The sequence below is a fragment of the Paraburkholderia sp. MM5384-R2 genome (genome assembly GCF_014201025.1).
Classification (GTDB): Bacteria; Pseudomonadota; Gammaproteobacteria; order Burkholderiales; family Burkholderiaceae; genus Paraburkholderia; species Paraburkholderia tuberum.
Window position 1 is genome coordinate 1 of the sequence record NZ_JACHDI010000003.1, and the last position, 57115, is coordinate 57115.

Consider the following 57115-nt stretch of genomic DNA (forward strand, 5'->3'; position numbering starts at 1 on the left):
CATAGTCGATCAACCGATCCGAACCGCCGTGTACGGACCCGTACGCACGGTGGTGTGGGAGGGGTCGGGCCGCGAGGCCTGCCCCTATCCCGATCGAGCGTCAAGTGTGCTTGTTTCTGCGTCGCTTCGGCATCATCGAGCGGCACGCCTTGGCGATCACACGCATTGCTGAAAATCTGCGAAGCCGCGGTGTGGCGCTGGTACGTGAAGCAGTTCGAGCCGTGGAGGATCAGCCGGAAGCGTGAGCGCCAGATGCGCTTCGTTGATGCGTGGCGGCGCACGGCGGCGACAAATGTGCGACAAAGACCGAAGCTTGGCGCCATTCAACACGTTCGAGCCGTTCCGCAAGCGCCAGAAATCCCTCCACAGTTTTCAACGATCAACCATAATTTCCCCCACCCCCAACCCACAAATCCGCTGCGCCGATGTGGCAAATCGATCAGGTGACGCTGCGCTTGTTCATCGCCGTGTGCGAGGAAGGCACGATCGCGCGCGCGGCCGAGCGTGAGTTCATCGCGCCGTCGGCGGTCAGCAAGCGGCTCGCCGATCTCGAAGCGCTCGTCGATGTCGCGTTGCTGTCGCGCAGCCAGCGCGGCGTGCGCGCGACCGCCGCCGGCGAAGCGCTGTTGCGCCACGCGCGGCTCATCATGCGCGGGCACGAACGCCTGCAGGCCGAACTCAGCGAGTACGCGGCCGGCGCGCGTGGGCATGTGCGCGTGCTCGCCAACGTGTCGTCGATGGTGGAGTTTTTGCCCGAGGCGTTGTCGGCGTTTCTGCAGGCGAATCCGGCGATTCGTGTCGACGTCGAGGAGCGCGTCAGCGCGGACATCGTGCGCGGGCTCGAAGAGGGCGTCGCCGATCTGGGCATCTGCCGCGACACGGTGCCGCTCGGCAGTCTCGACACGCTGCCGTATCGCGCCGACCATCTCGCGCTGATCGTGCCGCGCGCGCATCCGCTCGCGGGCGAGGCGCAGATCGGCTTCGAGCAGACGCTCGGGTTCGATCATCTGGGGCTCGCATCGAATGCGTCGGTCAATGCGCTGATGCAGCGCATCGCGCTGGAGAAGGGCAGCGAGTTGAATTACCGCACCTATGTATCGACGTTCGACGCCGCCTATCGCTTCATCCAGGCGGGTCTCGCGGTCGCGATCCTGCCGCGCGAGGCGCTGCCGCGCCATGCGGCCGACGAGTACGGCATCGTCGCCGTGCCGTTGCGCGAGGCGTGGGCCGCGCGGCGCTTCGTGATCTGCATGCGCGATCGCGCGGCGTTGACGCTGGCGGCCGCGCGATTGCTCGAGCATCTGCTGGGCGCGATGTAAGACGGGCGATGCACCTCGTCACCCGCGCCTTCGCCACCTCCCCAGACAAACCCCTAAGCATTTCACCCAGGCGAGCGCCAAAGCCCGCGCCATCGGCCTGAGCGGCCATCGTGAGCGGCGATGGTGTGCTTCGTCAAAGCAGACTTTGCCGCGCGCCAGCACGCGGGCACGCTGTGACCCAGTCAGCGCATCACTTCCATCCAAGGGGCCTCTGAAGCCCGCGTCCACGACCAGGATTCCAACCAATGAATGAAACCCGCGAGCGCGTCGTCGTGACCGAGGTCGGTCTGCGCGACGGTCTGCAAAGCATTGCCCGCATCATGTCCACCGACGACAAGCGGCGCTGGATCGACGCCGCCTACGCGGCCGGCGTGCGCCACATGGAAGTCGCATCGTTCGTGCCGGCGAAGCTGCTGCCGCAAATGGCGGACGCCGCCGACGTAGTCGCCCACGCCCGTAGCTACGACGATCTCAGCGTGAGCGCGCTCGTGCCGAACCTGAAGGGCGCGCAGCACGCGCTCGAGGCTGGCGTAGAGCGCATCGTCGCGCCGATTTCGGTGAGCGCCGCGCATAGCGCCGCGAACGTGCGCAAGACACCCGCCGAGATGATCGACGCGTTCGCCGCGATGCGCGAGCTGATCGATGGCGCGTTCCCGGCAGGTGGGCGCCGCGTCGAGTTGATCGCCGGTTTATCGACGGTGTTCGGCTGCACGCTGCAGGGCGCCGTGTCGTACGCGGAAATCGCCGCGATCGCGCGCGCCGCGGTGCAGGCCGGCGCCGACGTGATCGCGCTCGGCGATACGACCGGCGAAGCGACGCCGCATCAGGTCGGCGAGGTCATCGAACTGGTGCGCGACGTCGCGGGCGACCGGCTGCGCTCGCTGCATTTCCACGACACGCGCGGCCTCGGGCTCGCCAACACGCTGGTCGCGCTGCAGCACGGGATCCGCGAGTTCGATGCGTCGCTGGCTGGTCTCGGCGGCTGTCCGCATGCGCCGGGCGCAACCGGCAACGTCAATACCGAAGACCTCGTGTTCATGCTCCACAGCATGGGCTACGACACCGGTATCGACATCGCGCGGCTACTCGCATCGCGCGCGGTGCTGGCGCAAGCGCTGCCGGGCGAGCCGCTGTACGGCTATCTCGCGCGAGCGGGATTGCCGAAACAGTTCGCGCACGCGCAAGCGGTCGCGCGCGACTCCGCCAGCTACGCCGAATCTTTGCGTTCTCCCCATTCTTCCGTTCCGCAGGTGCCGCAATGACTCCGCTTTCCTCCGCTACTTCAGCTTCGTCGTCGACGTCCTCGCCGCAGCCGGGTACCTTGCCGCTCGCGGGCATCCGCGTGATCGAGTTGTCGCATATGGTGATGGGTCCGACCTGCGGCATGATTCTCGGCGACCTCGGCGCCGAAGTGATCAAGGTCGAGCCGCCGCGCGGCGACAGCACGCGCCGGCTGCTCGGCACCGGCGCGGGCTTTTTCCGCACCTTCAATCGCAACAAGAAGAGCGTCGCGCTCGATCTCGACAGTGAAGCCGGTCTCGCCGCGCTGAAGCAACTCGTCGATGGCGCCGACGTCTTCGTCGAAAACTTCAAGCCCGGCCGCATGGCGAGTCTCGGCCTCGATTACGCGACGCTGCGCGAGCGCAATCCCAGGCTGATTTACGTGTCCCACAAGGGCTTTCTCAATGGTCCGTACGAACATCGTCTGGCGCTCGACGAAGTCGTGCAGATGATGGCGGGCCTCGCGTACATGACCGGTCCGGTGGGCCGTCCGCTACGCGCGGGCAGCTCGGTCAACGACATCATGGGCGGCATGTTCGGCGCGATCGGCGTGCTGGCGGCGCTGCACGAACGGCACGCGAGCGGCCGCGGCAAGGAGGTGCAGAGCGCGCTGTTCGAGAACTGCGTGCTGCTCTCGGCGCAGCACATGCAGCAGTTCGCGGCGACCGGCGTGGCTGCCGCGCCGATGCCCGAGCGCATCAGCGCCTGGGCCGTCTACGACGTGTTTACGCTCGCGTACGGCGAGCAAATGTTCATCGCCGCGACCGGCGACGCGCAGTGGCGCGCGCTGTGCGCGATTCTCGAACGCGACGATCTGCTCGCCGATGCGCGCCTCGCGACCAACAACGACCGCGTGCTCGCGCGCGGCTGGCTGCTGCAGACGCTCGGCGAAAGCCTGAGCCGTCTCGACGGCGCGACGCTCGTGCCGCTGTTCGAGCGCAATCACATTCCGTTCGCGTCGATCACGAAGCCCGAGGAGTTGTTCGACGATCCGCACCTGAACGCGAGCGGCGGCCTGGTGCCGCTGACGCTCGACGACGGCAGCGAAACCGCGATGCCGTTGCTGCCGATTTCGCTCGACGGTGCGCGTCTCGGGCCGCGTCGGCCGATCGCGAAGATCGGCGAGCACACCGTCGAGGTGCTGCGCGAACTCGGGTTCGACGACGCGCGGATCGCGGAGCTCGGCGGTGGCGTGGCGGAATCGCGGGCGCCGCGCGCGGCTGCGTGAGCGTCGTGCCGCACTTGACCCGCTGCAGCGGGCAATAGACCAATAATTCTGGAGACAGACGATGAAATCGTCGAATCAGGCGATGTACTCAACGGCGCTCGGCGATGCCGGCGCGCTCGACGGCTCACCCGCGGACGCGGGCGCGGATGCGGCAGGCTCGGACCGCGCCGGCGCGATCGCGCTCGACGGCGCGCGCATTTCCGCGCGGCTCGACCGGCTACCCGCGACCCGCACGATCTGGCAGCTCGTGATGCTGCTGAGCTTCGGCATGTTCTTCGAACTCTACGACCTGATGTACTCCGGCTATATCGCGCCGGGACTCGTGCACAGCGGCCTGCTGACGGCCACGACGCGCGGCCTGTTCGGCACGAGCGGCGTCGCGAGTTTCATCGCCGCGCTGTTCGCGGGCCTGTTCATCGGCACGGCGGCCTGCGGCTTTCTCGCCGATCGCTTCGGCCGGCGCGCGATCTTCACCTGGTCGCTGCTGTGGTACACGGCGGCCAACGTCGTGATGGCGTTCCAGCACACGGCGCTCGGATTGAACTGCTGGCGCTTTATCGCGGGCATCGGCATCGGCGTCGAGATCGTCACGATCGGCACGTATATTTCCGAACTCGTGCCGAAGCACATTCGCGGGCGCGCTTCGGCGTGCTCGCAGGCGGTCGGCTTCTGCGCGGTGCCGATCGTCGCGTTCCTGTCGTATCTGCTGGTGCCGCAACGCCTGTTCGGTCTCGACGGCTGGCGTGTGGTCGTGCTGATCGGCGCGATTGGCGCGATCGTGGTGTGGTGGATTCGCCGCGGCTTGCCGGAGAGCCCGCGCTGGCTCGCGCAAAAAGGCCGCCTCGACGAAGCCGACGCGGTGATGACGCGTCTCGAAGCACGCGTCGCGCGCGAGTATCGGCGCCAATGCGGCCTGCCGTTGCCCGAGCCCGCGCTGCCCGAACCGGTGCGCGCGCGGGCCGCGTTTCGTGATCTGCTGGTGCCGCCGTATCGTAAGCGCACGCTGATGCTGATCATCTTTCACGTGTTCCAGACGATGGGCTACTACGGCTTCGCGAACTGGATTCCAACGCTGCTGATGAAGCAGGGCATTACGGTGACGACGAGTCTGATGTACGCGAGCATCATCGCGATCGCGGCGCCGCTCGGGCCGTTGCTGGGGCTGCTGATCGCCGATCGCTTCGAGCGCAAGACCGTCATCGTCTGCATGGCGGCGGTCAACGTCGTGTGCGGACTCGCGTTCAGCCAGGCGCGCGAGACGGTGCTGCTCGTGAGCCTCGGCGTGTGCCTCGTGCTCGCGGGCAACATCATTTCATACAGCTATCACGCGTACCAGGCCGAACTGTTTCCGACCGGTATCCGCGCGCGCGCGGTCGGCTTCGTCTACTCGTGGAGCCGGATTTCGGCGATGTTCTCGGCGTTCGTGATCGCCGCCTGCCTCGGTCGCTTCGGCGTGAACGGCGTGTTCGTGTTCATCTCGGGGGCAATGGCGATCGTCATGGTCGCGATCGGTACGCTGGGACCGAAGACGCGCGATGTCGCGCTCGAGGATCTTTCGAAGTAGCTAGGGCCTGTTCACGCTAATAACGGGCTTGCGAACGTGCCTTTCCGCGCGTAGTGCAAGGAGAGAGGAGCGCCGTTTGGCCGAGCCAAACAAGCGACGACCGACGCCGCAATACGGGCGGAAAGGCACGTTCCCCTGTATTAAAAAACCTTCAAGGGGCTGGCCGCCAGAACGGCCGACCGCCGCGTCATGCTCCTTGCGAATACGTCGAGTATTCGTTGCGTCGCATTCCTTGCGGTCGGCCCTTCTGGCGGCCAGCGCAAGCCCGTTATTAGCGTGAACAGGCCCTATGAGTCCTGGCGAGTCTCGTCGTTGCTCGACAGCCGGTCCGATACGTTGCCGAGCAGCAGCGCGAGCAGCACCACGCCGATCATTGCGAACAGGACCCCGCCGATCATCGTGGCAAGTATCAGCGTGATCCATGAAATGCCGTTCATGTGTGCGGTTCCAGCGCGTTTGTCGGGGGCATCGTACCCCGTTCAGAACCACTTTTATGTGCGCTTGCCCGCCGTAAACCTGTCAGGCGACGCCGAACTATCGTCGCGTCGTGCCATTACGCGGCGCGTTCTCGACGGGTGTCACAGTCGTTGCATAGGGATGGCGGACCTCGTTCGCTGTCCCCAACCCCTTTTGCGGAAACCTCGTAGTCCATTTCCGCAATCGGTTGGCGGAAATGCACCCGCTCGCACCCGACTTATTCCGCCACTGGCCCATCTATTGCGGGGGCGCTAAAGTCGTCCGATATCAGTGTTTCAGGTTTGAAACGTTAATCGCCACTTTAATATTCCCGCCATCAATAAAAATAGATTAAATAATCCGTTCTGGCGCGTTGAGTGCTTGCATTGGACGGCCGAAGGGTCGGTTGCGCGGCGCTTGCGCGGATCGTCAGGGGAAGTTGCCGATGCAGCCGGACCCGCTTGGTAGGGCCGGGGCTGTTTCACTCATCGATAGCCAATTCGGGAAAAAATCTCTTTCAAAATGCCGCCTCGGTGGGTACATAAGGCGGGACACGCCGTTTTTCGAGTAGCCGCGCAGTGTGCGCTGGCGTACGCATTCATTTTTCAAATTGCATTAAGATTTGCGAGTGCATATTCAACCATATGCGGTTAGACGATTAATCCAGTGAAAAGAAGGTCGTTTCGGTATTGTGCCGAATTGCACTGGCCGATCACGTATTCATAGTGCCAATATGTCTGCACTTTCGGACATGACGGCAGAGCGCCGGAGGCCGTCGCTATGATGCACTGCGCGGAGTTCGCATTGTGCGTGATCGTAAAAGGTGTAGTAGATCGTTTTCTGTCGAGAGGATGACTATGACCTGCGCGAGTCTCGAGTCTGCAATGCTGCGCTGGGTGCATGCTCCGAACAAGGGCGTGCGTCGTGTCGCGATTCTGTTGTTCAACGACTGCTCGCTGCAAGGGGCGGGCGTGATCGCCGAGGTGTTCCAGGCTGCCAACGAACTCGCCACTTCCGGTTCGGGCGCGTGGCTGTACGACGTGTCGTTCTTGTCCGCCGGCGGCGGCATGGTGATTTCGTCGTCGGGTTTGCGCGTCTGGACCGACGGACTCGACGCGCGCCATTACGGCGGCTTCGACGCGCTCTATGTGGCGGGCGGCAAGGGCGCGGCGGCGGCGGCGCGCGATGAGCGTCTGCTTGGATGGCTGCGGCGCGTGCGTCGCAACACCGCGATGATCCGGCCGATCGCCGAAGGGCGCGCGGTGCTCGACGCGGCGGCCCTGCCCGAGGACAAGGACGGGAGCGACCCGCACCAGCCGGCCTTGGCCAGAAATGGCGCGGGCTCGGCGGAGCAGGGCGTCGTCGACCTTAACGACCGGCTGGAATCGATGCGCAGCGCGCTCGCGATGATCAAGCGCGATCTGGGCAACGCGACCGCGCGCTCGGCTGCCGAGCGGCTGCTGTCCGACTCGTGCACGAACCTCGCGCCGCTGCTCGGCGAGGACGGCGGCATGAGTCCCGGCGACAAGGTTCGCGCGGCGGCGCGCTGGCTGCAGGAAAACTGCCAGCAGGCGATTTCGATTGCGGATGCCGCGCAGTTCGCGGCGATGAGCGAGCGCAACTTTCTGCGCCGCTTCAAGATGGAAATGGGTATCACGCCGTCGAGTTTCCTGTTGCACGAGCGCCTCGCGGTGACGTGCAGCCTGTTGACCGAATCGGAATTGCCGGTCGACAAGATCGCCCGGCGCACCGGGATGGGCAACGGCGACCGGCTCGCGAAAGTGTTTCGCAAGCGGATGAGGATTTCGCCGACCGAGTTCAGGATTCAAAGCCGCCGTATGGCAGGCGAGTAGCACCGACGGAGCCAGCCCGGTAACCGCGCGTGACAGGCGGGGACGGGTCCGTTGTTCGTCATACCTTGCAGATCGAAAAGGATTCCCGATATGTTGACGCAGGCAGGTGTGAGCGCCCGATCCGTCGAGCCGAACGGCGCAAGCGCCGGGGTTGCTGGCGCGCGCTGCGCGCACATCGTCCCGGTCATTCTCGCGGGCGGCTCGGGCACGCGGCTTTGGCCGGTGTCGCGCGAAAACTTTCCGAAGCAGCTGATCGACGTGGTCGGCTCCGACTCGCTGCTGCAGGCGACCGCGCGGCGCCTCGAGAGCTTCCCGGCGGGCTGGAGCGTCGACGCTTCGCCGATCGTCGTGTGCGGCGAGGAGCATCGCTTCGTGATCGCCGAACAGTTGCATGAAAACGGCGTCGACGCGCGTCTGATCGTCGAGCCCGCGCGCCGCGACACGGCGCCCGCGCTGACGCTCGCGGCATCGCTCGCGTGCGCGGCCGGCGACGACGCGATCCTGATCGTGATGCCGGCCGACCACGCGATCGCGGACGTGCCTGCCCTGCAGCGGGCGCTAGCGTGCGCGGCGCACCACGCGAGCGAGGGCGCGATTGCGACGCTCGGTGTGCCGCCGACGCGTGCCGACACCGGCTTCGGCTATATCCGGATCGGCGCGGCATTGACCGCTGGCGGCCACGCGATCGACGGTTTCGTCGAGAAGCCCGCCGAGGAAATCGCGATGCAATACCTGGCGGCCGGCACCTACTGGTGGAATAGCGGCATCTTCATCGTGCGTGCGCGCGTGTGGCTCGACACGCTCGCGGCGCTGCGGCCCGACATGCATGCGCCGTGCGCAACCGCGTTCGCGAGCGGCAAGCAGGACGGCGACGTATTCCGGCCATCGCACGACGCGTTCCTTGACGTGCCCGCCGATTCGATCGACTACGCGGTGATGGAGCGTTTGACCGAACCGGCGCCGGCGCAAGACGACAGCGCGAGCAATGTCGAAGCGCAAGGCGCGGCACAGAACGATATGCAAGCTCAAAGTCGAGCCGCGGTCATTCCCCCCGGCGTCGTGATCCCGCTCGAAGCCGGCTGGTCCGACCTCGGCTCATGGGACGCGGTATGGGCCGCGATGGAGAAGGACCCGAACGGCAACGCCGGGCGCGGCCGCGTGGCGTTCGAAGGCGCGGTGTCCTGCTATGCGCATTCGGAAGGGCGGCTCGTCGCGTGCGTCGGCACCGCGAACGTCGTCGTGGTCGAGACCGCGGACGCGGTGCTCGTGGTGGATCGCTCGCATGTGCAGGACGTCAAGGGGCTCGTGTCGCGCATCAAGGCGCAGCACGCGCCGGAGGCCGACGCGCATCGCAAGGTGCGGCGCCCGTGGGGCTTCTACGACTCGATCGATCGCGGCGAGCGCTTCCAGGTCAAGCGCATCGTCGTGACGCCCGGCGCAAAGCTGTCGCTGCAACTCCATCATCATCGCGCTGAGCATTGGGTGGTCGTGCGCGGCACCGCGCTCGTCACGCGCGGCGAAGAGCAGTTCCTGCTCAGCGAAAACGAATCGACCTACATTCCACTCGGCACGCGTCACCGGCTCGAAAACCCCGGCAGGGTGCCGCTCGAAATCATCGAAATCCAGTCGGGTACCTATCTCGGCGAAGACGACATCGTGAGGTTTGACGACAACTACGGCCGCTGCCCGTAGGCAGCCCATGCACGCCCCTTTTTGCGTACAGGAACGGCAGAACGAGGTAAGTAAAATGCGCAAGTTTCAGGATCTGCTCGCGCGGATTTTCGATGTCGCTCTGGTATTGGCGGGTGCGACCGTGGCGTCGCGGATCCGCTTTGATTATCTCGGCCAGTCGGGTTTCTACTGGGCGCTGGTGATGTTTTCGGCTGCGTTCGCGCTCGCGATCTTCCCCGCGTTCGGCGTCTACGAATCATGGCGCGGCCGCTCGAAGCTCGGGCTCGCCGGTCAGGTGTCGCTCGCGTGGCTGATCGTGCAGGCCTGCGCGCTCGTGCTGATGTACTCGCTGCATCGCATCGATATCGTGTCGCGGCTGTGGTTCTCGTACTGGACCGCGACGACGGGTGGCCTGCTGATCGCGAACCGGGTGATCGCGCACGCGGTGCTCGCGCGGGCGCGCGGCGCGGGTATGAACCTGCATCAGGTGGCGATCGTCGGCAGCGGTTCGCAGTGCGATGCGCTCCTGGGCCGCATCGAGTCGGCGCCGACCGCGGGCTTTCGCGCGACCGCCGTCTACAACACGCGCCCGGACGACTCCGGCGTGACGAATCCGTGCGTGCCGGTGTTCGATCGCGTCGATCTGCTGGCCGACTACATCCGCACCAACGACGTGCACGAGCTATGGCTGATGCTGTCGCTGTCCGAGGAGCCGCTGATCTGCGCGCTGATCGACGAGTTCCGCGACGACCTCGTGAATATCCGCTTCATGCCGGACGTGCGCAGCCATGCGCTGTTCGAAGGCAGCGGCGTGGTCGATCTGCTCGGCGTGCCGGCGATCAATCTGGTCGCCTCGCCGCTGTCGGCCAACGCGATGCTGAAAAAGGAAGTCTTCGACCGGCTGTTCGCCGCGGCCGCGATCGTTGCCCTCGCGCCGCTGCTGCTTGGCATCGCGATCGCGGTCAAGCTGTCCTCGCGCGGACCGGTGCTGTTCAAACAGAAGCGCAAGGGCGCGGACGGCCGAGTGTTCACGATCTACAAGTTCCGCTCGATGCGCGTGCATGCCGAAGCGAAGGGCACCTTGAGCCAGGCGACGCGCAACGACAAGCGCGTGACGAAAGTGGGCGCGTTTCTGCGCCGCACGAGCCTCGACGAGCTGCCGCAATTTTTCAACGTGTTGCGTGGCGACATGTCGGTCGTAGGACCGCGTCCCCATGCGCTCGAGCACGACGACCTCTATCAGAAGGTGGTCGCGGGCTATATCAATCGCTACCGGATCAAACCGGGAATCACGGGCTGGGCGCAAATCAACGGCTTCCGTGGCGAAACCGACCGCATCGAGAAAATGGAGCGTCGCGTCGAACATGACCTGTACTACCTGGGTCACTGGTCGTTCGCCCTCGACATGCGGATCATCGGCGCGACGATTGTCGCCGGACTGGTGCATCGAAACGCTTACTAGAAAGTCGATAACAACGCCTCGGGGCGAAGGAGTAAAGATCATGAGCTCACTTGGTTTTCGCACAGGAAGTCTTGTGGTTTTCGCAAGCGCAGCATTGCTTTCCGGATGTCAGATCGTACCGGGACAACGGATGATCACGCCGGCCGCGATTCAGGACACGGGTGGCGAATTCAGTACCGAAGCCTCGCAGCAGAAGCAGATTCCGATTACCGATATCAATCTGGAACTGCTGAAGAAGATGAGTGCCGACCAGACTGCCTCGGCGTTGCCGCCGGCGACGACGGGTCTGTTCGGCAAGCCGGCCATGTACAGGGTCGGCCCCGGCGACGTGCTGCAGATCGTCGTGTGGGATCACCCGGAACTCGCGGCCGCGCTGGGACAGCCGCCGACGACCTCGCGCCCTTCCGATGCAATGCCGGGCTTCCTGATCGACGAGAACGGCGACATCCAGTTTCCGTACGCGGGCAACCTGCATGTCGCCGGCAAGGACGTCGCGACGATCCAGCGCGAACTGCATTCGCGGCTGAGCAAGGTCTATCAGAAGCCCGAGGTGACGGTGCGCGTCGCGTCGTTCCGTAACGCGACGGTGTATATCGACGGCGAAGTGCGCACACCGGGCACGCAATCGATCAACGACGTTCCGATGTCGCTGACGAACGCGATCGGCCTGAGCGGCGGCTTCAACACGACCGCGGATCGCAGCCGGGTCGATCTGATCCGCGACGGCAAGACCTATCGGCTGAACATCGACGACCTCGTCAAGCGCGGCCGCAATCCGTCGGATATCTATCTGCAGCCGGGCGATACCGTGCGCGTGAACGCGCGCGAAGACAGCGGCGTCTACGTGATGGGCGAAGTCAACAAGCCGGCCACGGTGCTGCCGTTGCGCAACGGCTCGCTGACGCTGTCGCAGGCGATCTCCGACGGCGGCAGCTTCGACTCGAATACGGCCTCGGGGCAGCAGCTGTTCGTGATCCGCAATTCGACCAGCGACTCGCCGCAGATCTATCACCTCGATGCGACCTCGCCGGTGGCGATGCTGCTTGCGAACCAGTTCGAGCTGCAGCCGAAGGACATCGTGTACGTCGGTCAGGGCGGTCTGGTTCGCTTCAACCGTGTGCTGAACCTGCTGCTGCCGGCGATCAACGCGGCGGTGACGGGCGTCGTCTTGACGAAGTGACGCATGCGTGACGCGATATCTGAACCGGCAGGCCTTGTTGGGTGAAAACATGGCAATCAATTACGAAAACCGTTACGCCGGCGTGTATGAACCGGGGCAGTTGCATCTGGCGGACTACGTGCGCACGATCGTGCGCGGTTGGCGCACGATCCTCACCGTGACGCTGATCGCGCTCGCGCTCGGTTGCGCGTACGCGTTCCTCACGCCGCCGGTCTATCGTTCGGACGTGCTGTTTCACGTCCAGGACAGGACGGCGAACGCGGTGAACGTCAATGCGAACGGCCGGGACGCGGCGGCGCCGCTTCCCGGCGCGTACGATTCGAAGCCGTCGACCGCGGCGCAGATCGAGCTTTTGAAGTCGCGTCTCGTCACCGAGGAGGCGGTCCGCGCGCTGCACCTCGACATCACGGCGAAGCCGCGTTATCTGCCGGTGATCGGCAGCAAGATCGCCGGACTCGTGAACGGGCACTGGTGGTTCCGGCTGCCGTCGTTCGTCAACCTGCGCGGGTTCGCGTGGGGCAACGAGAGCATCGCGGTGTCGCGCTTCGACACGTCGAAGGACTTGTATGGCGAGACCTTCACGCTGGTCGCGGGCGCCGGCAACACCTTCATGCTGCGCGATCCTCACGGCAGCGCGATCCTGTCGGGGCGCGTCGGCGAGACCGTGCAAACCGATACCGCGGTCGGCCCGGTCACGCTGCACGTCGACACACTGGTCGGCGCGCCCGGCTCGCGTTTCGAGCTGACGCGCGCGTCGACGCTCGGCACGGTGGAGCGTCTGGCGAAGACGATGGTCGTGCAGGAAACGGCGGAGGACTCGGGCGTGATCCGCGTGAGTCTCGAAGGCGCCGATCCGGCGCTGACCGCGGCGATCGTCAACAACGTGGCGCGCCAGTTCGTGCGGCAGGATCTCGCGAGCCGTTCGACCGAATCCGATCACACGCTCGCGTATCTCGAACAGCAACTGCCCGACGCACGCAAGGCGCTCGACGACGCGGAAGAGCGCTACGGCAAGTTCCGCAATACACATGGCGCCGTCGATCTCGGTGAAGAAAGCAAGCTGCTGCTGCAGCAGATCGTCGACAACAAGACGAAGCTGCTCGATCTGCAGCAGCAGCGCGCGGAGCTGTTGCAGCGCTTTACGCCGAATCATCCGATGGTCGCCGCGCTCGATGCGCAGATCGCCGCGTTGCAGGGCGCGCAGAGCACGATGAACCACAGCGTCTCGACGATGCCCGACACCGAGCAGACCGCGCTGCGTCTGCAGCGCGACGTGCACGTGAACACCGATCTGTACATGAACCTGCTCAACAGCGTGCAGCGACTGCGGGTCGCGCAGGCGGGGCAGGTGAGCGGCGTGCGCGTGGTGGACTTCGCCGAAACGCCCGACGATCCGGTGTGGCCGAAGCGCATGCTGGTGATCCTGATCTCGCTCGGCGGCGGCCTCGCGCTCGGCTTGCTGCTGGTCTTCTTGCGGCGCGCGATGCGCGGCGGCGTGGAGCGCCCGGACGAACTCGAGGGGATGCTCGGCGTGCCGGTATTCGCGGTGGTGCCGCGCAGCCAGACGCAATTGCGCCTGCAGGAAAAGGTGTCGCTGCGCCAGCGCGGGCAGCATGTGCTGGCGCAACAGGCGCCCGAAGATATCGCGGTGGAAGGGGTGCGCAATCTGCGCACCTCGCTGCAGCTGTCGCTCGATCATGCGGCCAATAACGTCGTGATGATCACCGGCTCGCGGCCCGATGCGGGCAAGTCGTTCCTGTCGGTGAATCTGGCGACGCTGGTCGCGTCGGCGAACAAGCGCGTGCTGATCATCGACGGCGACATGCGACGCGGCGACGTGCATTCGCATTTCGGCGTCAGCCATCGGCCGGGACTGTCCGACGTGCTGTGCGGCGGCGATCTCAACGCGATGATCCAGCGCGACGTGCTGCCCAACCTCGACGTGCTCGCGAAAGGCACGCTGCCTTCGCACCCGGCCGAGCTGCTGATGAGCAAACGCTTCGAAGCGATGCTCGAGGTGTTGAAGCCGCAATACGACGTCGTGATCATCGACACGCCGCCGGTGCTCGCCGTGACCGACTCGACGCTGATCGGCAAATACGCGGCGACGACGCTGCTCGTCGTGCGGCATGGGCGTCAACCGCTGCATGAGATCATCGAAACCACCAAACGCCTGCGTAACGGTGGCGTCGGTCTGCGCGGCGTGCTGCTCACCGACGTGCCGCAGGAAGCGGCGTTTCTCGGCTCGGGGTATCAGGGCGGCTATTACGGCTACGACAGCATCGCCGGCTGACACTGCTGCCCGCGCGCGCGTCTTTCGGGGCGCCGCGCGGGCGGGCGTGATCGACTGCACGCCCGTGCCGCCGTCCCGCGAGATACCTCGCAATCCTTAGTGGTGACGCAGCAGATCGCGCAATGCGCGCGACTCTTCCGCCGTCGGCTGCATGGTTTGCCACGCCGACTCGTGCGACGCGAGCGCGCCGAGCCGTTGCGCGGCCTTGCTGCTCGAATCGATCCGCAACGCTTCGTTGGCGTTGTGCGACGCGCACTCCCAATGTCCGACGTTGCTGCAGCCGCGCGCGAGGCTCAGCAACGCGTCGCGTTGCTGCTCCAGCGTGCTCACCTGGGCGCGCATGCTGCGCGCGTCGCGATTGTCGGGCTGCGCGGTGATTACGGCGGCGAGGCGTGCTCTGGTCGCCGCCAGATTGCCTCGTCGCAGATAGCCGTGCGCGGCTTTCAGATTGCGCTCGGCGTCGGCGCGCTGTTTGTCGGCTTGCGTGAGCGGGGCGGCCATCGTGTCGGTGTTGGTGCTGGTCGACGCGAGCGCCGTGCCACGCGGCGTGGCCGCGGAGATGGCCGCGCTCGATGTCTTCGTTGACGCTACGGCGCGCGCGGTCGTGACAACGGGCGGTGTCGGTCGCGCGGCGGTCGGCGTGGTCGCAACGACGGGCGTTGACGGTCGCGCTGGGACGGGCGCGGTCGCCACGACGGGTGGAGCCGATCGCGCTACGGCAGGCGCGGTCGCAACGATCGGCGGTGACGATGGCGCGACGGTCGGCGCGGTCGCCACGATGGGCGGGCTCGATCGCGCTACGGCAGGCGCGGTCGCAACGACGGGCGGTGACGATGGCGCAACGGTCGGTGCGGTCGCCACGATGGGCGGGCTCGATCGCGCTACGGCAGGCGCGGTCGCAACGACCGGCGGTGACGATGGCGCGACGGTCGGCGCGGTCGCAACGACGGGCGGTGCCGGTGGCGCGACGGGGGCCGCGTGCACGTTCGCGGGTTGCTGCCGCGCGGCGACAACGGGATGCGGCCGTTGCGCGACGATCGACGCCGGCTTCGGCGCCGCGGCAACCGACGGCGCCGCATTCCGCGCAACGTTCTGTGCAGGGGCTTGGCCAGGGGTGTCCGGGCGCACCGTGCCGAAGACCGTGACCGGCGTGTCGACGCTCGCATCGTCGTCGTTGAGTAGAACGAAGGCGACGTACACGACGCCGAGCGTCGCGAGCGCGGCTGCGGCAAGCGCGAGCGGATGCCGCCGTCGACGCCCGCCCGGCTCGAACGTCGCTTCGTCGATCAGATCGTAGGGGCTCATCTTCGTTTGCGCGGAGCGTCGCGACGAACGGTCCGCGGGCAAGCTCGCGGCCGCTGGCAGCGGTTCGAGTTGCGTGCGCGATGCGCTCAGCGCCCGGGATCGCGCGGAACGCTCGCCGGGCGTGTCGTCCGTATCGAACGAATCGATCGGCAGCGCATGGCATGCCGGACACGGCGAAAAGCGGCCCGACAGCGGCACGCCGCAGTATGCGCAGTGATGGAAAAACGGCTGGTCGGAGGTCGTGTCGCGCGGCATGGCCGTGTCGCTCCACTGGCGCCGACGGGCGGCGCCATCAAAAAGAATGAATGCAACGACGCCCGTAAGCGGCGTCGGCCGGACTACTGGACGACGTAACCACGCGCCTGCATGCACGCGCCGTAGGCGGCCCAATAGCGGGTCATCGGCGGCTCGGGCGCGGGCAGCGGCGGCAGCTTCACGTTCGACGCCGCGTTGGCCTGCAGCGAAGCGGCCGCCCCATCCGACGCGCCGGGTGCCGCGCTCGCACTGGGGCCCGTTGCCGCTGCCGATGCGTTCGGCGGTGCATTCGCCGCCGCGGTGGCTGCCGCGCCTGGCGCGCTGGCGCCGGCCGCGGCTTCGTTCACCGGTTTCGCCGACGATGCGCCGCCAGGCGCTTGCGCGCCAGCCAACGGCGCGCTCGCGGCTTCGGGCGCGCTCGCGCTCCACGGCAGCGGCGTGGCTGAGAAGGAACTGGGGGGAAGCGGCGGTTTCGACGGTACGCCGGTCGACGCACCTTTGGCCGCGGGCGGCTGACGCGGCGGAATCTGCGACTCGTGGGCCATGTTGACCCCGGTCACGCGGTTCGCCTCGGCGTAGCACATCGCGTTGTCGATGCTGCGCTCGTAAGGGCTCTGACTTCGGATCGGATAGGTGACAGGCCGCCACGCGAACGCGGCAGTGCTCGTCACCAACAGCGTCAGTACGGTATATGTTCTAAATGCCATCGCAGTCACTCCCGCAGCGATGTCTCGCCTTTTTGTGTTTGATTTCGTGTCGTGCTTTCGTTCTGTGCTCGTTGCGCGTCGTGTTCGAGCTCGTTCTCATGCCTGGCGCTCGTGCTTCTGTCGCGGCCTGCCAATAGGCCGTGGCGTTGCGGTGCTTGCGCCACGCGGCTCCCCGGAACGGGCACGTCGCGAATGCCGCTTTGACGAGCGTAGCACCGCGGTTTGGCCACGCGATGCATCGGATAGCGCGCGAAAACGCCATCGTGCAGTGCAATCAGGACACAATCGGCGAGGCGGCGTTGAAGATCGGGACAATCCCTGGTCGCCACGAAGGATCGTCAGGAGTCGAAGATGAAGAACCTATCGTATCGCTATCGGCCGCTTTGCGCAGCGTTCTGTCTGTCGGTGCTGTCGCTCGCCGCGCCGCTCGCCAGCGGCGCGAGCGACGCCAACATGAGCGCGGAGACGGCGGGTGAGCGCGCAAGCTTCGCGCAGGCGTTTTGCGACGTGTCGCCCGAGCGGATCGACGCCTATAAGGAGCGGCTCCGAAAGGTCCTGACCGGTGCGACCGATTTCGATCAGCACTGGGACACGGGCTGGCACCGCGCCGACATCACCAATAGCCAGATGAACGCACTGCGCGAGCGAGATCCGAAGGAATTCGCGGCGCGCATCAAGGTCAATTGCGAACGGCTCAAGTGGATGGCGGGTAATGCGTTGCACCGGCCTGCGCAGAATTGAAGTGAAACGAGCGCGCTGTCGGGCGACCGAATCTGGCGGATCGTGGCCTGATGCAGAAGGCTTCGCCGGGCTGAATCTCGCGCGGCTGTAGTCGACGACACGCGAACCGGCTGGAACCGGAAGCTTTTTGCATACTCGACGGTTTCGGCCAAAAATACACATTATTATGACTTTCGCTTAATGTTCAGCTAACCGTCGAGTAGTCTGCAGATGTAACGCTCAACGACTTTTCGAGCATGTAACTAATTCGCGAATATCGTTTTGTCCGTACTGCGGCACATTTGCGGCGGTAATGAGGGCTGCTATAGGTGAATATTAGCTAACGTAATGCCGGACCGACCTTCTGCTCGGCAAGCTTTCAGATCAAACGCTGTTTGACCTTTTGCCGTTATCGTTTCGAAGTGAGGAGCGATTATGTTGAACCCGAAGACGTTCGGACACTTCCTTTGGCTCGTCCGCAAGACGTGGATAACACGCGGGCCGCGTTTGTACTACTCGCAGTTTGGAGAGGATGCGGTGTTGCGCGAGATAATCAGTCCCCGGTGCAATAAGGGTGTTTATGTCGACGTTGGTGCATACCACCCTGTCAAGTTCTCGAACACACATGCGCTTTACAAGCGTGGTTGGCGCGGCATCAACATAGACATGGATCCGGTGAAAATTGAAACGTTTTCTCTTGCGCGGTCTGGTGATGTCAATGTATGTGCAGCCGTCTCGAACGAGAAACAGCTCAAGGAAGTCTATAATTTTTCGAATTATGGGTTGACTTCGACCATAGATCCCATAGTGGCTGCGGCCGAAGTCCAGAAGCCTATCTCCGTCCGGACCGTTGAAACCACCACATTGAACGACGTTCTCGAGCACACCCCGTACGCCGGTCAGGAAATCGATCTGCTTTCCATCGACGTGGAAGGTCACGATTACGAAGTCTTGCGATCGATTGATATCAGCAGGTATAAACCAAAGATCATTATTGTGGAGTCTACGCTGACTTCGATAAGGGACGTCATAGATTCCGCCATATTTCGCTATCTGGAGGAGCGCAATTACCGACTGGTCAGTTGGACATATTTGTCGCTGATCTTCAGAGTGGAAAAATCTCAAATCTTTCGCACTCAGTTATAGCGCTACGGTTCTGCACGTATCGTCGTTGCAACTGCTATCAATTTCACAATCCCACTATCAACGGCCGCTGCAACGGTCCAAGATATACTTGGACCGACTGGTGCCTTAGCCGTGAAGCACATTCATGAGCCCCCTCGACTTGCCTGAAGGCTGACTATCTAACGGCCCGCGCTTATGGGGGATTTCCCTGAGTTTGACGTTTCGAGCGGGCGCTCCGCTCCCAGGTCGCTGCGTCGTCATGGCTCGCCTCCTCCTTCACCAAGGGCCGAATCTCAACGCAACGCGTCGGTAAATTATTGTTTTCTTAGAGAAAATGCCGAACGGCAGACGTTCCGCACGGGGCGGGGTTCAAGCCCGAGCGAATCACGTTTCAGGGTGAGTGAACTTCGACCGCGTTCCCCCTTCTTGAATTTGTCACTGCCCGTCCATATAATTAGCACTCGCTGCACGAGAGTGCTAACAACATCTCCGGTTGGCTCCGCCAGCCGGGTTTTTCTCAGCGTTCTTCAGTCTCAATCAGAGAGGAGTATGTATGAACCTTCGTCCTTTGCATGATCGCGTGATCGTCAAACGTCTGGATCAGGAAACCAAGACCGCGTCGGGCATCGTGATCCCCGAAGCCGCAGCGGAAAAGCCGGATCAAGGTGAAATCCTCGCAGTCGGCCCGGGCAAGCGCGACGACAAGGGCGCAGCCATTGCGCTCGACGTGAAGGTCGGCGACCGCGTCCTGTTCGGCAAGTACGCAGGCCAGACCGTCAAGGTCGACGGCAACGAACTGCTCGTGATGCGCGAAGAAGACATCATGGCCGTGGTGCAGAAGTAAGCGCAAGGTCGCTACTTCCCCGGTTATATCCAAAGTATTCAAGGAGTTAGAAGATGGCAGCTAAAGACGTCGTATTCGGTGATTCCGCCCGTGCCAAGATGGTCGAAGGCGTGAATATTCTCGCCAACGCCGTGAAGGTCACGCTGGGTCCGAAGGGCCGCAACGTGGTTCTCGAGCGCAGCTTCGGCGGCCCGACGGTCACCAAGGACGGTGTGTCGGTCGCGAAAGAGATCGAACTGAAAGACAAGCTCCAGAACATGGGCGCGCAAATGGTCAAGGAAGTCGCTTCCAAGACCAGCGACAACGCAGGCGACGGCACGACGACCGCTACGGTTCTCGCGCAATCGATCGTCCGCGAAGGCATGAAGTACGTCGCATCGGGCATGAACCCGATGGACCTGAAGCGCGGTATCGACAAGGCTGTTGCAGCTGCAATCGAAGAACTGCGCAAGATCAGCAAGCCGTGCACGACCAACAAGGAAATCGCCCAGGTTGGCGCGATCTCGGCGAACAGCGATTCGTCGATCGGCGAGCGCATCGCTGAAGCAATGGACAAGGTCGGCAAGGAAGGCGTGATCACCGTCGAAGACGGCAAGTCGCTGCAAGACGAGCTGGACGTCGTCGAAGGTATGCAATTCGACCGCGGCTACCTGTCGCCGTATTTCATCAACAACCCGGACAAGCAAGTCGCCGTGCTCGAGAACCCGTTCGTGCTGCTGCACGACAAGAAGGTGTCGAACATCCGTGACCTGCTGCCGGTGCTCGAGCAAGTCGCGAAGGCTGGCCGTCCGCTGCTGATCATCGCTGAAGACGTCGAAGGCGAAGCGCTCGCAACGCTGGTCGTCAACAACATCCGCGGCATCCTGAAGACTGTTGCCGTCAAGGCTCCGGGCTTCGGCGATCGTCGTAAGGCGATGCTGGAAGACATCGCGATCCTGACCGGCGGTCAGGTCATCGCTGAAGAAACCGGCCTCACGCTCGAGAAGGCAACGCTGGCTGAACTGGGCCAGGCGAAGCGCATCGAAGTGGGCAAGGAAAACACCACGATCATCGACGGCGCTGGCGAAGCAGCGAACATCGAAGCTCGCGTCAAGCAAGTGCGCACGCAGATCGAAGAAGCGACCTCGGACTACGACCGTGAAAAGCTGCAAGAACGCGTCGCCAAGCTGGCAGGCGGTGTTGCGGTGATCAAGGTCGGTGCTGCGACCGAAGTCGAAATGAAGGAAAAGAAGGCACGTGTCGAAGACGCACTGCACGCAACGCGCGCGGCTGTGGAAGAAGGCATCGTGGCGGGTGGCGGCGTCGCGCTGATCCGTGCACGTACGGCAATCGCTGGCCTGAAGGGCGCTAACGCCGATCAGGACGCAGGTATCAAGATCGTTCTGCGCGCCATGGAAGAGCCGCTGCGCCAGATCGTCGCCAACGGTGGCGAAGAAGCGAGTGTCGTCGTGGCAGCGGTTGCTGCCGGCAAGGGCAACTACGGCTACAACGCAGCGACCGGCGAGTACGTCGACCTGGTCGACGCAGGTGTCGTGGACCCGACGAAGGTGACGCGCACGGCGCTGCAAAACGCAGCTTCGGTTGCTGGCCTGCTGCTGACGACCGACGCAGCTGTCTGCGAACTGCCGAAGGAAGATGCTCCGATGCCTGGCGGCATGCCCGGCGGCATGGGCGGCATGGGCATGGACATGTAATTCCGCTCGGGCCTCGTGGTCCGGCCGCGTGGTTGAACTGCCGCGCGTCTGGATCACGGCCGAGGCCCGGCTGGAAGTCCATGTGGGGAGTGCGCCGCGAGGCGTTTCCCCAAACGAAAAAACCCGCTTATGCGGGTTTTTTTTCGTTTGGGGCCGGCGTTGATGTGCTTGCTGGCGAGCGCTTCCGGACGACCTTTTGTCCGGATCAGGCGCCCGCGGCGTGAGCCGTGCGATGAGAGGACCTTCCGAGGCACTTTTCGCGCAGGTAGTGGAAGATCTGCGCGACGCTTTGCGCGGGGCTCAGCGTTCCCGTGTCGACGTGCAGGTCGGGATCGATCGGCGCTTCATAGGGCGCTGATACGCCGGTGAACGAGCTGATCTCGCCAGACCTCGCTTTCGCGTAAAGACCTTTGGGATCGCGGCTCGCGCAGGTGGCGAGCGAGGCGGACACATAGGTTTCGACGAACTTGTCGGCTCCGATGATCGCGCGCGCCATTGCCCGATCTTCGCGTAGCGGCGAAATCAGTGCGGAAATCACGATCAGACCCGCGTCGTTCATCAATTGGGCGACGTGCGCGACCCGGCGGATGTTTTCGCGCCGGTCGTCGGGCTCGAATCCAAGGTCGCTCGCCAGACCGTGGCGGATGTTGTCGCCGTCGAGCACATAGCAGGCGTGACCGAGCGCGATCAGCTGCTCCTCGAGTGCGAACGCGAGCGTCGATTTGCCGGCGCCGGACAGGCCGGTCAGCCAGATCGTGGCGGGCATCTGATCGAACATGCGTATGCGGTCCTGCACCGCGATTTTGCCGTGAAAGCATTGCACGAACTGGGGCGGCTCTTTCATGGATAGGTTCTCTTGGCTTTTCTGGCTCATTCGCAGTGCCAGCCTTGCCGCCACGTGCCGGCGTTGTGCAGGCTTTCGGTGGAATCGGCAATGGTAACGCGAAAGCCTTCCGGAATATCGTTAGGCAGTGGAATCGAAAATCCGCTGTATGCGCTCGGATAGCCGGCGCTCGCCACATCGGGCCGCGGCTCGCCGCTGCAGCCGGTCGCGACGATCTGCGTGCCGACCCGCACCTCGAGCGGTACCTGCCGCTGCGGCTCGCTCAGGTTGACGGCCCAGCCGCACACTACGCCGTCGCGCACCGTGTCGACAAAACCGTCGAACAGGTCGACCGGCGGACGCTGCCGGCTTCGCGCGAACTCCAGATAGGTGTCGATCGGCGCGAGATCGAAGCGGCGGATCACCTCATGCACGCGCGACAGGAATGAGCCGTCGAAGCCGAAAACGGTCGAACTATAGACGTGCGGATTGTCGAGCTGATCGATTTCGGACTGAATCACGCGGACCAATTCGAGCGCATTCGAAAAGACGCTGCCCGTTTCTTTCGCATAAGCTTCCACGATCTGACTCGCGTCGCGGAACAGTTCGTAATCGAGGCTATTGTCCTCGATAAATTTTTGTCTTGTTGCGTCGCTTAAGTGAGCCTTGCCCTTCGCCGTGCCATTGGTGCGATTCGCTTCGAAATAGAACGGCAATTTCATCCCAGTCGAACCGCAAAGCCGCAGTAAGAATTCGCTCATGTCCTCGCAGACGCCGACGGTGCCGATCTGTTCGCGCAAATGGATTCGCGCAACGGCGAGGCTCGTTTGGTTAGCCACTGGCTCGCCGCTCAACATGTGCACGAACAGGTTCTTGCCGCCGAGCGATTCGCTGACCCACTCGTCGAGCGACAGCACACCTTGCTGCGCCAGAGCTTCCGGCGTGGACACACTGACGCCGCGTGTGACCTCGCCGTTCTTGCCGTTCGCCGCATACCAGTAGTGCGAGATCTGGCGCGCGAGCGGCTCGCGCAGGATCGTGCAGTAGTTGACCGGATGTTTGATCATCCGATGAATGCCATACGGCAGATGACCGCCGCCTACCTGCGTCTCGAGCAGCTTCGCGCGACAGTTTCCCCATCCATCCTGATCCCAGACAAAGCTAATGAATTGGTCATTACCTTTATTCAAATCAAAAAACGAAATAACGGTCGAACCGCCGCATTTCGGCGGATGGATGAAAAACGTGGGAAATGACATGTGGGGACATATGACTGAACGTGGATGCGTAAAGTCTAGACAAAAGATGTCATTGGCGTTGTAACGTTTGATTACGCGAAAAAACGTCTGGTTGCATCGCCGACAGCAAGATTCATGCGGGTATGCAAATTGACTAAGTTGCCCACGAGACGAACTGGGCGCGGCTGTATCGATAGCTACGCGCTAGTTACATTGTTCAATTTGGATAAATCGAATGGAAAGTCGCACCAATCGCGAAAGTCACATTAATGAAAAAACCGGCTGACAGCGGATTTTAGTCGATGCCGACAAATGGCGAGGTCAGTGCCGCGCTTCCCCCGGCGCCGCGCCCTTGCCTTGCGCGGGCGGCGTTTCGTCTTCATCGCTGCTGCGCGCCCAGAAGAAGCGATCGGGCATGTACGCCCCCATGCCGGGCCGGAACGCATTGCGCACTGCCTGATACAGATACTCCTGGCTTTCGCGCACCGCTTCCGCGGGCTCCTGGCCGTTGGCGAGAAGCGCGGCGATCGCCGCGCCGAGCGTATCGGTCAGGCCCGTCAACCGATGCGGCGCGCGGTCCCACATGTCCTGACGCAACTGGCCGTCCTCGCTGAAGAGTGTGTTGACGAGCCGATGCGTGCCGGTTTCGGTCGACAGAATGTACTCGCAGCCCTGCGACAGCAGATGCGAGATCGCCGCGTCGAGGCTCGGCGCCTCCGCGTCGCCGTCGGGCTGCGCGAGCGCGAGCAGCGTCGCCGAGTCGGCGACCAGCAGCGTGGTTTGCGGCGCGAGCAGATCGGCGATCGCTTCGCGCAGTTCGTCGGCGGCGAGCAGGTGCTCGTCGTCGAGCGTGAAGTCCGGGGCGAGGATCAGCGGGATGTCGTCGTAGTCGGCGACAACTTCCGCGATCGCGCTGACCACTTCGGCGCGCGTGCACGCGCCGACCTTGAATGCGGCGATCGGCATGTCCTCGAGCAGCATGCGCGCCTGCGTCGCGACGATGTCCGGGTCGAGCCCGGTGACTTCGTCGCAGTTCGCCGAGTCGCGCACGGTATAGCCCGTGAGCACGGAAACGCCGTGGCAGCCCATGCTGGCAAGTGTCAACAGGTCCGCCTGCAGGCCGGAGCCGCCGGTGGGGTCGGAGAGACCGAAGGTGAGGACGATCGGAGGCGTGTCGCTGGGCATGAAAATGGATAAGGAAAGCAGGATTTCGGCGCGCAATGCGCAATTGGCTCAATTATGCGGCCTAAACCGTGGAGAGGGCGTTTTTTCGCGAGGCGGGGATCGCCGGAGGCTGGCTCGCGGCCCGCTGACGCGCAGCCGGCGGGGATCGCTCTGAGGTTGCCACGCTAGCGCCGCGAGCTTGCCGAGGGCGCCCTCTATCGCGCTGCCGGGTGTCCCCACCGCCATGCGGCATGACGCCGCGAGCGTCGTCCGCACGGCGCGCGGGCGCACCGCCGAAGCCCGGTCCACGCTACGATTGCGAGTTTTCGATTGCTAGGCATGGGGGCGGCAACACGGTACCATCATGGCTCCCGCTTCCACGGACTCAACGACGCGACAAAAGAATGGAATATCAAAGCTGGATGTGCCTGATTTGCGGCTGGATTTACGACGAAGAGGCCGGTTTGCCCGACGAAGGCATTGCGCCGGGCACGCGCTGGGAAGACGTGCCCATCAACTGGACGTGTCCGGAGTGCGGAGCGCGCAAGGAAGACTTCGAAATGGTCCAGATCTGAAGTTCGGCAAGCCGCCGGCGACAGCCGGTCGGTGGTTCGCGTCGCTTGATCATTGTTCCGGCGTCGCGGTTTGATGGGCTCGTGCGAGACGCCGGAAGCTTCGGCCCCCAAACCGGGTCCCGCGATTCGGTCCGAACCTGAACCCTGAGCTTCGATCCCGAAAAGTCGGCGGCGTCATCCGCCGCGCAATTGCTGCAATCGCTTGATGCGTCCGGCACGCCCGGCGCCTGTCTGAGCGCGCCGGCGCGGAACATCGCCGGTCGCGTCGTGTCGCAACGGTAGTCTGTCATTGTCCTGTCGCCGGTTCGCGCGGTGGCCGCTCACTCAGCATGCGGCGCGAAGCGACGACCCCGTCAGCTTCGTGTCGCCTGCCCATGACTCTTCGATCCGCAGCACCCGTTTCCATCGATGCACTGCCGAACCCGCGCGGCGGCGCGGTCCGCCCTGCGGAACTCGCGCTCGCCGAGGCGTCGCTCGCGTTCGAGCAGCGCGACGAGAGCGGTGCCGCGCTGCTGCGCGCGTCGCATGCATTGCGCACGGCGGGCTGGCTCAGCGCGCAGCGTTTCACCGACGCCCTCGTGCGGCTCTCGCCGCTCGCGAGCGGCGAGCCAGCCGAAGCCGAAAGCGCGCGGCCAGTGTTCGGCGCGGCGCTGCGCGACTTCCGCGCGGCGTTCGAGCGTCACAATCTGCGCGAGCTCAGTTGCTCGCCGACGCTGTTCAACCACTACCGCGAGCTGTGTGCGCAACTCATCGAACCCACGCCGGGCTCCGCCGTCGCGTTCGAAGACCTCGCGCTGTGCGCGCGGCCAGTGCCGCCGGCTTCGCTGCACGCGCAATCGGCTGATCAGCTTGCCCATCTGCGGGTGCGCTACGAGCGCGCGTTGCTGCCGGTGCTGCGCTCGCAGGCCGACACAGGCAGCGCGGTGGCGCTTGCGGTCACGAACGCCGCGCTCGACGAGCTCGACGCCGTGTTCACCGAACTCGCCGGCCCCGATCCGTATGACTTCTGGCGGCTCGCGCGCGCCTGCGCGAAGGCGCTGCGCGCGCGCCGCCACGCAATCCGCGATATCGAGGCGCGGCGCTTCTACGCGCGCTGCAACCTGGCGCTCGCCGATCACGCGCGCGGCATAGAGCGCGCGCCACGTTCGCTGGTGCGCGCGACGCTCGCGCTGCTGTGGCGCGACTACGCGCTGTTCGGCGCGGCCGCGCAAGACGCCGACCAGGTCGAGGTGCTGCACGACTATGGCTTGACCGTCGACTGGCACGTCGCCGGCACGCAGTCGTCGGAAGCACTGTGGGAGGCGGGCGCGCTCGAGGCGCAGTCGCTGCCGCACACGCGCGATCTCGGCGTGCTGAGCGTCAACGCGAACGCGTACGAAGACTTCCTGCAGACCGCCGACGCGTCCATCGAGGCGCTCGCCGCCCATGCGCGCGCGGCCGATCAGCCGGAAAAAGCCGACCCGAGCGAAGCGCTGCAGGCGGGCGACGCCGCCTACCGGCTCGGCTCGGCCGCCTGCGCGCTCGGTCTCGGTCACGTGGCGCTGCTCGCCGACGCGCTCGGTCTCGCATGGCGGCGTCGTGCGCATGCGAGCGTCGCGACGCCGGCGGTGCGCGCGCACGTGATCGTCGGCGCGCCGCCGGCCGACACGCTCGAGCAGGCCGCCGAGGCCTTGCGTGCGTCGCTGCACAAGGTCGCCGCGGGCGTTGGGCCGGCGGGCGGCAGCTTCACGCAGGCGGCGCTCGCCGCGCTCACGCGTGCGATCGAGCAGGGCGGCGCGTGAAGCGCAAGCCGGGTCGAACCAAACGCGCGACGTGGCGCGCGAATTGCGTCGGCAACGCTTCGACCGACGCGCGCCGAACCCGCTGAAACCCATTGTGACAAGTCACAATCCCGCAACTTCGCGACGCGCGCCGAACGTGCCGTTCTACGCGGTGTTTCGGCGCCTGATCGCGGCATGGCGCAAGTCGCGCGCGTGATAGAGTGCAACTTGATCCGGCGTCGATGGCGCGTCGCGTAGCGTGCACCCAACGGGTTGCAATGCTCAAAGCAGCCCGCCATCGCGCATCGTCTTTGCTAAAATCCGAACTATGTCCAAGAGTACCGATCGCATCAATCTGACCAACCAGTTCCTGATCGCCATGCCGAACATGGCCGATCCGACGTTTTCAGGAACGGTGGTCTACCTTTGCGATCACAGTGAGCGCGGCGCGCTCGGCCTCGTGATCAACCGGCCGACCGATATCGACCTGCAGGCGCTCTTCAATCGCATCGATCTGAAGCTCGAGATCGAACCGCTTCTCCATGTCCCCGTGTATTTCGGCGGCCCGGTGCAAACCGAGCGCGGCTTCGTGCTGCACGATCCGAAAGGCGGCAGCGCATACACGTCGTCGATGTCGGTGCCGGGCGGGCTTGAAATGACCACGTCGAAAGACGTGCTCGAGGCCGTCGCGAGCGGCAACGGTCCGGAGCGTTTCCTGCTGACGCTCGGCCACGCCGGCTGGGGCGCGGGTCAGCTCGAAGACGAAATCTCCAAGAACGGCTGGCTTACGGTCGAGGCCGATCCGAAAATCGTTTTCGACGTGCCCGCCGAAGATCGTCTCGAAGCGGCGCTCGCGCTGCTCGGCGTGTCGTTGTCGATGCTGTCGGGCGAGGCCGGGCACGCATGAGGGGCCGCGCATGAATCTTCCGGCCGGACGTGAGGCGACGCTGCTTGCGTTCGACTACGGGGAGAAACGCATCGGCGTGGCAGTCGGCAATTCGCTGACGCGCCGCGCGCGGCCGCTCGTCGTCGTGCAGAACCGCAGCAAGGAGTACCGCTTCGAAGCGCTCGGCAAGCTGATCGCCGAATGGATGCCCGATGCGCTGGTGGTCGGCCTGCCGATGCACCCCGACGGCACACCGCACGAGCGCACGCAACTCGCGAAGCGCTTCGGCAACCAGCTGAACGGCCGCTTCAATCTGCCGGTCACGTGGGTCGACGAGCGCTACTCGTCGGTCGAGGCCGAGGCGGAAATCCGCGCCGGCAATGCCCGCGCCGACATGCTCGATGCCGAAGCCGCGAGCATCATCCTCCAGCAATATCTTGACGGACTTTCCGACGATCATGAGTTCCATTGACGCCGAAGCGCTGTATCGCGCGTTGCTCGACCAGATTCGCGCGGCGTACGGCGACCATCTCGCCGTTGCCAGGCACGGTGCCGAAGCGGCGGTTCTGGCGGGTATCCATAGCGGCGGCGCGTGGCTCGCCGAGCGGCTCGCGCGCGACCTGAAACTGCCGAGCTTCGGCGTGGTGAACGTCGCGCTGCATCGCGACGACTACGCGAAGAAAGGGCTGCACGCGCAAGCAAGCCCGACCTCGCTGCCGTTCGAGGTCGATGGCCGCCGCATCGTGCTGGTCGACGACGTGCTGTACACCGGCCGCACGATTCGTGCGGCACTCAACGAGCTGTACGACTATGGTCGGCCGGCCTCGGTCGAACTCGCGGTGCTCGCCGACCGGGGCGGACGCGAGTTGCCGGTGGCGGCGCGCTTCGTCGGTGGCGTGGTCGACGTACCCGCCGACGCGACGCTCGTGCTGGCCCGTGAAGACGACGGCGCGGGCGGCCAGCGGTTTTCTTTTCACACTGAAGCACGCGTCGATTGAAACGCGCGTGAGCGGCGTGTCGACGCGACCTCGATCACGTTGAAGCCCGTATTTGAAGCAGGTACATAATGAACACCGCCACCCCGGCTCCGCAAGATTCCTCCGCTAGCGCACCCGAGCGCTTCCGCTACGGCTTCCTGAAGGGCAACCCGCAGCTCACGAAGAGCGGCGAGCTCAAACATCTGCTGTCGATCGAGGGGTTGCCGAAGGCCATCGTCAATCACATTCTCGAGACCGCCGACCAGTTCGTCAGCGTGACCGATCGCGAAGTGAAGAAGGTGCCGCTGTTGCGCGGCAAGTCGGTGTTCAACCTGTTCTTCGAAAACTCGACGCGCACGCGTACCACGTTCGAGATCGCGGCCACGCGGCTGTCGGCCGACGTGCTGAATCTGAACATCAACGCGTCGTCGACCAGCAAGGGCGAATCGCTGCTCGACACGATCAACAACCTGTCGGCGATGCACGCGGATCTGTTCGTCGTGCGTCATGCGTCGAGCGGCGCGCCGTTCCTGATCGCGCAGCACTGCGCGCCGCACGTGCACGTGATCAACGCCGGCGACGGCCGTCACGCGCACCCGACGCAGGGTCTGCTCGACATGTACACGATCCGCCACTACAAGAAGGACTTCACGAAGCTGCGCGTGGCGATCGTCGGCGACATCCTGCATTCGCGCGTCGCGCGCTCGGACATTCATGCGCTGACCACGCTCGGCGTGCCCGAAGTGCGCGCGATCGGTCCGCGCACGCTGCTGCCGGGCGGCCTCGAACAGATGGGCGTGCGGGTGTTCCACAACCTCGACGAAGGCCTGAAGGACGTCGACGTGATCATCATGCTGCGCCTACAGAACGAACGCATGAGCGGGGCGCTGCTGCCGTCGTCGCAGGAGTACTTCAAGAGCTGGGGGTTGACGCCCGAGCGTCTAGCGCTCGCCGCCCCCGACGCGATCGTGATGCACCCCGGTCCGATGAACCGCGGCGTCGAGATCGACTCGCAGGTCGCGGACGGCCCGCAATCGGTGATTTTGAATCAGGTCACGTTCGGCATCGCGGTGCGCATGGCGGTGATGGGGATCGTCGCGGGCAATAACGACTGAGCAGAACTAGGACAGCGCATGAACTATTGCCGGCGCATTCCCCCTCCCGGGGGCGGCCGGTTCACTTGCGAATCCATAGGCGAAGCCGAGAGGAAGGAGGGGATCTAGTGGGCAGGTTTGTTTTTTGCCTTTGCGGCCGACTTCCGGGTGTGCTCCGCAGTGCCCTGCGCGTCGACACAAGCGCGCACCGTTTCCAGTTGTGGCGCCCCCAACGCTACCGTCAAATGGGCGCGGCTGCAAAACAATGGCTTCCGGTAGAACGGCGAAGGTGATCGGCAAACCTGTTTCGTGCGCGCCGTGCGCTCGCCGTCTTCAGGTTGTTGATCAGCACGGATATATCCAGCGCCGGATGGATGTCGATCAGCACGTGCACGCGGTCCGGTTCACCGCCAAACTCGACGAGTTGCAGCGCCACGCGGCGAGGATTTCGCCGTTCGCCGTTTCCAGATACGCGAGCAGTCCTGGCGACAACGTTTTGCGCGGGTATTTCGTTACAAAAACGACGTGCAGTTTAAGGTTATAAACAGCATGGGAGCTAGATCTGTTAGTGTTATCCACATTTGCGCCTTAACGGTTTATTCGTCCCAGTATGGCAGCTTTGGAACGCCGCAAAGTCACCTTCAGGCTCTATCCCAGCGCCACGCAGGCCGAGCGCCTGACGGGCTGGATTCGCTTGCACTGTGAGCTATACAACGCGGCGCTCGAGGAGCGAATCGACGCCTATCGGAAGACCGGCAAGTCGATCAGCTATTACGAGCAGCAAAACGTGTTGCCGGCGATCAAGGCCGATCGTCCGGAGTTCGTCGAACCAGGCAGTCACGCCCTCCAGCAGACACTGCGCAGGCTGGATCTGGCCTTTCAGGCGTTCTTTCGCCGCGTCAAGGCTGGGCAGACGCCGGGCTTTCCGCGCTTCAAGGCCAGCAAGCGGTTTTCTGGCTTCTGCTATCCAGACCCGGCAGGCTGGAAACTCATGCAGTCCGGCACGCGCGGCGCAACGATTCGCATAGGCAGCGGCAAGGACGCCATGTCGATCCGCGCACGCGGCCGGCATCGCTTCGGCGACGGCGCGAAGCCCAACGATCTCACGATCATGCGCAAGAACGGCGAGTGGTTCGCGTCTGTCACGCTGCGCGTATCGGCGGCGGCTTGCGCTCGCATGCGGAATGGTGACGACCATCGCGGCGTCGACTTCGGCATCAACGATTGGGCTACGTTCGACAACGGCGAGACGATCGCCAATCCGCGATTCATCCGAAACGAGCTGTCATGGATGGCGGATCTGCAGCGACAGCAGGCGAGGAAGAAGCGCGGATCTGTCCGCTATAAGCGGCTTGGCAGGAAAGTGGCGAAGCTTCACGAGCGCGTCGGCAACCTGCGCCGTGAGTTCCTGCACACGAGGACCTCGCGCATGGTCGCGTCGTGCGCAGTGCTCGCCACGGAAGAATTGCGCACGCAGAACATGAGCCGTTCGGCCAGGGGCACGCAGGACAAACCCGGCCGGATGGTCAGGCAAAAGGCTGGATTCAATCGCGAAATCCTGTCGGCCGGATTGAGCATGGCGCACAACATGCTCGTGTACAAAGCGGTAGAGGCTGGTACGCGACTGCATGTGTCGAACACGCGCCAATTGAAACCATCGCAGCGTTGCGCCGCATGCTGGGAGATCGTGCCCAAAACGCTCGCGCAACGTGTGCATGAGTGTCCGCATTGCGGCCACACGGCACCACGCGATCAAAATGCAGCGTCGGTCGTCCTGATCGACGCGCACACACCTGGGACGGGCGTGGCGGCGAGACCCAAACCTCTGGTGCGGCAACGCGCCAGGTCAAAGTCTATGACCCGTGAAACCCCTGCTACAGTGTCGCAAGACACCTAGCAGCGGGAGAGTTCATGATTCATATTCAAGGCGGTACGCTGATCGATCCGGCGGCCGGCACCGAACAGCAGCAGGACGTTTTTATCGCGGAAGGCAAGATCGTCGCGCTCGGCACCGCACCCGCGGATTTCCAGGCGGCGAAGACGATCGACGCCACTGGCCTGTCGATCGCGCCGGGCCTTGTTGATCTGTCTGCGCGTTTGCGCGAACCGGGCTACGAACACAAGGCGACGCTCGAATCCGAAATGGCCGCAGCGCTCGCGGGTGGCGTCACGAGTCTAGTGTGTCCGCCGGACACCGATCCGACGCTCGACGAACCGGGCCTCGTCGAGATGCTGAAGTTCCGCGCGTGCAATCTGAACAAGGCGCATGTGTATCCGCTCGGCGCGCTGACGGTCGGTCTCAAAGGGCAGACCATCACCGAGATGGTGCAGCTGACCGAGGCGGGCTGCGTCGGCTTCTCGCAGGCCGATACGCCAATCGTCGATACCCAGGTGCTGATGCGCGCGCTGCAATACGCGAAGACCTATGGTTTCACCGTGTGGCTGCGTCCGGTCGAGGCGTATCTGGGCAAGGGCGGCGTCGCCGCGAGCGGCGCGCTGGCGTCGCGGCTCGGGCTGTCGGGTGTCCCGGCGGCGGCCGAAACGATCGCGCTGCATACGATCTTCGAACTCGTGCGCGTAACCGGCGCGCGCGTACATGTGTCGCATGTGTCGTCGGCGGCGGGCGTGGCGCTCATGCACGCGGCGAAGGGCGAGGGGCTGCCGGTGTCGTGCGACGTCACCGTGAACCACGTGCATCTGATCGACCTCGACATCGGCTATTTCGACGCGCAGTTCCGGCTCGATCCGCCGCTGCGCCAGCAGCGCGATCGCGAAGCGATCCGCGCGGGCCTCGTCGACGGTACGATCGATGCGATCTGCTCCGCGCACACGCCGGTCGACGACGACGAAAAGCTGCTGCCGTTCGCCGAAGCGACGCCGGGCGCAACCGGCCTCGAACTGTTCCTGTCGCTGACGGTGAAGTGGGCCGACGAAGCGCGCGTGCCGCTCGCGACCGCGCTCAATCGCATCACCGCGGCACCGGCGCAGGTGCTCGGCCTCGAAGCGGCTGGCCGCATCGCGCTCGGCGCGGTGGCCGATCTCTGCGTGTTCGACCGTCACGCTCACTGGCGCGTCGAGCCGCGTGCGCTGAAGAGCCAGGGGCACAACACGCCGTTCCTCGGCTACGAGCTGCCGGCACAGGTGCGCGCGACCGTCGTGTCCGGTCAGCTCGCCTACGAACAGCGCTGAGCGGTATCGTTTCGGTCCAGTCAAGGAAAGCTCCGGCCATGAAGCTCGCGTTACGCAAGGTCCGTCTCATCACGCATCTGCTGCACGGCATGTGGACCGTCGCGACGCGCTTTCCGAACGCGAGCGCCGAGCGGCGTCACGCGCTCAATCGCGCGTGGTCGCTGAAGATGCTGCGGCTGTGCGGCATGCGCCTCGTCGTGCATAACGACGCGGTGCGGCTCGATCGTGGCGTGCTCGTCGTCGCCAATCACATCTCGTGGATCGACATCTACGTAATCAACGCGTGGCGGCCGACGCCGTTCGTCTCGAAGGCGGAGATCCGGCAATGGCCGGTGGTCGGATGGCTCGCACAGCAGCTCGATACGGTGTTCATCCAGCGCGAGAAGCGCAGTGACGCGAAGCGCATCATGCACGAACTCGCCGCACGGCTCAGCGCGGGTGAACTGATGTGCGTGTTCCCCGAAGGCACGACGTCGAACGGGCTCGAGTTGCTGCCGTTTCACGCGAACATGTTCCAGGCCGCGGTGTCGGCCGGTGTGCCGGTGCAGCCGCTGTGCGTCATGTACGAGGACGCGCAGGGCCGGCAGTCGACGGCACCCGCATATATCGACGACGTGTCGTTGTCCGACTCGCTCGACATGCTGTTGCGTGGGGGTCCGCTGACCGCCCACGTATATGTTGGCGCACCGCTCGCGCCGGACGCGGACCGGCGGGTGCTCGCGGCGCAGGCTCAGCAGGTGGTGGCGAACGCGTTGCGGGACATGCAGGCCGGCAACGCAGTGGCGGGGACGGTCGCGCAAGAGGGCGACGTTGTAGATGCTGCGTCGTCGAGCGACGCCGCTGAGACGGCGCAAACGCTGATCGAGCCCGTCGATCAGCCGCGCCGCTCGGTCTAAGCGGCGGCGCTGCCGGGCAGCGTCGCCGTCTTCTGTTTAGTTGCCCCCGCGCGGCACGCCGCGCGAATCGCAATCGACTTGCGTCAACGTCCGCTCAGCCGGGTTTTTCGCGAGCCGTACCGCCGACAGCTTCTGCCCCCACACGCAACCCGAGTCGAGGCCGATCAGGTTGTCGCGCAACATCAGGCCGAGCGCGGCCCAATGACCGAACACGACGGTCACGTCGGCGGTCTGGCGCGACGGCACGTCGAACCACGGCATGCAGCCGCTCGGCGTGGATGCGAGCGTGCCGCTGCTGCTGAAATCCATCACGCCATCGGCGCTGCAAAAGCGCATGCGCGTCAACGCGCTGCACGTGACGCGCATGCGCTCGATACCCTTCAGGCCCGGCTTCCAGCGATTCGGCTCATTGCCGTACAAGCCGGCAAGCGTCTCTTTCCAGTTCGGCGCACGCAGCGCGCGTTGCAACTCGTCAGCGAGTTCGAGCGTCAGCGTCGCATCCCATTGCGGCAGCACGCCCGCATGCACCATCAGCATGCCGTTGTCGAAATGCGCGAGCGGGCGGTGGCGTATCCACTCGAGCAGATCGGCGGCATCGGGCGCGGCGAGGATCTCTTCGATCGTGTCGCCTTTCTTCGACTTGCGAATCCCCGCCGACACCGACAGCAGATGCAGATCGTGATTGCCGAGCACCGGCACCGCGCGCTCGCCGAACGCGATCACGTCGCGCAAGGTGTCGAGCGAGTCGGGGCCGCGGTTGATCAGATCGCCGGCGAACCACAGCGGTGTGCCGTCCGGCGGCGCGGCTTTGGCCAGCAGTCGCTGAAACGGTGCGCGGCAGCCTTGCAGATCGCCGAAAGCAAGAGGAACGAGGGGGGCGGAGGTACTGGAAGCGTCGAGGGGTGTCATCGAGGAAATCAAGGCGATTCGATACGCGCGGTGCTGCACGACGCGTGCCACGCTGGGCAGAGCAGCAAGATAGCGTGACATAATAGCCCGTTTGGGGTTCGGGTATCGCGCGATCGCGTTGCGGGACGCGGGTGGAACACCGCCGTAACACGGCACGGCGGCAGCCACGCATGGACCGCGCGCGATTCCAATACAACAACAGGATGACTCTCTCGTGAACGAAGCCAGCATGTCGTCTTCCGCGGCGAAGCAATCATTTCGCACGCTCGTCACCGGTGCGAACGGTTTTACCGGCCGCTATCTGGTCGAGACGCTGACCGGGCGCGGCCACACCGTGATCGAAGCGGTGTCCGGCCGCGACGAGCCCGACACGCCGGCACGCGTCAAACTCGACATCACCTCACCGGAAGACTGCCGGCGCGTGCTCGACGCCGTGCGGCCCGATTTCATCGTGCATCTGGCCGCGATCAGCTTCGTGGGGCACAACGATCCGCTCGACTTTTATCGCGTCAACGTGATCGGCACGCAGAACCTGCTCGAAGCCTGTGTCGCGATCGGCCATGTGCCGCGCAAGCTGCTGATCGCAAGCAGCGCGAACGTGTACGGCAACGTCAGCAGCGCCGCGATCGACGAGAGCTTCCCGCTTATGCCGGTCAATCATTACGCGGCCAGCAAAGCGGCCATGGAAGCGCTGGCGCGCACGTGGTTCGACCGCCTGCCGATCCTGATCGTGCGGCCGTTCAACTACACCGGCCGCGGCCAGGCGGTGAACTTCCTCGTGCCGAAGATCGTCAGCCACTTCGCGCGGCGCGCGGCATCGATCGAACTCGGCAATATCGACATCGCGCGCGACTTCTCTGACGTGCGTTATGTGGCGAGCGCGTACGAGGCGTTGCTCGACTCCAATGTCGCCGCCGAAATCGTCAACGTCTGCACCGGCGCGCCGTATTCGTTGCGTGAAATCCTCACGACCGCGAGCGAACTCACCGGTCACGACATCGAAGTCCAGGTCAATCCCGCCTTTGTCCGGCAAACGGACGTCAAGATGCTTGCCGGTTCGCCCGCCAAATTGCACTCGCTGGTGCCGGCGGTCGAGTCGATCCCTTTCATCGATACGCTGCGCTGGATGCTCGCGGCCTGAGCGCGCTCGCGCGAGCAACCGCCTGACGGTCTGCACCGAAGCGCCGCGTTTGCGGCCTTTCATGACGCTTTCGCCGTTCTTCTTCGTTTCCCACTCTTTCCGCGCCGCACAGTATGTGATGCACATCATCACCGGCGCCAAAATGCGCGTAACCGCACCGCAAAGCCCCTTTTTCACAGACCAACGGCTTGAATTCTGTCAAGCTGTTTCAAGTTGTTAGGGTTCTAGTTTTTGCACTGGGCGGCTTTATAATTGGGGTTTCATAAAATTGGCGTCTGAGTGTCCACTCTCCGGGGAACGCGACGGACGACCAGAGAAACGGATACCACGCGGGGTGAACAGGTCGCAAGCTCTTCGCCGCCTGTCACTAACATCGACAAGGGAATTACATGATCCTGGTAACGGGCGGCGCCGGCTTTATCGGCGCTAATTTCGTGCTCGACTGGCTGAATGCGTCGGACGAAGCGGTGCTCAACGTAGACAAACTGACCTACGCCGGCAACCTGGGCACGCTGAAGTCGCTACAGGGCAATCCCAATCACATTTTCGCGCGCGTCGACATTTGCGATCGCGCCGCGCTCGATTCGCTATTGGCCGAGCACAAGCCGCGCGCCGTGCTGCATTTCGCGGCCGAGAGCCATGTGGATCGCTCGATCCACGGTCCGGCCGATTTCGTGCAAACCAACGTCGTCGGCACCTTCACGCTGCTCGAAGCGACGCGCAGCTACTGGAACACGCTGGGCTTTGCGGAGCGCGCCGCGTTTCGCTTCCTGCACGTGTCGACCGACGAAGTGTTCGGCTCGCTGTCGGCAACCGATCCGCAGTTCTCCGAAACTACGCCTTATGCGCCGAATAGCCCCTATTCGGCGACCAAGGCCGGTTCGGATCACCTCGTGCGCGCCTACCACCACACGTACGGCCTGCCGGTGCTGACCACCAACTGCTCGAACAACTACGGCCCGTACCAGTTCCCCGAAAAGCTGATTCCGCTGATGATCGCCAACGCGCTCGGCGGCAAGCCGCTGCCCGTGTATGGCGACGGGCAGAACGTGCGCGACTGGCTGTACGTCGGCGACCACTGCAGCGCGATCCGTGAAGTGCTCGCGCGCGGCACGCCGGGCGAGACGTACAACGTCGGCGGCTGGAACGAGAAGAAGAATCTCGAGGTCGTGCACACGCTGTGCGACCTGCTCGACCAGCAGCGCCCGAAGGCGGCCGGCTCGTATCGCGACCAGATCACCTATGTGAAGGATCGTCCGGGTCACGACCGCCGTTACGCGATCGACGCCCGCAAGCTCGAGCGCGAACTCGGCTGGAAGCCGGCGGAAACGTTCGAGACGGGGCTCGCCAAAACGGTCCAGTGGTATCTCGACAACCAGCAATGGGTCGACGAAGTCGCTTCGGGCGAATACCGGAAGTGGGTCGAGACCAACTACGCGCAGCGCGCGTAAAGGCACGGCAATGGCGCGCAAAGGCATTATTCTCGCGGGCGGCTCGGGCACCCGCCTGTATCCGATCACGCACGTCGTCTCCAAGCAACTGCTGCCGGTGTACGACAAGCCGATGATCTACTACCCGCTGTCCACGCTGATGGTGGCGGGTATTCGCGACGTGCTGATCATCTCCACGCCGCAAGACACGCCGCGCTTCGAGGCGATGCTCGGTGACGGCAGCCAGTGGGGCATGAACATCCAGTACGCGGTGCAGCCGTCGCCGGATGGACTCGCGCAGGCCTTCATCATCGGCCGCGAGTTCGTGAACAATGATCCGTCGGCGTTGATTCTCGGCGACAACATCTTCTACGGCCACGATCTCGCGAAGCAGCTCGAACGCGCCGACGATCAGACCGACGGCGCCACCGTGTTCGCGTATCACGTGCAGGATCCGGAACGCTACGGCGTGGTCGAATTCGACCAGCAGTTCCGCGCGTTGTCGATCGAGGAAAAGCCCGCCAGGCCGCGTTCGAACTACGCGGTCACGGGTCTGTACTTCTACGACAAGCAGGTCTGCGACATCGCCGCGGACATCAAGCCGTCGCCGCGCGGCGAGCTCGAAATCACCGACGTGAACTCGCGCTACCTCGCGAACGCGGCGCTCAACGTCGAGATCATGGGCCGCGGTTATGCGTGGCTCGACACCGGCACGCACGATTCGTTGATCGAGGCCGCAACCTTCATCGCAACGCTGCAAAAGCGCCAGGGTCTGGTGGTCGCGTGTCCGGAAGAGATCGCGTACCGGCGTCAGTGGATCGACGGCGAGCAGTTGCTCGCGCTCGCCAAACCGCTCGCGAAAAATGCCTACGGGCAATACCTGCAAAACATTCTCACGGATCACGTCGCATGGCCATCCAGGTAACCGCAACCGCGCTGCCCGAAGTCAAGCTCATCGAGCCGAAGGTGTTCGGCGATGCGCGCGGCTTCTTTTTCGAAAGCTTCAATGCGCTCGAATTCGCCGAGAAGGTCGAGCCGGGCGTCGAGTTCGTGCAGGACAATCATTCGCGTTCGGCGAGAGGCGTGCTGCGCGGTCTGCACTATCAGATCCAGCATGCGCAGGGCAAGCTCGTGCGCGTGGTCGAGGGCGAGGTGTTCGACGTCGCCGTCGACATCCGCAAGAGCTCGCCGAACTTCGGCAAGTGGGTCGGCGTGACGCTGTCGGTCGAGAACCATCGGCAGCTGTGGGTGCCGCCCGGTTTCGCGCACGGCTTCGTCGTGCTGTCGGAGTCCGCGCAGTTCCTCTACAAGACCACGGATTATTGGTTCGCCGAGCACGAGCGCAGCATCGTGTGGAACGATCCGGCGATCGGGATCGAATGGCCGGTCGACTTTGAGCCGCTGCTCGCGGCCAAGGATGCGGCGGGCAAGCGTCTCGCCGACGCCGAAGTCTACGCATAAGGGGATCGCATGAGCGCACACGACGCGAAACGGACGATTCTCGTCACCGGCGTAAATGGCCAGCTCGGCTATGAGCTCGCGCGCACGCTGCAAGGGCTCGGCAACGTGGTCGCGGTCGACCGCTCGCGGCTCGATCTGTCGAACCTCGATCAGATTCGCGCGGTGGTGCGCGACCTGCGTCCCGCGCTGATCGTCAATCCGGCCGCTTATACGGCGGTGGACAAGGCCGAAGAAGAGCGCGACCTGGCAATGCGCATCAACGGCGAAGCACCGGGCGTGCTCGCCGAGGAAGCGAAAAAGCTCGGCGCCGCGCTGATCCACTATTCGACCGACTACGTGTTCAACGGCACAAAAGAAGGCGCGTACGTCGAAGACGATCCAACCGATCCGCAGAACGTCTACGGCCGCAGCAAGCTCGCGGGCGAGCAGGCAATCGCGGCGAGCGGCGTGAATCACCTCGTCTTGCGCACGAGCTGGGTGTACGGCACGCGCGGCAAGAACTTTCTGCTGACGATGTTGCGGCTCGGCGCCGATCGTCCGGAGCTGAAGGTGGTGGCCGACCAGTTCGGCGCGCCCACCTGGTGCAACACGATCGCGACGCTGAGCGCGCATCTGTGCGCGCAGTCCTTCGCCGCCGAAGACGGCACGAAGTGGTGGGACGAGCGTTCGGGCATCTATCACCTGTGCGCGGGCGACTCGACGTCGTGGCACGGTTTCGCGTCGGCGATCTTTGAACTCGCGGATTTGCCGAACAGGCCGAACACGCTGCCGATTCCGGCCGCGGATTACCCGACGCCCGCGAAGCGCCCAGCCAATTCCAGAATGTCGAACGACAAGCTGGCGCGCGTGTTCGGGCTCGCCGCGCCGCATTGGCGCGACGCGTTGAAGCTGTGTCTGACGGACGGTTTTCCAAAGTCGCCGGCGGCGCGCACCTGAGTCGCGGTTACGACGCAGGGCTCGCGAACGCCGGTGCGGCGAAGGAAACACTCGCATCGGATGTCCTGCCGCGCACGCCGCTCGCCACGATGCCGTCGTGGTCGGGACCGATCGAAACGATTGTTCCCTGACAATGGTGAAAGGGTGCGGCGGTAGAATGTCGCTCGACGCGAGGGCGTTCCAGGCGCGGATTTGACGTTCTATGCGCAGTAGATTGCAAACGTGTGCGTCAACCGCGCCAAGCCAGTATGGCCACGTAAAAAATACGGTATCGAGAGGGAGCTGTGAGTTTGTTACCGATCATTCTGTGCGGCGGAGCGGGATCGCGGCTCTGGCCGGTCTCGCGGGAATCGCACCCGAAGCCGTTCATCCGTCTCGCGGACGGCGAGAGCCTGCTGCAGAAAGCGTTCCTGCGCGCGGTCGCGTTGCCCGGCGTGAAGGAAGTGCTCACGGTAACCAACCGTGAGCTGTTCTTCAAGACCGAAGACGATTTCCGCGAGGTGAACGGCAAGAACGTCGCGACCTCGTTCATTCTCGAACCGTTCGGCCGCAACACGGCCGCGGCGGTTGCCACGGCGGCCTTGCACACGGCGAAGGCGCATGGCGCAGACACCGTGATGCTGGTGCTCGCCGCGGATCACCTGATCGCGGATCAAACCGCGTTCGCCGCGGCGGTCGCGCGTGCGCAGACGCTTGCGCAGGCCGGCAACGTGGTCACCTTCGGCATGCATCCGGATACGCCCGAAACCGGCTACGGCTATATCGAAGCCGATGGCGAGCGGGTCGTGCGCTTCGTCGAGAAGCCGTCGGTGGAGAAGGCCCGCGAGTATCTGGCGTCGGGCAAGTTCGTGTGGAACTCGGGCATGTTCTGCTTCACCGCGGGCACGATCCTGAAGGAAATGCGCGAGCATTGTCCCGACATTCTCGATGCCGCGGCCGAATGCATGGACAAGTCGCCGTCCGCCGAAGGCAAGAGCGGCGCGCAGGTGCGTCTCGAGCCGGGCTGCTTCGGCGCGGTGCCGGAGCTGTCGTTCGACTACGCGGTAATGGAGAAGTGCGAGCACGCGGCGGTCGTGTGCTGCAACCTCGGCTGGACCGACGTCGGCTCGTGGACCGCGCTGTCCGACCTGTCGCCGGCCGATGCGAGCGGCAACCGCGTCGAAGGCGAGGCGCTGCTCATCGACGTGAAGGACTCGTATCTGCGCAGCGACGGGCGCCTGATCGGCGCGGTCGGCGTCGACAACCTGATCGTGATCGACACGCCCGATGCGCTGCTCGTCGCGCACCGGGATCGCGCGCAGGACGTGAAGCAGATTTTCGCGGAGCTGAAGTCGCGCGGCCATGATACGTACAAGGTGCATCGCACCGTGCATCGGCCGTGGGGCACGTACTCGGTGCTCGAAGAGGGGCCGCGCTTCAAGATCAAGCGCATCGAGGTGAAGCCGGGCGCGAGCCTGAGCCTGCAGATGCATCATCACCGCAACGAGCATTGGGTCGTGGTGAGCGGCATGGCGAAGGTCGTCAACGGCGAAAAAGAGTTCTTCGTGTCGACCAACGAGTCGACCTATATCCCGGCGGGTCACAAACATCGCCTCGAAAATCCGGGCGTCGTCGAGCTCGTGATGATCGAAGTGCAAAGCGGCGAATATCTGGGCGAAGACGATATCGTTCGCTTCGAAGACATTTACGGACGTACTTGAGATGGATATCAGTTTTACCAACGACTCGGAAGACCTGACACGTCACAACGAGCGCGACGACCTGCTGGTCGGCATGAAAGCGGTGCGGGTCTGGGGCACGCTCGGCTGGCACGACATCCGGCAGCGTTATCGCCGCTCGGTGCTCGGGCCGTTCTGGTTCACGCTCAGCACGATCATCATGGTGGTCGTGCTCGGCGCGTTGTACTCGACGCTGCTGCACCAGGAAATCTCGGACTATCTACCGTATCTCGCGGTGGGTCTCGTCGTGTGGGCGTATCTGGCGTCGGTTGCCAACGAGGGCTGCATGGCCTTCATCGGCTCGGCCTATCTGATCAAGCAGATCAGGCTGCCGCTGACGGTCCACGTATGCCGCATCGCGTGGCGCAACTTCGTGATCCTGCTGCATAGCCTGCCGGTCGTCGTCGTGCTGCTGTTCGTGTTCGGTCACTGGCCGGGCTGGGAAATCGTGCTGGTGCCGTTCGCGCTCGTGGTCCTGCTGCTGCACGGCGTGTGGCTCGGCGTCACGCTCGGCGTGCTGTGCGCACGCTTTCGCGACATTCCACCGATCGTCACGAACCTGATCCAGGTCGTGTTCTTCTTCACGCCGGTCATGTGGTCGCCGGAAATCCTGAAGGACCGCGCGTGGGTCGCCGAATACAACCCGCTCTATCACCTGATCGAAACGGTGCGCGCGCCGCTCACCGGCCGCCCGACCCACTGGGAGTCGTGGGCGTGGTCGATTGGTCTCCTGATCGTCGGCTTCGCGTTCGCGCAGATCCTGATGAAGCGTTTCCGTAATCGCGTTCCTTACTGGCTTTGATATTGTGAGTTCTTCATCGATTGTCGCTCGTAACATCTCCGTCGAATTTCCGATTTACGAGAACTCGCATCGCTCGCTGAAAAAGGCGGTGCTCAATTTGACGACGGGCGGCCGGATCGGCCAGGACGCGGGTCGCCATGCGATCGTTCGCGCGATCGACGACCTGAGCTTCACCTTCAGCGAAGGCGAGCGCATCGGCCTGATCGGCCACAACGGCTCGGGCAAGACGACGCTGTTGCGCACGCTGTCGGGCGTCTATGCGCCGGTGCGCGGCGAGCTGAAGGTGCGGGGCAAGATCGCGTCGCTGCTCGACGTGTCGATGGGCCTCGACCCCGACGCGACCGGCTTCGAAAACATCTATCTGCGCGGCATTCTCGACGGGCTGAAGCCCGCGCGCATCCGCGGCAAGATCGACGAGATCGCCGACTTCAGCGAACTTGGCGATTACCTGAACCTGCCGGTGCGCACCTATTCGAGCGGGATGATGTTGCGCCTCGCGTTCGCGATCTCGACGAGCGTCGAAGCCGACATCCTGATCATGGACGAATGGCTGAGCGTCGGCGACGCCGAGTTCAGCGTGAAGGCGGCCGAGCGTCTGGAAGGCCTCGTCGGCAAGGCGGCGCTGCTGGTGGTGGCGTCGCACGATCCGTCGCTGGTCGCGCGCGTGTGCACCCGCAAGATCTCGATGGAACACGGCAAGATGGTCGCCGACGAAGCCGTGCTGCCGTCGGAAAAAACCGACGAGCCGCTCATCAGCCACACCGCGCAGTTGCCGCACTGAGCACGCCGGCGCGCGAGCTGCGCGGCGCGACGGCGGCAGGCAAATCCATCGGCTCATCGGCTAAACCGCGCCCCGGCGCAAGCCAGTCCCGCAGTTCAGCAACACCCTCGTGGCCAATCCCGAGGCGTAACAAGGTTCGAATTTGATGCGAGCTAATCACCCGTTTCTGCGCTACTCCGAATCCCTGCTGGTGCGTCAGCCGTTTCGCACGCTGAAGGGTTTCGCGGGCGGCTATATCGCGTATCCTATTGCGGAGAACGCCGAAAAGCGCAACGTGCGCCCGAAAATTCGCGAGCTGCGCGAGCACTATTCGCTGCCGATGCCGCATCGCCGCCGCATCGCGCTCGAACGGCTCGTCGCCACGCTCGAATTCGCCGGCGCGAAGGTGCCTTACTATCGCGACCTGTTCCAGGCGAAGCAGTTCGATCCCGCCAAGGTCAGGAACGACCCGCGCTACCTCGAAGAACTGCCGTATCTGACCAAGGACATCATCCGCGAGCAGGGTCCGCGTCTCCTGTCGGGACCGCTCGAGGCTGGCAAGCACCACGCGTGCAAGACCGGCGGCTCGACCGGCCTCTCCACGACGATTTACTACGACCAGGAAGGCGCCGATTATTCGTCGGCGGTCACCAACTATTGCCGCGAGCGGATCGGCAAGCTGCGCCATCGCTCGGAGTTGCACTTCGCGTGCCGTTTCCCGGATCAGGTCGTGCCCGAGTGGCCGTCGCGCGAAGACTTCAAATGCTTCGCGATGAATCGCAGCAATGTCTTCTTTGACCGCATCGACGATCACGGCCTCGAGGAAATGTGGCGCACGCTGAAGCGCCGCCGCCCGTATCTCGCGCACTCGCATCCGTCGACGATGTACGCGCTCGCCTGCTATGTCGAGCGCAAGTACGGCGGCGGCAACGCGTTCCAGGTGTTCGAGTCGAGCGGCGAGCTGCTCGAGCCGCATGCGCGCGAGATGATCGCGAAGGCGTTGCGCTGCCGCGTGATCGACCGCTACGGCCTCGCGGAGCTCGGTGTGATGGCCTATGAGCTCGACGGTCACGAAGGCGGCTTCCAGATCCTCGAATCGGAAGGCTGGCCGGAAAGCCGCGTCGCGCCGGACAACCCCGACGGCGCGCACGAGCTCGTGTTCACCGGGTTCCGCAACCGGCTGATGCCGTTGATCCGCTACACGACCGGCGACCTCGCGCGCGTGCAGGAGACGGAGAAGGGCTTCTTCCTGACCGACGTGGTCGGCCGGATTCACGACGTCGTGCCGATCAACGGCGTCGCGCATCCGACGCACCACATCCAGGACATGCTCGATCACCGCGTCGGCGGCATCCAGGAATTCCAGATCGATCTGCGCACGACGCCGCCCACTTTGCGCATCGTGCTCGAACCGCACGCGAACGCGGAGGACACCACCGCGAAGCTGCGCCACTTCTGGCAGGACGCGTTCACGATCGCCTACGTCGGTCACGACGATTTCGTGCGCGTGGGCAGTCGCGCCAAATTCCGTCACGTGGTGAGCGCATGATCGGCGTCGCGTATCCCGATGCGCGCGCCGACGCTGGCCAATACGTGCTGGCGGCGCTGCGGCGCTCGGTCAGCGCGACCCAGGCCCAGGCGATCACGCGCAACATGCTGCACGAGATCGCGCCCGACGTCGTGGTCGCGGTCGACGCGCCCGATGCATGGAGCGCCGACCTGATCGCGTTCGTGCAGGCGCGGCCGCGCAAGCTGATCGTGTTCGGCCATATGCCGATCGCGCTCGCGGACTATCTGCGTTATCGGCCCGCGGCGTTGCCCGCCGACCTCTCGCAAGCGAGCCGCAGTGCAACGGCGCCTTCGGGCGAGTCGCGCGAAAGCGCGGCGGCGGTGCGCTACGGCGCGCTCGCGCAGACACTCGGCGGCGCGCAATGGCATCGCCCGTTCGAGCGCTTCGATTTCACCGACGAATGGAACAACCTCGGCTACGGCGCGATTCGCGCCGACGGCTCGATCTGGGCGCTCGCGCAGGCGCCCGAAGTTCCGGCCGAAGCGGAGCTGGCCGCGGTCGTCGTGAACGGCGAGCGGCGGTTTGCGTACGCGGCGCTGTGGGATGCGGGCGCATCGGCCGTGCTGTGGTTCAACCGGCCGGTCGGCCCGTGCGATTCGTTCGAATGGCGCCTCGTCGAGCAGTTTCTGTCGGGCTACCGGGCCGATGCGCTGCCGTGTCAGCCGGTGCTGAGCGAACTCCCGTGGGGTTACGACGCGGCGATCACGTCGCGGCTCGATTGCGACGAGGACGTCGAATCGGCGCGCCCGTTGTGGCACGCATACCGGCGTCTCGGCGTGCCGTTCACGCTCGCCGTGCATACGCAGAACCTGCAACGCGGCGGCCAGCACGACATCCTGCGCGAACTGCTTGCCGACCGGCAGCAGGGCGCGGTGCTGTCGCACACGGCGACGCACTCGCCGAACTGGGGCGGCAGCTACGACACCGCGATCGCGGAAGGCGTGCAATCGGCCGAACTGCTCGAACGCGCGACCGGCGTGCCGGTGCGCTACGCGGTGTCGCCGTTTCACCAGTCGCCGCCTTACGCGATGCGCGGCCTGATCGACGCGGGCTACGCGGGCTGCATCGGCGGCATCATCCGCAACGATCCGGAGTTTCTGAGCGCACGCGGCGGCGCGTTGGCCGGTTTGCCGGCGGGCTTCGTCGGTCACAGCCAACAGTGCATGCTGCACGGCGACTGCATGCTGAAAGAGGGCGATCCGCTCGCGATCTTCAAGCAGGCCTTCGACACCGCGTACGCGACCAACACGCTGTTCGGCTATCTCGACCATCCGTTCTCCGAGCGCTACGCGTACGGCTGGACCGACGAGGCGGCGCGCATCGACGCGCACGAGCAGTTGATCACCTACATGCGCGGCAAGGCCCAACGGCCGCTGTTCCTGCACGAGGAAGCCGCGCTCGATTTCCTGCGCTTGCGCTCGCTCGCGCAGATCGTCGAACACGACGGCGTCTTTCGCGTCGTCACGCCCTTCGCCGACACGACGCCGCTCGCGCTCGGCGTCGAGTTCCGGGGCGCTCATACCAAGGTCGAGACGGGGAAAGCACTGCAATGAAAGTCATGATGGTGATGGGCACGCGGCCCGAGGTCATCAAGCTCGCACCGCTCGTGCGAGCGCTGCGCAGCGAGTTCGACACGATCGTCTGCGCGAGCGGGCAGCACAGGGACATGGCCGCGCAGGCGCTCGAATTCTTCGGCATCGAACCGGACATCACGCTCGAAACGATGCACCCGGGTCAATCGCTGAACGCGCTCGCGTCGCGTCTGATCGTCGCGCTCGATCGCGCGCTCGACGAAACACGTCCCGATTGGGTGATCGTGCAGGGCGACACGACGACCGCGTTCTGCGCGGGCTTCGCGGCGTTCCAGCGCGGCATCCGCGTCGGTCACGTCGAGGCGGGGCTGCGCACCGGCGATCTGGCGAGTCCGTTTCCCGAGGAAGCGAACCGCAGCCTGCTCGGCCGCATCGCGACGCTGCATTTCGCGCCGACCTCGCGCGCGCGCGACAGCCTGCTCAGCGAAGGCGTCGCGCCAGAGAAGATCGTCGTGACCGGCAACACGGTCGTCGATGCGATCGGCGAAGTGCGCGCGAGCTGGAGCGTCACGCCGCCGGCGAGTCCGCTGCCCGCATGGCATGGCGCGCAGCAGCAGCACGTGCTCGTCACGTGCCATCGGCGCGAGAATTTCGGCGACGTGCTGCAGGACATCTGCCGCGTGCTGCGCGACCTGTGTCAGCGCTATAGCGATTACCGCTGGGTGTTCCCGGTGCATCTGAACCCGGCCGTGCGCGAGCCCGTGCATCGCGAGCTCGATGGCATCCCGAACCTCGCGCTGATCGAGCCGGTCGACTATCCGACGAGCCTTTATCTGATCAGCGGCAGCGCCGTCGTGGTCAGCGATTCGGGCGGCATCCAGGAAGAAGCGCCAACCTTCGGCGTGCCGGTCGTCGTGATGCGCAATCACACCGAGCGTCGCGAAGGCGTCGACGCCGGTTTCGCGACGCTCGCGGGCCAGAGCGCGGCGAGCATCGAAAGCGCGGTGATCGGCTGGCTCGACGATCCCGCGCGGCGCGCGGCGCTGCGCGATCGCGCGAATCCGTACGGCGACGGACTGGCCTCACGACGCATCGTCGACAGCCTGCGCGGCCGACCGGTCGAGGTGTTCGTTGGCTGACGGCAAGAACCCCGTGCTTGCTCCGCAAGACTGCGTGCTGTTTTCGAGCGCCGACTGGGACGAGCCGTACTGGACCAACAAGCAGCACACGGCGAGCATCCTCGCCGCACGCGGCTGGCGGATTCTGTATGTGGAAAGCGTTGGCTTCCGCTCGCCGAAAGTGGCGAGCGGCCGCGACTGGTCGCGCCTGTGGCGACGTCTGTGGCGCGGCGTGCAGTCGCTCGTGCTCGGCCCGCCGCGCCGCGCCGACAACATCTGGGTGCTGTCGCCGCTGATGGTGCCGGCCGGGCATCATCTGCCGTTCGTGCGCTCGCTGAATCAGGCGATGCTGCGTTTTTCGGTGAACCGCTTCGCGAGGTCGCATCGCTACGTCAAGCCGGTCGTGTGGACGTACCACCCGTACATGCTCGATGCGATCGCGACGCTGCCGCGCGGGCCGCTGGTCTACCACTGCGTCGACGATATCGCGGCGATTCCGGGCGTCGACGTCGACGCGTTCCGCAATGCCCAGCGGGACCTGCTCGGGTGCTGCGAGGCGGTATTCACGACTGCGCAGTCGCTGAAGGACGTGTGCCTGCCGTTTAACCCCAATACGCATTTCTTCGGCAACGTCGTCGATGAAGCGCACTTCGGCGCGGCGCGCGCGGACGGGCCGCTGCCCGCCGAGCTCGCCGCGATCGACGAGCCGCGGCTCGTGTATCACGGCGTGCTATCGGACTTCAAGGTCGATTTGCCGTTGCTGCTGCAAACCGCGCAGGCGCGGCCGCAGTGGCAATGGGTGATCATCGGCGAGGAGCGCGAAGGGCAGCGCAGCGACCTGCTCGCGCAGCTCAAGCGTCTGCCGAACGTGCATCTGCTCGGCTACCGGCCGTATCGCGTGCTGCCACAGTATTTGCGCGGCATGCGGGTCGGCGTGTTGCCGACGCTGATCAACGAATACACGCACTCGATGTTTCCGATGAAGTTCTACGAATATCTCGCGGCCGGTCTGCCGGTCGTATCGACGCCGCTCGATTTCGCGAAGGAACCGCGCGCGGGGCTCGAAGTGGGCAGCGATGCCGACGCGTTCATCGCGGCGATCGAGAAGCAGCTTGCACGCGGCAAGCTGAGCGCGGAGGAAGCCCGCGCGGCGGTTGGCGAGAACACGTGGGAAGGGCGGCTGGACAAGATGCTGGCGATCACCTTCCACTTCCCGCAGGCGGGCGGCGGCAGCGCGCGGCCACACGGCGCTGAGGTGCGCACGTGAGGGTCGTTCATGTGTACCGCACGTACTTCCCGGACCCGCCCGGCGGCCTGCAGGAAGCGATCCGCCAGATTGCGCTAGCGACGCGCGAGCGCGGCGTCGAACCGCGCATTCTGACGCTGTCGCCGAGCCCGACGCCGACCGTCGTCGAACGCCCGGAAGGGCAGGTGATCCGCGAGAAATCGTGGGCGGCGCCGGCATCGTGCGATCTCGGCGGGCCGTGCTCGGTGATCAGGTATCGCGAGCTGGCCGACTGGGCCGACGTCGTGCATTTCCACTTTCCGTGGCCGTTCGCCGACGTATTGCATCTGCTCGGACGCACCAGCAAACCGACGGTGATGACTTACCACTCCGACATCGTGCGGCAGAAGCTGCTCGGCGCCGTCTATGGGCCGCTGATGCGGCGCACGCTGCGCAGCATGTCCGCGGTGGTCGCGACGTCGGCGGCCTATGCGCGGACCAGTGAGACGCTTGCCGCGTGCGTGTCGAAGGAGCGGTTGAAGACGATTCCGCTCGGCATCATCGACTATCGCGACGAGCCGCAGCCGCTCGACGCGCGGCGCAAGCTCGAGAGCCGGCTCGGCCTGGCGGCGGGCGAGCCGTATTTTCTGGCTCTCGGCGTGTTGCGCTACTACAAGGGACTGCATACGCTCGTCGAGGCCGCCCGGCATGTGCAGGCGAAAATCGTCATCGCTGGCTCGGGGCCGGAGCGCGAGCGGCTCGCCGCCTTGGCGCGGCAGCATGGCGCGACCAACGTCGTGTTTGCCGGGCAAGTCACGCATGAGGAAAAGGTTGCGCTGCTCGAGGGCTGTCGCGCGATGGTGCTGCCCTCGCATTTGCGCTCCGAAGCGTTCGGGATGGTGCTGGTCGAAGCCGCGATGTTCGGCAAACCGATGGTGTGCTGTGAGGTGGGGTCCGGGACGTCGTTCGTCAACGAGGATGGGGTGACGGGGTTTGTCGTGCCACCCGAGGCGCCGGAGCCGCTGGTCGCCGCGATCAACCGGCTGGCGCTGGATGAAGCGCTCGCGCGCAGCATGGGGGCGGCGGCGCGGGAACGGTATGAGCGGCTATTTTCTGGGCCAGCGTTGGGAAGCGCATACGAAGCGCTGTATCGGCAGATAGCGACCGCCTGACGCCAGGTACTTTTCCTTCCAACCTGCTTGAATCGCGTAGGTTTGGTGTGCTACTGAACTGTCTCGCGTATCAAATATTGTAATATTTGCCCAGCTTGGCGAAACTTCGCCGGGCATCACGTCGTTTTACAACTGTCAACGCCGAACGGACTGGACACGGGCGCTTCGGTCGGTTTGCAGGTCCGGTGGCTGGAGAGTGGGTGTGCTCGCTTTACGTGGTTCGAATATCAGGCCCAGTGCGGTTTGGATTAACCAGGCATCCTGGCAGAACCCATTCGTGCCAAATCGCATGGCTCTTCATCTTATATCTGCCTTGCGGCGACCAAGTGAATGAGCAGCAAACCTCTCGTTGTCGACCTCGACGGTACCCTGATTCGATCGGATGTCCTGATTGAATGTGGCTTTGCGTTCGCCAAGTCCGCCCCGCATCGGTTTTACGAGCCTCTTCTGTGGTTCGCGCGCGGGGGCAAACCGGGCCTGAAGGCTCATCTCGCCGAAGCGACCAATATCGATGTCACCGTTCTGCCGTACGATGCCGCGGTCATCGAATGGCTCAAAGAGGAGCGCGCCGCTGGACGCTCCCTCGTATTGGCTACTGCCAGCCATGAGCGCTACGCAAACGCGATTGCCGATCATCTGGGATTCTTCGATAAGACCTTCGCCACCGACGGCGCTGTCAATCTGTCCGCGCATCGCAAGCGCGACAGACTCGTCGCGGAGTTCGGCGAGAAAGGCTTCGACTACGCAGGAAATTCGCATGACGATGTCGCCGTTTGGGCCGCCGCCGAGCGTGCGTATGTGGTCAATCCTTCGAACGGTGTGGAGCGCGCAGCGCGCAAGCAAGGCAACGTCGAGCGCGTCATCGACGAACGCTCCGGCTGGCCAAGGGCGTTGGCGAAATCGCTGCGCCTGCATCAGTGGCTAAAAAATCTGCTGCTATTCGTCCCGTTGCTGGCGGCGCATCAACTATCGCACGTCCCCTCGGTCATTGCCGCCATCCTTGGTTTTTTCGCGTTCGGCCTGTGCGCGTCGAGCGTCTATCTGCTGAACGATCTGCTCGATCTCGAAGATGATCGCCACCATCCGACCAAACGGCAACGGCCTCTTGCGTCCGGTGCTGTCTCCCTCGTGTGGGGCGTGGCGCTGTTTCCTGTTTTGCTTCTATTAGGCGGCGCGATCGCATGGTTTTGCTTGCCTCGCGATTTCATGCTGGTACTGCTGGGCTACTACGTACTCACACTGGCCTATTCGCTGCACCTGAAGCGGCGGGTCATGGTGGATGTCCTCGTATTGGCTTCGCTCTATACAACACGGATCATTGCCGGGAGCGCCGCGATCGATGCGCGCCTCACGTTCTGGTTGCTCGCGTTTTCGATGTTCATCTTTCTGAGCCTTGCGCTGGTCAAGCGCTATGCCGAACTTCATGTGCTGCGGGAGCGTGGCCTCGTCAGATCGCGCGGCCGGGGGTATGTCGCCGACGATCTGCCGCTGATCTCTTCGCTTGGCGCCGCCTCGGGCTATCTTTCCGTGCTGGTTCTCGCGCTTTACATTCAGGACGGCAATACCACGCGCCTGTACCGGCATCCGCAGTTCATCTGGCTTGCCTGCCCATTGCTGCTTTACTGGGTGAGCCGCACGTGGGTCATTGCGCATCGCGGACAGATGAATGACGATCCGATCGTGTTCGCGGCGAAAGACCGTGGCAGTTGGGTGGTTTTCGCGCTGTGCGGCATCGCTTTCTGGATGGCGATCTAGCCGATGCCGAAAGTCCATTCCTGGGGGCGCTATCCTTACGCGCCACAAGATGCGCACCCGATCGCATGGCGCGATGCAGCCGCCGCGGTCTGGCGCAAGGTCAGCAACGAGGAGCGCACGACGCTTGCATTCGGCAATGGACGCAGCTATGGCGACAGCTGTCTCGCTTCCTCGGGGCACGTGATCCAGACGTTGCCGATGGATCGCCTGATTTCGGCCGATTGGCAGAACGGGATCTTGTGCGCCGAGCCCGGGATGACGCTCGGACAGATCCTCGAAGTGGTGATCCCGCGCGGCTGGATGTTGCCGGTCACGCCCGGCACCAAATATGCTACCTTGGGCGGCGTGATCGCCAACGACGTACACGGCAAGAACCATCATGTGCGCGGAACGTTTGGCCGGCATGTGCGGCGGTTTGGTCTGCTGCGCAGCGACGGCACGCAGTTCGAATGCGCACCTGACATGCACGCCGAGTTCTTCGCGGCGACGATCGGCGGCCTCGGCATGACCGGGCTGATCACCTGGGCGGAGATCCAGTTGATGCCGATCCAATCGAGCATGCTCGACGTGACCAGCATCCGCTTTGCCAATCTCGACGAATTCTTCGCGCTGTCCGAGCGGCTAGATGCGCAGCATGAATACAGCGTGGCCTGGGTCGACTGTCAGAGGCGCGATGCCGCGTTGGGCAGAGGCATTTTCATGGTGGGCGACCACGCGTTCGACGGGGGGCTCGACATTGAACGCCGGAAGATGCGCACGGTGCCGTTCACGTCGCCGATCCCCGTGTTCAACCGGCTGACGCTGCGCGCCTTCAACGAGCTGTACTACAGACGGCAACGCGCGGACGCGGTGCGCTCGACCGTCAGCTACGATTCCTACTTTTATCCGCTCGACAGCCTGCTCGAGTGGAATCGCATTTATGGTCGAGCGGGATTTCAGCAGTATCAATGCGTGATGCCGGCGCCAGTCGCGTGCGATGCCACCCGCGCGATTCTTGACGCGATCGCGCGCAGCGGCACAGGCTCGATACTCGCGGTGCTGAAGCGCTGCGGCGATATACGATCGCCGGGCTTGCTGTCCTTTCCGCTGGAAGGGACGTCGCTTGCGCTCGATTTCCCGCAGCGCGACGCCTCGAACCGCAAGCTGTTCGAGCGGCTCGACGCGATCGTGCGCGAGAGCAGGGGGCGCATGTATCCGGCAAAGGATGCCCATATGTCGGGCGAGGATTTTCGCGAGGCCTATCCGCAGTGGCAGCAGGTGGAAGCGCTGCGTGATCCGGCTTTGCTGTCGCGCTTTTGGGAACGAACGACTCGAATATGAAAAATATCGTTATCGTAGGCGCCACTTCGGCGATCGCTATGGCCTGTGCGCGTCAGTGGGCCAAACAGGAGGCGCGGTTTTTTCTCGTCGCGCGTAATGCGGACCGTTTGCAGCAAGTCGCGGACGACCTGAAAGCGCGCGGCGCGCAGACCGTGCTGTGCCAGCAGTTGGACATCGATCAGCTTGGCGAGCACGCGGCCATGATGCAGCGCTGCGCCGTCGAACTCGGCGCGCTGGACATCGTGCTGGTCGCGCCCGGTACGTTGCCTGACCAGCAGGTTTGCCAGCATGACGTCGAGGTTGCGGTGCGCGAGTTCAACACCAACGCGGTGTCGGTGATCGCGCTGCTGACGCGCGTTGCGAACGTGATCGAAGCGCAGCGCCGCGGCACGATTGCGGTGATTTCGTCGGTTGCGGGCGATCGCGGACGCCAGTCGAACTATCTGTATGGCAGCGCGAAAGCGGCGTTGTCGGCCTATTGCGAGGGCTTGCGGGCGCGTCTGTTCAAGGTAGGCGCGCACGTCATGACGATCAAGCCGGGCTTCGTCGCTACGCCGATGACCGCGGGCTTGCCGTTGCCGGGGCCGCTCGTGGCGACGCCGGACCAGGTTGCCGGCGACATCGTGCGGGCGGTGGAGAAGGGTAGGGATGTCGTTTATACGCCGTGGTTCTGGTGGGGCATCATGCTGATCATCCGCTCCATTCCCGGCCGCGTGTTCAAGCGGCTTTCGCTTTAATGCGTCGCGTGCCGCGCGGCGGTGGATGGCCGATTTTTCTTTCCTGACACGGTGGTCTTACTCGTGAACTCTGCAGCAGCCCCAATGAGCGCGTCGCGCCTCGTTATCGTCTACTCGCTATTCGCGGGACTTTCGATTCTCGCGAATATCGGTTTTCAGAAGATTTCGTTGATGGTCTATTCCGGAGCGTTCAGCGTACCGTTATCCGTTGTCGTTGGGACTGGGGTCGGCCTGGTCGTGAAGTTCGCGCTCGATAAGATCTGGATCTTTCGCTATCGCCATCGCGACCTCTCGCATGGCATCAGGAGTTTTATGCTCTACACCGTGATGGGGCTCGCTACGACCGCGATTTTCTGGGGCTTCGAATTCGGCGCGGATGCGATTTATCACTCGGAGCCCGCGCGGTTCATGGGTGGGGTGATTGGACTCGTGATTGGTTACGTCGTCAAGTATCGGTTGGATAAGAAGTTTGTGTTTGCGTGAATCGAGGTGCGCTTGAAGCGTCGGCGAACCAGGAAACACGTGCCGTAGAAAATGTGCGCGTCTTGGCCGAAAGCGTCGGAAAGGAATGGACGACAAGAATGCTGTCGGAACGAATGGTTCGCCGCCGCTTGAATTTGGCGCTCTTCCGTACGTGCTGCGCTATAGCGTTCGGGTGGTCCACGAGATCTTTTGCAGTCTGCTGCCTTCGCCAGTGGACGAACTGGACGGCAAAGCTCGCCAATGGTCCGGAAGCATTGGTTTTCGCGTTACTTCGCGTCCTTTTGCGGCGTGGGTCGGAAGACCCAAAGCTTCGCCGTCGCGAAGTTCACGAACATACCGGCGATAGAACCGGCGGCGACAGCCAGCAAAGGGCTCGCCGGGCTGCGCGGCAGTAGATGCAAGACGAGCACATAGGCGCCGTAGTTGCATGCGCCGCCAAGCGACATCGCGGCGAGATACTGACACCATTCGCGCCACAGCGATTCGCCCGCCGCCGCGGTGAACGTGATGCGCCGATTGATCTGCCAGGTGACGAAAGCGGCGCAAAGGAACGAGATCGCTCGCCCCACGTAGGGGCCGCAACCGAGCGCCAGTGCCCCATACAGCACTCCGGCATCGACGCCAAAGCCGACAACGCCGGCGATCGCAAACCAGATGAATTCGCGGTGCAACTTAGCCACAGTGGTTCCGCGACTTCAGGGCGGGGATCGCGAGATAAGCGATGCGCTTCAGTTCGTTTCTGCCATGGGTCACCGTATCGAGAACGATGCCGCAGATCAGCAGGATAGCGCCCAGCAACATCAGCACGGTGCTGAGAATGAACGTCGGGATGCGCGGCACGAGACCGGTTTCGACATAAGTCGTAAAGACCGGGATCGCGAGTGCGATCGACAGCAGCGTGCAGGCCGCGAAGCCGGTCGTGAAAAACGCGAAAGGCTTTTCCGACTTGAAGAGCTTCAGAATCATCATCAGGATCCTGAAGCCGTCGCGGTAAGTGTTGAGCTTGCTTTCCGAGCCGTCGGGACGCGACGAATAGCGGGTTTCGACTTCAGCCACGGGCATGCGCATACCTAGCGCGTGGACCGCGAGCTCGGTTTCAATTTCGAAGCCCTTGGAGTGCGCCGGGAAGGTCTTCGCATAGCGGCGCGAAAACACGCGATAGCCCGATAACATGTCCTTGAAGGTCTTGCCGAAAATCGTCGCCGCGCATTGCGTGAGCAGCACGTTGCCGAAGCGGTGACCGAGCCGATACGCGGTTTCCTCGTCGCTGAGACGCGAGCCGACGACCATGTCCAGGTTGTTTTCGATCAGCAGGTCGACGAGCATCGGGGCGGCGGCCGCATCGTAAGTCGCGTCACCGTCGACCATCACGAAGACGTCCGCATCGACGTCCGCGAACATGCGGCGCACGACGTTGCCCTTGCCTTGCAGCGGCACGGAAATAACCGCCGCGCCGGCCGCGCGGGCCACGCCGGCCGTGTTGTCCTTCGAATTATTGTCGAATACGACAATGTCAGCCGCGGGCAGGCTTTTGCGGAAGTCGCTGACGACGGTGCCGATTGCAGCCGCCTCGTTGTAGCAGGGAATGACGACAGCAATTCGAACAGCAGAGGTGTCAATCATATTCTATGAGGTGTGTTGCTGGTAGCGTCTTGTTGCGAACCCAGACCGCCTGTGAATGATGAAAGGCGCCGGAAGACATCCTCTCTTTTCCGTAATTTTACCTGAAGCCACATAGCTTTCCGGTGGCGTGTCGTGAACCGCATGCCGCGCGCGGGCCGCCCGGCATGCGCAATCGCGTGTCGTGGGATCAACGCGCCTTGGCCCCGCGGAAGCCGCGTACCACGTCGAAGACAAATACGAGGCAGCCGAGGAGCAGCGCGAGGTACGCCCACTTCATATGTATGGGCAAAAAGCGGAACTGGATGTCGGAGCTACCTGCAGGCAGCGCGATTTCCTGGAAGATTTCTCCGCTACGCGCAATCGGCGCGTCGCTTCCATTGATCGTGGCCCGCCAGCCCGGCATGAACAGTTCGAGACGCGATAGCGTCGACGGAGCGTCGCATTGCACGTGAGCTGCGTCCCGATCCCGCGGCTTGACCGTACAGCCGGGCGCGCTGAAATAAGGTGCCGGCGCAGGCAGCTCGAGAATCCGCATGGCCTCGTCGCGATAGACCTGCTTGAGGCCCGGATTCGGTGCGCTTGCCAGATACCCACGCAGCTTCTCGAAACGCGGGGCGTCGAGATTGTCCGGCACGACCGCGTAGCGCACGCCGATGCGCGCGTAGGCACTTATGTTTGCGACGAGGCTATCGGCCGCGGAGGGTCCGTTCGGGTCATGCCGTGACACGCCTGGAATGGGCTCCTGGTTGCTGTCAAGATGCGCGTTGATGTAACGCGTCCAGTCGGTCGGTGCCGGCAGGTCGTTGTAGTTGATCGAAGCGATGCCGAAATACGAGCCGTAGTTTGGCGCGATCGGTCCGAACGTCGCGAAACGGTTCAGCCCCAGGTTGTCCTGCAAGTAACGTACGCCGGCGAGATGAACGGTCGAGTGGCGCGGATGACTGAGCGTCGGCACGAGGAAATTGACCACGCTTTCAACGATCAGCACTGCAGCGAGCGCCGCAGCAGGCGACCGGATCGCCTCTGTCCGCCACGCGATGACTGCGAGAGCAAAGAGGATCGCGAGACCGAAAGCGGCGCCACCGTGAGCGATCATGCCCGTAGGCACGACGTTATGCTGGATCATCGGGATGAGACTGAGCAAACAGGCGAGCGCCGTTGCGACGACCGCGAGCTTCAGTCGCACCGGACGAGGTTGCAAGCCGATATCCGTCAACGCGAGCGCCGACAATACACACAGCGCGAGCTCCCAGGATGGCGGGAAGTAGCGGAAAAACGCCGCGTACTTGAGCCCCGGGATCACTCGGACGAGCTTATGAATGCCCGGCACGCCATAAGTCATTCCAAGCGTCACGACAACCCAGATGGCAAGTGCGATACGCAGGCCGCGCAGCCGCGTGCCAAACATGCCATATACCGCCAGCACGGACAATGCAATGCCGGCATAGCCGCCAATCGCGCCCCAGAACCCCTCGATGCCCGGCAACTGGAAGATGCCGCCGAATGCATAAGGCATCCAGGTGCCGAGCACGGTCGAGCGCTGCATGTACACGGTCGCGAATCCATCACCCGCATGGCCGCCCGTTTCAGAGAGCGGAAGGTAATCGAAGAAGGCGAGCACGACCGGCGCCGAGATGGCCAGCCCGACGAGTCCACCCACCGCCACGTGCATGACAAAGCGCAAACGCTGCGCGCCAGGCAGCGAGGCCGCGCGCACCAGCGTCCAGACGACGATCAGCAGGCCGTTCAGATAGGCGACCTCCGGAAAGCCCGCATACAGCGACGCGGCGATGCCGACGACGATCCATGCTGCATTGCCGCGGCGTCCCTCAGCGACGCGCTCCCGGAGGTTTTCGACGCCCAG

At 64.2% G+C, this 57115-nt stretch carries 52 protein-coding genes (1 of these 52 cut by a window edge); 40 read left to right on the top strand and 12 right to left on the bottom strand.

Features of this window, described 5'->3' with window-relative positions:
* Positions 1-425: 425 nt before the first annotated feature.
* From HDG37_RS06150 to HDG37_RS06165, 4 genes are all read left to right on the top strand, one after another.
* Positions 426-1319, top strand: coding sequence for a LysR family transcriptional regulator (locus HDG37_RS06150; RefSeq protein WP_184045331.1), 894 nt, complete (start codon positions 426-428; stop codon positions 1317-1319).
* Positions 1320-1564: 245 nt separating this feature from the next.
* A complete protein-coding gene (locus tag HDG37_RS06155; RefSeq protein ID WP_184045333.1) occupies positions 1565-2581 on the top strand; it encodes a hydroxymethylglutaryl-CoA lyase in 1017 nt (338 codons plus the stop codon).
* The gene (locus HDG37_RS06160) at positions 2578-3828 is read left to right on the top strand and encodes a CaiB/BaiF CoA-transferase family protein (protein WP_184045335.1); all 1251 of its coding nucleotides are present in this window, start codon (positions 2578-2580) and stop codon (positions 3826-3828) included. The genes HDG37_RS06155 and HDG37_RS06160 overlap by 4 nt, the downstream gene beginning before the upstream one ends.
* A gap of 61 nt (positions 3829-3889) precedes the next feature.
* Positions 3890-5392, top strand: coding sequence for an MFS transporter (locus HDG37_RS06165; RefSeq protein WP_184045337.1), 1503 nt, complete (start codon positions 3890-3892; stop codon positions 5390-5392).
* A gap of 287 nt (positions 5393-5679) precedes the next feature.
* Here HDG37_RS06165 and HDG37_RS06170 read toward each other — a convergent pair whose 3' ends face one another.
* Positions 5680-5829 (bottom strand): hypothetical protein, encoded by a 150-nt coding sequence (locus HDG37_RS06170; protein ID WP_184045339.1) that lies wholly within the window; start codon positions 5827-5829, stop codon positions 5680-5682.
* Positions 5830-6705: 876 nt separating this feature from the next.
* On the opposite strand from HDG37_RS06170, the gene HDG37_RS06175 reads away from it, so the two are divergent.
* The 5 genes from HDG37_RS06175 to HDG37_RS06195 all read left to right on the top strand — a co-directional run bounded on the left by HDG37_RS06175 (position 6706) and on the right by HDG37_RS06195 (position 14307).
* Positions 6706-7701 (top strand): helix-turn-helix domain-containing protein, encoded by a 996-nt coding sequence (locus tag HDG37_RS06175; RefSeq protein WP_184045963.1) that lies wholly within the window; start codon positions 6706-6708, stop codon positions 7699-7701.
* Positions 7702-7791: 90 nt separating this feature from the next.
* On the top strand, positions 7792-9393 hold the full coding sequence (locus HDG37_RS06180; RefSeq protein ID WP_184045341.1) for a sugar phosphate nucleotidyltransferase: 1602 nt from the start codon (positions 7792-7794) through the stop codon (positions 9391-9393).
* 55 nt (positions 9394-9448) lie between these two features.
* The gene (locus tag HDG37_RS06185) at positions 9449-10834 is read left to right on the top strand and encodes an undecaprenyl-phosphate glucose phosphotransferase (RefSeq protein WP_184045349.1); all 1386 of its coding nucleotides are present in this window, start codon (positions 9449-9451) and stop codon (positions 10832-10834) included.
* Positions 10835-10874: 40 nt separating this feature from the next.
* Positions 10875-12014 (top strand): polysaccharide biosynthesis/export family protein, encoded by a 1140-nt coding sequence (locus HDG37_RS06190; protein ID WP_184045351.1) that lies wholly within the window; start codon positions 10875-10877, stop codon positions 12012-12014.
* Positions 12015-12063: 49 nt separating this feature from the next.
* The gene (locus tag HDG37_RS06195) at positions 12064-14307 is read left to right on the top strand and encodes a polysaccharide biosynthesis tyrosine autokinase (protein WP_184045353.1); all 2244 of its coding nucleotides are present in this window, start codon (positions 12064-12066) and stop codon (positions 14305-14307) included.
* A 96-nt stretch (positions 14308-14403) separates the two neighbouring features.
* On the opposite strand, the gene HDG37_RS06200 is transcribed toward HDG37_RS06195, so the two are convergent.
* The 3 genes from HDG37_RS06200 to HDG37_RS06210 form a co-directional block, all read right to left on the bottom strand.
* On the bottom strand, positions 14404-15867 hold the full coding sequence (locus HDG37_RS06200) for a hypothetical protein (RefSeq protein WP_184045355.1): 1464 nt from the start codon (positions 15865-15867) through the stop codon (positions 14404-14406).
* 83 nt (positions 15868-15950) lie between these two features.
* Complete coding sequence (locus HDG37_RS06205) at positions 15951-16574, bottom strand: hypothetical protein (protein ID WP_184045358.1); 624 nt, start codon at positions 16572-16574, stop codon at positions 15951-15953.
* A 5-nt stretch (positions 16575-16579) separates the two neighbouring features.
* Positions 16580-16903: a hypothetical protein gene (locus HDG37_RS06210; RefSeq protein WP_184045360.1), complete on the bottom strand. Its 324-nt coding sequence runs from the start codon at positions 16901-16903 to the stop codon at positions 16580-16582.
* A 22-nt stretch (positions 16904-16925) separates the two neighbouring features.
* On the opposite strand from HDG37_RS06210, the gene HDG37_RS06215 reads away from it, so the two are divergent.
* From HDG37_RS06215 to groL, 4 genes are all read left to right on the top strand, one after another.
* Positions 16926-17315: a hypothetical protein gene (locus HDG37_RS06215; RefSeq protein WP_184045362.1), complete on the top strand. Its 390-nt coding sequence runs from the start codon at positions 16926-16928 to the stop codon at positions 17313-17315.
* 414 nt (positions 17316-17729) lie between these two features.
* Complete coding sequence (locus HDG37_RS06220; protein ID WP_260332780.1) at positions 17730-18440, top strand: FkbM family methyltransferase; 711 nt, start codon at positions 17730-17732, stop codon at positions 18438-18440.
* A 532-nt stretch (positions 18441-18972) separates the two neighbouring features.
* Positions 18973-19263 (top strand): co-chaperone GroES, encoded by a 291-nt coding sequence (groES, locus tag HDG37_RS06225; protein WP_008923887.1) that lies wholly within the window; start codon positions 18973-18975, stop codon positions 19261-19263.
* A 53-nt stretch (positions 19264-19316) separates the two neighbouring features.
* A complete protein-coding gene (gene groL / locus HDG37_RS06230; RefSeq protein ID WP_018419577.1) occupies positions 19317-20957 on the top strand; it encodes a chaperonin GroEL in 1641 nt (546 codons plus the stop codon).
* 205 nt (positions 20958-21162) lie between these two features.
* Here the strand turns inward: groL and cysC are convergent, their stop codons facing one another.
* Together cysC and HDG37_RS06240 are read right to left on the bottom strand one after the other, a co-directional pair.
* Positions 21163-21801: an adenylyl-sulfate kinase gene (gene cysC / locus HDG37_RS06235; RefSeq protein ID WP_184045364.1), complete on the bottom strand. Its 639-nt coding sequence runs from the start codon at positions 21799-21801 to the stop codon at positions 21163-21165.
* Positions 21802-21827: 26 nt separating this feature from the next.
* Positions 21828-22847, bottom strand: a complete 1020-nt coding sequence (locus HDG37_RS06240) for a chondroitin 4-O-sulfotransferase (protein ID WP_260332781.1) — start codon at positions 22845-22847, stop codon at positions 21828-21830.
* Here HDG37_RS06240 and HDG37_RS39075 point away from each other — a divergent pair.
* On the top strand, positions 22836-23036 hold the full coding sequence (locus HDG37_RS39075; RefSeq protein WP_260332782.1) for a hypothetical protein: 201 nt from the start codon (positions 22836-22838) through the stop codon (positions 23034-23036). The two genes, HDG37_RS06240 and HDG37_RS39075, sit on opposite strands and share 12 nt — an antisense overlap.
* 303 nt (positions 23037-23339) lie before the next feature.
* On the opposite strand, the gene HDG37_RS06245 is transcribed toward HDG37_RS39075, so the two are convergent.
* Complete coding sequence (locus tag HDG37_RS06245; RefSeq protein WP_184045368.1) at positions 23340-24203, bottom strand: hydroxymethylpyrimidine/phosphomethylpyrimidine kinase; 864 nt, start codon at positions 24201-24203, stop codon at positions 23340-23342.
* A gap of 383 nt (positions 24204-24586) precedes the next feature.
* Between HDG37_RS06245 and HDG37_RS06250 the strand changes: the two genes are divergently transcribed.
* From HDG37_RS06250 to HDG37_RS06275, 6 genes are all read left to right on the top strand, one after another.
* Positions 24587-24757 (top strand): rubredoxin, encoded by a 171-nt coding sequence (locus HDG37_RS06250; RefSeq protein WP_006047743.1) that lies wholly within the window; start codon positions 24587-24589, stop codon positions 24755-24757.
* Positions 24758-25131: 374 nt separating this feature from the next.
* Positions 25132-26538: a hypothetical protein gene (locus HDG37_RS06255; protein ID WP_184045370.1), complete on the top strand. Its 1407-nt coding sequence runs from the start codon at positions 25132-25134 to the stop codon at positions 26536-26538.
* 307 nt (positions 26539-26845) lie between these two features.
* Entirely contained in the window at positions 26846-27424 is a 579-nt protein-coding gene (locus HDG37_RS06260; protein ID WP_090803272.1) for a YqgE/AlgH family protein, read from the top strand.
* A 10-nt stretch (positions 27425-27434) separates the two neighbouring features.
* Complete coding sequence (ruvX, locus tag HDG37_RS06265) at positions 27435-27875, top strand: Holliday junction resolvase RuvX (RefSeq protein WP_184045372.1); 441 nt, start codon at positions 27435-27437, stop codon at positions 27873-27875.
* Entirely contained in the window at positions 27862-28401 is a 540-nt protein-coding gene (gene pyrR / locus HDG37_RS06270; RefSeq protein ID WP_184045374.1) for a bifunctional pyr operon transcriptional regulator/uracil phosphoribosyltransferase PyrR, read from the top strand. Before ruvX ends, pyrR begins: the two co-directional genes overlap by 14 nt.
* 68 nt (positions 28402-28469) lie before the next feature.
* The gene (locus HDG37_RS06275; RefSeq protein WP_184045376.1) at positions 28470-29495 is read left to right on the top strand and encodes an aspartate carbamoyltransferase catalytic subunit; all 1026 of its coding nucleotides are present in this window, start codon (positions 28470-28472) and stop codon (positions 29493-29495) included.
* A gap of 220 nt (positions 29496-29715) precedes the next feature.
* Here HDG37_RS06275 and HDG37_RS06280 read toward each other — a convergent pair whose 3' ends face one another.
* A complete protein-coding gene (locus HDG37_RS06280; RefSeq protein WP_184045378.1) occupies positions 29716-29910 on the bottom strand; it encodes a transposase in 195 nt (64 codons plus the stop codon).
* A 183-nt stretch (positions 29911-30093) separates the two neighbouring features.
* On the opposite strand from HDG37_RS06280, the gene HDG37_RS06285 reads away from it, so the two are divergent.
* The 3 genes from HDG37_RS06285 to HDG37_RS06295 are packed head-to-tail and all read left to right on the top strand — an operon-like array spanning position 30094 to position 33559.
* Complete coding sequence (locus HDG37_RS06285) at positions 30094-31371, top strand: RNA-guided endonuclease TnpB family protein (protein WP_184045380.1); 1278 nt, start codon at positions 30094-30096, stop codon at positions 31369-31371.
* A gap of 14 nt (positions 31372-31385) precedes the next feature.
* Complete coding sequence (locus HDG37_RS06290) at positions 31386-32663, top strand: dihydroorotase (protein WP_184045382.1); 1278 nt, start codon at positions 31386-31388, stop codon at positions 32661-32663.
* Between the two features lie 38 nt (positions 32664-32701).
* Positions 32702-33559, top strand: coding sequence for a 1-acyl-sn-glycerol-3-phosphate acyltransferase (locus HDG37_RS06295; RefSeq protein WP_184045384.1), 858 nt, complete (start codon positions 32702-32704; stop codon positions 33557-33559).
* A gap of 36 nt (positions 33560-33595) precedes the next feature.
* On the opposite strand, the gene HDG37_RS06300 is transcribed toward HDG37_RS06295, so the two are convergent.
* Complete coding sequence (locus HDG37_RS06300; RefSeq protein ID WP_184045386.1) at positions 33596-34468, bottom strand: symmetrical bis(5'-nucleosyl)-tetraphosphatase; 873 nt, start codon at positions 34466-34468, stop codon at positions 33596-33598.
* 229 nt (positions 34469-34697) lie between these two features.
* Here HDG37_RS06300 and HDG37_RS06305 point away from each other — a divergent pair, with 229 nt between their 5' ends.
* The 17 genes from HDG37_RS06305 (at position 34698) to HDG37_RS06385 (ending at position 53628) form a co-directional block, all read left to right on the top strand.
* Positions 34698-35609: a GDP-mannose 4,6-dehydratase gene (locus HDG37_RS06305; RefSeq protein WP_184045388.1), complete on the top strand. Its 912-nt coding sequence runs from the start codon at positions 34698-34700 to the stop codon at positions 35607-35609.
* Positions 35610-35998: 389 nt separating this feature from the next.
* On the top strand, positions 35999-37060 hold the full coding sequence (gene rfbB, locus HDG37_RS06310; RefSeq protein WP_184045390.1) for a dTDP-glucose 4,6-dehydratase: 1062 nt from the start codon (positions 35999-36001) through the stop codon (positions 37058-37060).
* Positions 37061-37070: 10 nt separating this feature from the next.
* Positions 37071-37964, top strand: a complete 894-nt coding sequence (gene rfbA, locus HDG37_RS06315; protein WP_090803282.1) for a glucose-1-phosphate thymidylyltransferase RfbA — start codon at positions 37071-37073, stop codon at positions 37962-37964.
* Entirely contained in the window at positions 37949-38500 is a 552-nt protein-coding gene (gene rfbC, locus HDG37_RS06320; protein WP_184045392.1) for a dTDP-4-dehydrorhamnose 3,5-epimerase, read from the top strand. The genes rfbA and rfbC overlap by 16 nt, the downstream gene beginning before the upstream one ends.
* Positions 38501-38509: 9 nt before the next feature.
* Positions 38510-39436: a dTDP-4-dehydrorhamnose reductase gene (rfbD, locus tag HDG37_RS06325; protein ID WP_184045393.1), complete on the top strand. Its 927-nt coding sequence runs from the start codon at positions 38510-38512 to the stop codon at positions 39434-39436.
* Positions 39437-39720: 284 nt separating this feature from the next.
* Positions 39721-41136, top strand: coding sequence for a mannose-1-phosphate guanylyltransferase/mannose-6-phosphate isomerase (locus tag HDG37_RS06330; RefSeq protein WP_184045395.1), 1416 nt, complete (start codon positions 39721-39723; stop codon positions 41134-41136).
* Between the two features lies 1 nt (position 41137).
* Positions 41138-41956 (top strand): ABC transporter permease, encoded by an 819-nt coding sequence (locus tag HDG37_RS06335; protein ID WP_184045397.1) that lies wholly within the window; start codon positions 41138-41140, stop codon positions 41954-41956.
* Positions 41957-41960: 4 nt separating this feature from the next.
* The gene (locus HDG37_RS06340; RefSeq protein WP_184045399.1) at positions 41961-42737 is read left to right on the top strand and encodes an ABC transporter ATP-binding protein; all 777 of its coding nucleotides are present in this window, start codon (positions 41961-41963) and stop codon (positions 42735-42737) included.
* 145 nt (positions 42738-42882) lie between these two features.
* Positions 42883-44265, top strand: a complete 1383-nt coding sequence (locus HDG37_RS06345) for a phenylacetate--CoA ligase family protein (RefSeq protein WP_184045401.1) — start codon at positions 42883-42885, stop codon at positions 44263-44265.
* Positions 44262-45839: a polysaccharide deacetylase gene (locus tag HDG37_RS06350; RefSeq protein ID WP_184045403.1), complete on the top strand. Its 1578-nt coding sequence runs from the start codon at positions 44262-44264 to the stop codon at positions 45837-45839. Before HDG37_RS06345 ends, HDG37_RS06350 begins: the two co-directional genes overlap by 4 nt.
* Entirely contained in the window at positions 45836-46957 is a 1122-nt protein-coding gene (gene wecB, locus HDG37_RS06355; RefSeq protein ID WP_184045405.1) for a non-hydrolyzing UDP-N-acetylglucosamine 2-epimerase, read from the top strand. Before HDG37_RS06350 ends, wecB begins: the two co-directional genes overlap by 4 nt.
* Complete coding sequence (locus tag HDG37_RS06360) at positions 46950-48203, top strand: glycosyltransferase (protein WP_184045407.1); 1254 nt, start codon at positions 46950-46952, stop codon at positions 48201-48203. Before wecB ends, HDG37_RS06360 begins: the two co-directional genes overlap by 8 nt.
* Positions 48200-49333 (top strand): glycosyltransferase, encoded by a 1134-nt coding sequence (locus HDG37_RS06365; protein WP_184045409.1) that lies wholly within the window; start codon positions 48200-48202, stop codon positions 49331-49333. The genes HDG37_RS06360 and HDG37_RS06365 overlap by 4 nt, the downstream gene beginning before the upstream one ends.
* A 330-nt stretch (positions 49334-49663) precedes the next feature.
* Positions 49664-51088 carry a UbiA family prenyltransferase gene (locus HDG37_RS06370; RefSeq protein WP_184045411.1) on the top strand — a complete coding sequence of 475 codons (1425 nt, stop codon included), beginning with the start codon at positions 49664-49666 and terminating at the stop codon, positions 51086-51088.
* A gap of 3 nt (positions 51089-51091) precedes the next feature.
* The gene (locus HDG37_RS06375; protein ID WP_184045413.1) at positions 51092-52408 is read left to right on the top strand and encodes an FAD-binding oxidoreductase; all 1317 of its coding nucleotides are present in this window, start codon (positions 51092-51094) and stop codon (positions 52406-52408) included.
* A complete protein-coding gene (locus tag HDG37_RS06380) occupies positions 52405-53145 on the top strand; it encodes an SDR family oxidoreductase (protein ID WP_184045415.1) in 741 nt (246 codons plus the stop codon). Before HDG37_RS06375 ends, HDG37_RS06380 begins: the two co-directional genes overlap by 4 nt.
* 84 nt (positions 53146-53229) lie before the next feature.
* Positions 53230-53628, top strand: coding sequence for a GtrA family protein (locus HDG37_RS06385; RefSeq protein WP_184045417.1), 399 nt, complete (start codon positions 53230-53232; stop codon positions 53626-53628).
* A gap of 266 nt (positions 53629-53894) precedes the next feature.
* On the opposite strand, the gene HDG37_RS06390 is transcribed toward HDG37_RS06385, so the two are convergent.
* The 3 genes from HDG37_RS06390 to HDG37_RS06400 form a co-directional block, all read right to left on the bottom strand.
* Entirely contained in the window at positions 53895-54308 is a 414-nt protein-coding gene (locus tag HDG37_RS06390; RefSeq protein WP_311541091.1) for a GtrA family protein, read from the bottom strand.
* Positions 54301-55251, bottom strand: a complete 951-nt coding sequence (locus tag HDG37_RS06395) for a glycosyltransferase family 2 protein (protein ID WP_184045419.1) — start codon at positions 55249-55251, stop codon at positions 54301-54303. Before HDG37_RS06395 ends, HDG37_RS06390 begins: the two co-directional genes overlap by 8 nt.
* A 187-nt stretch (positions 55252-55438) precedes the next feature.
* On the bottom strand, positions 55439-57115 hold the 3' portion of the coding sequence (locus HDG37_RS06400) for a hypothetical protein (RefSeq protein WP_221311918.1). The gene runs 459 nt beyond the window's last position; only the last 1677 of its 2136 coding nucleotides appear in the window; its start codon lies beyond the right edge, outside the window; it ends in the stop codon at positions 55439-55441.

What these genes read in the sequence shown, in the direction of transcription:
- HDG37_RS06350 (WP_184045403.1), top strand. Translation starts at nt 44,262, where the DNA reads ATGATCGGCGTCGCGTATCCCGATGCGCGCGCCGACGCTGGCCAATAC.
- rfbD (WP_184045393.1), top strand. Translation starts at nt 38,510, where the DNA reads ATGAGCGCACACGACGCGAAACGGACGATTCTCGTCACCGGCGTAAAT.
- HDG37_RS06195 (WP_184045353.1), top strand. Translation starts at nt 12,064, where the DNA reads ATGGCAATCAATTACGAAAACCGTTACGCCGGCGTGTATGAACCGGGG.
- HDG37_RS06335 (WP_184045397.1), top strand. Translation starts at nt 41,138, where the DNA reads ATGGATATCAGTTTTACCAACGACTCGGAAGACCTGACACGTCACAAC.
- HDG37_RS06220 (WP_260332780.1), top strand. Translation starts at nt 17,730, where the DNA reads ATGTTGAACCCGAAGACGTTCGGACACTTCCTTTGGCTCGTCCGCAAG.
- groL (WP_018419577.1), top strand. Translation starts at nt 19,317, where the DNA reads ATGGCAGCTAAAGACGTCGTATTCGGTGATTCCGCCCGTGCCAAGATG.
- HDG37_RS06385 (WP_184045417.1), top strand. Translation starts at nt 53,230, where the DNA reads ATGAGCGCGTCGCGCCTCGTTATCGTCTACTCGCTATTCGCGGGACTT.
- rfbA (WP_090803282.1), top strand. Translation starts at nt 37,071, where the DNA reads ATGGCGCGCAAAGGCATTATTCTCGCGGGCGGCTCGGGCACCCGCCTG.
- HDG37_RS06250 (WP_006047743.1), top strand. Translation starts at nt 24,587, where the DNA reads ATGGAATATCAAAGCTGGATGTGCCTGATTTGCGGCTGGATTTACGAC.
- HDG37_RS06155 (WP_184045333.1), top strand. Translation starts at nt 1,565, where the DNA reads ATGAATGAAACCCGCGAGCGCGTCGTCGTGACCGAGGTCGGTCTGCGC.
- HDG37_RS06170 (WP_184045339.1), bottom strand. Translation starts at nt 5,829, where the DNA reads ATGAACGGCATTTCATGGATCACGCTGATACTTGCCACGATGATCGGC.
- wecB (WP_184045405.1), top strand. Translation starts at nt 45,836, where the DNA reads ATGAAAGTCATGATGGTGATGGGCACGCGGCCCGAGGTCATCAAGCTC.
- HDG37_RS39075 (WP_260332782.1), top strand. Translation starts at nt 22,836, where the DNA reads ATGTTTGATCATCCGATGAATGCCATACGGCAGATGACCGCCGCCTAC.
- HDG37_RS06290 (WP_184045382.1), top strand. Translation starts at nt 31,386, where the DNA reads ATGATTCATATTCAAGGCGGTACGCTGATCGATCCGGCGGCCGGCACC.
- HDG37_RS06275 (WP_184045376.1), top strand. Translation starts at nt 28,470, where the DNA reads ATGAACACCGCCACCCCGGCTCCGCAAGATTCCTCCGCTAGCGCACCC.
- HDG37_RS06380 (WP_184045415.1), top strand. Translation starts at nt 52,405, where the DNA reads ATGAAAAATATCGTTATCGTAGGCGCCACTTCGGCGATCGCTATGGCC.
- HDG37_RS06300 (WP_184045386.1), bottom strand. Translation starts at nt 34,468, where the DNA reads ATGACACCCCTCGACGCTTCCAGTACCTCCGCCCCCCTCGTTCCTCTT.
- HDG37_RS06185 (WP_184045349.1), top strand. Translation starts at nt 9,449, where the DNA reads ATGCGCAAGTTTCAGGATCTGCTCGCGCGGATTTTCGATGTCGCTCTG.
- HDG37_RS06305 (WP_184045388.1), top strand. Translation starts at nt 34,698, where the DNA reads ATGTCGTCTTCCGCGGCGAAGCAATCATTTCGCACGCTCGTCACCGGT.
- ruvX (WP_184045372.1), top strand. Translation starts at nt 27,435, where the DNA reads ATGAATCTTCCGGCCGGACGTGAGGCGACGCTGCTTGCGTTCGACTAC.
- HDG37_RS06165 (WP_184045337.1), top strand. Translation starts at nt 3,890, where the DNA reads ATGAAATCGTCGAATCAGGCGATGTACTCAACGGCGCTCGGCGATGCC.
- groES (WP_008923887.1), top strand. Translation starts at nt 18,973, where the DNA reads ATGAACCTTCGTCCTTTGCATGATCGCGTGATCGTCAAACGTCTGGAT.
- rfbB (WP_184045390.1), top strand. Translation starts at nt 35,999, where the DNA reads ATGATCCTGGTAACGGGCGGCGCCGGCTTTATCGGCGCTAATTTCGTG.
- HDG37_RS06375 (WP_184045413.1), top strand. Translation starts at nt 51,092, where the DNA reads ATGCCGAAAGTCCATTCCTGGGGGCGCTATCCTTACGCGCCACAAGAT.
- HDG37_RS06255 (WP_184045370.1), top strand. Translation starts at nt 25,132, where the DNA reads ATGACTCTTCGATCCGCAGCACCCGTTTCCATCGATGCACTGCCGAAC.
- HDG37_RS06370 (WP_184045411.1), top strand. Translation starts at nt 49,664, where the DNA reads ATGAGCAGCAAACCTCTCGTTGTCGACCTCGACGGTACCCTGATTCGA.
- cysC (WP_184045364.1), bottom strand. Translation starts at nt 21,801, where the DNA reads ATGAAAGAGCCGCCCCAGTTCGTGCAATGCTTTCACGGCAAAATCGCG.
- HDG37_RS06245 (WP_184045368.1), bottom strand. Translation starts at nt 24,203, where the DNA reads ATGCCCAGCGACACGCCTCCGATCGTCCTCACCTTCGGTCTCTCCGAC.
- HDG37_RS06200 (WP_184045355.1), bottom strand. Translation starts at nt 15,867, where the DNA reads ATGCCGCGCGACACGACCTCCGACCAGCCGTTTTTCCATCACTGCGCA.
- HDG37_RS06240 (WP_260332781.1), bottom strand. Translation starts at nt 22,847, where the DNA reads ATGATCAAACATCCGGTCAACTACTGCACGATCCTGCGCGAGCCGCTC.
- HDG37_RS06260 (WP_090803272.1), top strand. Translation starts at nt 26,846, where the DNA reads ATGTCCAAGAGTACCGATCGCATCAATCTGACCAACCAGTTCCTGATC.
- HDG37_RS06345 (WP_184045401.1), top strand. Translation starts at nt 42,883, where the DNA reads ATGCGAGCTAATCACCCGTTTCTGCGCTACTCCGAATCCCTGCTGGTG.
- HDG37_RS06295 (WP_184045384.1), top strand. Translation starts at nt 32,702, where the DNA reads ATGAAGCTCGCGTTACGCAAGGTCCGTCTCATCACGCATCTGCTGCAC.
- HDG37_RS06180 (WP_184045341.1), top strand. Translation starts at nt 7,792, where the DNA reads ATGTTGACGCAGGCAGGTGTGAGCGCCCGATCCGTCGAGCCGAACGGC.
- pyrR (WP_184045374.1), top strand. Translation starts at nt 27,862, where the DNA reads ATGAGTTCCATTGACGCCGAAGCGCTGTATCGCGCGTTGCTCGACCAG.
- HDG37_RS06150 (WP_184045331.1), top strand. Translation starts at nt 426, where the DNA reads ATGTGGCAAATCGATCAGGTGACGCTGCGCTTGTTCATCGCCGTGTGC.
- HDG37_RS06205 (WP_184045358.1), bottom strand. Translation starts at nt 16,574, where the DNA reads ATGGCATTTAGAACATATACCGTACTGACGCTGTTGGTGACGAGCACT.
- HDG37_RS06160 (WP_184045335.1), top strand. Translation starts at nt 2,578, where the DNA reads ATGACTCCGCTTTCCTCCGCTACTTCAGCTTCGTCGTCGACGTCCTCG.
- HDG37_RS06190 (WP_184045351.1), top strand. Translation starts at nt 10,875, where the DNA reads ATGAGCTCACTTGGTTTTCGCACAGGAAGTCTTGTGGTTTTCGCAAGC.
- HDG37_RS06395 (WP_184045419.1), bottom strand. Translation starts at nt 55,251, where the DNA reads ATGATTGACACCTCTGCTGTTCGAATTGCTGTCGTCATTCCCTGCTAC.
- rfbC (WP_184045392.1), top strand. Translation starts at nt 37,949, where the DNA reads ATGGCCATCCAGGTAACCGCAACCGCGCTGCCCGAAGTCAAGCTCATC.
- HDG37_RS06215 (WP_184045362.1), top strand. Translation starts at nt 16,926, where the DNA reads ATGAAGAACCTATCGTATCGCTATCGGCCGCTTTGCGCAGCGTTCTGT.
- HDG37_RS06175 (WP_184045963.1), top strand. Translation starts at nt 6,706, where the DNA reads ATGACCTGCGCGAGTCTCGAGTCTGCAATGCTGCGCTGGGTGCATGCT.